Origin of the sequence: Mesorhizobium sp. M1328 (assembly GCF_040318075.1) — a bacterium.
Lineage (GTDB): Bacteria > Pseudomonadota > Alphaproteobacteria > Rhizobiales > Rhizobiaceae > Mesorhizobium.
In genome coordinates this window covers 1-57671 of record NZ_JAMYLO010000028.1, presented here as the reverse complement: position 1 = coordinate 57671, position 57671 = coordinate 1, and the positions used below count along the sequence as shown (strand labels likewise).

Below are 57671 nucleotides of genomic sequence, written 5' to 3'. Positions count from 1 at the left end.
GACACGAAGATCATCGAGGTGCCGAACTTCTCGCCCAGCCCCTTGACCAGGTCGACGATACCGGCCTCAACTGTCACGTCCAGAGCCGTCGTCGGCTCGTCGAGCAGAAGCAGCGCCGGTTTCGACAGCAGCGCCATGGCAATGACGATGCGCTGCTGCTGGCCGCCGGAAAGCTGGTGCGGGTAGGAACGCATCATGCGCTCGGGATCCGGCAACTTCACCGCGCGCACCATTTCCAAAGCGCGTTTATAAGCTTCGTCCTTCGACACCTTGTCGTGGATCAGCGGCACTTCCATCAGCTGCTGGCCGACCTTCATCGCCGGGTTCAGACTGGCCATTGGCTCCTGGTAGATCATGGCGATCTTGTTGCCGCGGATGGCGCGCAGTTCCTCGTCGGACAGTTCTCCCATGTCCTTGCCCTGGAACTTGATCTTTCCGCCGACGATCTTTCCGATGTTGGAGAGGTCACGCATGATGCCGAGCGACACGGTCGACTTGCCGCAGCCGGATTCGCCAACGATGCCCATCGCCTCGCCGGGCATGACCGTGCAGGAAAAATCCATGACGGCCGGGATCTCGCCCTTGCGGGTGAAGAAGGAGATCGACAGGTTCTCGATCTCGATGATCGGCCCATTGGTCGGCCCATTGGTCGGCTTGGCGGGATTTCGAACTGCCTCATTCATGGGTCGCTCCAATCCTTGTTCTTCAGGCATGTCGGGCCGAACCCGGCATCGATCTTTCCCGGTATCAATCTTTCATCGACTGTTCGCGCAACGAATCCGCCAGGAGGTTGAGGCCGAGCACGAACGACATCAATGCGATCGTCGGCGGCAGCGCCGGGTGGATGAACGAGCGCAGCAGCCGGCTGGCATCCTTGATCGCCGTGCCCCAGTCCGGGCTTTCCGGCGCCAGCCCCAGCCCGAAATAGCCGAGCGTGCCGAGCAGGATCGTAGTGTAGCCGATGCGCAGGCAGGCGTCGACGATCAGCGGCCCGCGCGCGTTGGGCAATATCTCCCACAGCATGATGTACCAGGGCGATTCACCGCGCGTCTGCGCCGCCGCAACATAGTCGCGCGTTTTGATATCCATGACCAGACCGCGCACGATGCGGAACACGCCCGGGCTGGAGGCGAACACCACCGCCACGAAGATGTTGAGCTGGTTGGGATCGATGTGGATGATCTTGAACGGATCGGCATCGAAGACAAGGCCGGCATAGATCCAGCCGCCAACGACCAACGTCAGGCCAAGCAGGATATAGAGGCGGTCGGGGCGGTTCTTGTAGCGCGTCCAGAACAGCACACTGAAGAAGATGATCGGAAACAGGAAGAACAGCCCTGCCATCGCGTAGGGGATCGGCGTGTCCATGATGCCCGGCGTCACCAGCAGGTAGAACAGCAGGATCACCGGGAAGGCCAGCACAAGGTTTGCGAGGAAGGACAGCACCGTATCGATCTTGCCGCCATAATAGCCGGCCGGAAGGCCGAGCGTAATGCCGACCATCAGTGCAAAACCGGTGGCCGCCGGCGCGATGATCAGCACGATCTGGCTGCCATAGACCATTCGGGAGAACACGTCACGGGCGAGCTTGTCGCCGCCGAAGAGATAGGCGAGCCCCGATTGCGGATCGATTGCCCCAGGCAGCGCGTCCTTCATGATCGGCACCTGGGCGAGCGGATCGAAGGGCGCGACCGTCGATGCGAAGATCGCCGTGAACAGCCAGAACAGGCAGATGCCGACGCCGACGATGCCGACGCCGCTGTCGAAAAGCTGGCCGTAAAGGCCAAGCTTCTTCTTGTAGCCGAAGCTCGCCCCCATCACCAGGGCGAGAGCGATCCAGACCGGCCAGAAGCGGGTAAGCACGCCGAGTACGACGTTGAAGGCGCTGAGATATTCGACCTGCATCCGCTGGTCTCCTATTGAACTCTGATGCGCGGATTGAGGAACGCGTAGCCGACATCGGAGATGAGCTGTGTGATCAGGACGATAAACACCGAGACCAGCGAGCAGCCGAGCAGAAGATCGATGTCGTTGTTGCCGGCGGCCTCGACCAGCGTGTAGCCGAACCCCTGGTAGCGGAACATCACCTCGACGATGACGACGCCGGTGAGCAGCCAGGGAAACTGCAGCATGATGACGGTGAACGGTGCGATCAGCGCGTTGCGCAGAGCGTGCTTTATCACCACGCTGCCGAAGGAGAGGCCCTTCAGCCGGGCGGTTCGGATATATTGCTGTGTCATCACCTCCACCATCGAGGCGCGGGTCATGCGGGCGATGTAGCCGATGCCGTAGATCGCCAGCGTCATCACCGGCAAGGTGAAATTGTAGAAGGTGATGCCCTGGCTGGCCGAGGCCGCCGAACCGTTCAGCACGCCGAGCCAGGAGGCGAAGATGACGGTGAAGATGACGCCCGAAACATATTCGGGCGTCGCCGTCGAGGCGATCGAAGCCACCGACAACGTGCGGTCGGTGCGGGAGCCCTCGCGCATGCCGGCAAGAATGCCGATCAGGAGCGAGACGGGCACCATAACCGCAAGCACGCAGAGCATCAGTATGCCGGTCGCGCTGAGCGCCGGAAAGAGCTTTGAGGCGACCGTCGTCTTGAACTTGGTCGAGCAGCCGAAATCGCCCTGCAGGATGCCGGAGAATGTCGGCACGACCGGATCGTTGCAGAAGGAGAAACGCTGTGCGGGCTTGCCGGTCGCCGGGTCGGTCACCGGCTGCTTGGGCATGACGCCCAGCCATTGGCCGTAGCGGATAAAGAAATTCTGCCGATAGCCATGGTTGACCAGCCAAGCTTCAAGCTGCTCGGCCGAGGTGTGCATTTCGGTCTGGCTGATCGCCAGCTTTTTCAGATTGGGCCCGAGATTGACCAGGAAGAAGACGATCATCGTCAGACACAGCATCGTCAATGCCATGGTGCCGAGACGCCTGATAACGAAAGAAAGCATGGCGGTCCCCTGCCGGTCGGGTTGGGGGTTGGAACCGGTTTGCAAGCCGTGCCCTGCCGCCAGCGGCAGAACAAGCCTTCAGACCAGTCCCAGATGCAACACCCTTTTTATTGCAGACCCCGACCGAAGAGTCCGCAACTTTTTGCTGCGCCGACTTCCGGTCCAAGGACCATGCAAAGAGCGACGGAAAGGGGCGAGACGCCCCTTTCCGGATCGTCCGGTCAGGCCTGGTCGAGCCAGACCTTGCCGTAGTCGCGCTCGAAGGTCGGGTGCATCTTGTAGTTCTGCACCGCCTTGACCGAATGGCTGTAGAGCTTGCGCCAATAAGGCTGGATGATAATGCCGGAATCCTGCAGGATCTGCTCGATATCCTTCATCATTTCCTTGCGCTTGGCTGCGTCGGCAACCGCGAGCGCAGCGTTGAGCTTGGCATCCCACTCCGGGTTCGACCAGGCCGTCTCGTTCCAGGCTTCACCTGTACGATAGCCGATCGCCAGAACCTGGACGCCGAGCGGCCGCATGTTCCAGTTGGTCATCGACAGCGGATACTTCGTCCAGTCGTTCCAGAAGGTCGAACCCGGCAGCACCGTACGCTTCACCTTGATGCCGGCGTCGCGCATCTGCGCGGCGATCGCATCGCCTGTGTTCTTGTGCCAGTCCTCGTCGACCGTGATCAGCTCGTGCTCGAAATCGGCTTGGCCGGCTTCCGCCATCAGCGCCTTTGCCTTGGCCGGGTCACGAGCAACCTTCGGCAACTCGTAGTATTCCGGATGGATCGGGGCGACATGGTGGTTTTCGGCAACCGTGCCGGCATTACCGTAGCCGAGCTGGAGGACGACAGCGTTGTCGACTGCGAGCTGCAGGGCGTTGCGAACCTTCTGGTCGCCGTAAGGCTTGTTGGTCACATTGGTGCGGCAGACGATCGTCGAGGCGGTGACAACCTCGGACTTCGCCAAGTCCATGCCGTCGAGGATCGACACATAGTCGGCCGAGGTTTCGAAATTGGTGTGCACTTCGCCAGCTTCGAAAGCGCTGACCATCGCCGCCGGATCGGTGCCGTAGTCGATGAACTCGATGCCGTCCAGGAACACCTCGCCATCCCACCACTTGTTGTCCTCACGACGCTTGTAGACCACTTTCTGGCCGACATCGTAGGAGACCAACTCGAACGGGCCGGTTCCGATCGGGCAGGCTTTGAAATCGCCGCCCTTCTCGTCGAAGGTCTTGTGGACGATAAGGCCGGGATAGTCGCACACGTTCGGAATGAGGGCGATATCCGGCTTGCTGAGCGTCAGCTTGATCGTGTGGTCATCGACCTTGGTCACCGCGCTCTCATCCAGCTTGTCGTCCTTGACCAGCGAACCGAGGCGACCGGGCATGGAATTGCCTTCGGCCTTCTTGTCGGCCCAACGCTTGAGGTTGAAGATGACGTCGTCTGCGGTGAACGGATCGCCGTTGTTCCAGGTGACGCCTTTGCGCACATGCAGCGTGTATTCGGTAGCGTCGTCATTCACGTCCCAGCTCTCCAGCAGATAGGGGCGGAATGTGTATTCGGTGGTATATTTGACCAGCGGCTCGAGCGCCTGACGCTCGGCATTGGCGATTTCCGACCAGTCGGACTTGCGCGGATCCTTCGGATCCTTGATCCATTGCGCGACCTTCAATACGCCGCCTTTCTTGCCCTGGACCTCTTCCGCCTTGGCCGGCGTCGGGTCTGCAAGGCCAAGCATGCCATAGGCCATCGCCGTCGACGCGCCGAAGACGCTGGCGAGAGCCAGAAATTCGCGACGATCCATCTTGCCTGCCTTGGCGTCTTCGGCCATGGCCAGGATGTGATCGGGAACGCGGTCGCCGTTACTCTTGTAGATCGTCATGAATAACTCCCATTGTTGGCTTTCTGCCTTTTAACATTCCGCATTCGCGCCATGATGTCAAAGACGGCACGGATTGGGAACATGCCAAGGAATGTGCAACTTTGAAAGCAGGGCGGTTCGCGCGATAACGACAGTCTTGGCGCAAATTTGCTACTGCGCCAGGGATTTCGTCCGAAATCTCAACGGGCGATTAAACTGGGACATTCGCGGCTGCGTCGCGCGTTCTTCGGACAAGCAACCGTTCTGCGCGAACGGCTGGTTTCAATATTCCCGTTCGTAGAAAACACCGCCTTTGGCTTCGCCGGCGTCGGTTGCCTCGCCACGCAGCTTGACGCCGCGCCCCACGTCGAGATCGACGGTTGCCTTGCCCGAGCCTGGCCTGTCGCCCTTCTGGATCGTCACATAGGTGCGGTCGTTGAGATACTTGCCCGCCGAGACGGCGGTGCCGCCCTGTTCGTCGGTGATTACGTCGAGATCGTCGACGCCGATCGCGCTGCGCAGGTTCTGCAGCAGGGAGGTCGAGCCGCCAACGCCGGCCAATTGTCCGGCAGCCTCGGCAAGCTGCGCGATCTGCAGCGGCGACAGGTTCGACATCGAACGGCCGAAGATCAGCTGCGCCAGCACCTCGTCCTCCGGCAGCGCCGGTACCGAGGAGAAGGTGAATTTCGGGTTGGTCGCCTCGCCCGACACCACGATGGTCACGGTGGCGCTGGTCGTCTTCGATTGCGCCGTGAGGTTGAGGTAGGGCACCAGAGAGCCGGAAAAGCCGACCGTGCCTTCCGTGAAGGTCAGCCGCTTGGCAAGGATCGTCAGCCGTCCGCGCCGCAACGTGAAGGTGCCGACCGCCTGGGGTGACGATGCCGGGCCGGTCAGCCGCAGCGAACCGCCGAGCTCGGCGTCGAGGCCCCTGCCCTGGATGAAGATCTGGCTCGGCGCATTGACCGTGACGTCGAGGTTGAGGCCGCTGCCGCCGCCACCGCTGCTTGCAGCGGCAGGGCGCAACGCCTTGTCCTGCGCACGCACGGCGGCAGGCGCATTCTTGTGCTTGACGTTGAGCTCGGCCAGCGAACCGGGCAGCTTTTCGGGTACAGTGATGACGGTCTTGGCCAGGTTGACGGTACCGGAAATCACCGGCGCGGAGGTGAGCGGTCCCTTGACGGTCAGGTCGCCGCCAAGATTGGCGGTGACCACCTTGCCGTCGGTATAGCGGCCGTCAACGAGCTTGACCGACAGATCGGCCGGAAAACCCTTAGCCGGATCGATGCCGACGGTGCCGCTTGCCGAAAGGCTGCCGCGCGTCGACAGCGTGCCGGTCAGGCGATTGATCCTTGCCACGCCGCCACCGATGGCGACATCGGCAGTGATGTCGTTGATCGCAAGCCCCGAGCGCGCGTCGAGCAGTCGGGCGCCTGACGTGCGAACCGTGCCTGAGATCACCGGCGACGTCGCCGGGCCGCGCACCTGCACATCGACGTCGGCCGTGCCGCTCAGAGACAGGCCTTGTGCGGCGAGGGTCCTGGTGAGGAAGGCGAACGGCACCTTGCCGGAAAAGTTGAGATCAAGGGTGGGCGCGCCTGATGTCGTCATCGTGCCGCCGCCCTTGAGGCCGAGGCCAGCGGCATCGCTCATGTTGGCGTCGAACGTCAGTCTGTTACCCGAATATGTACCTGAGGATGAAACACCCATGCCGCCGAAACCTGCACCACGGGTCTGCGAGGTCTGAACGCCTGCGGCCTCGATCTTGAAGGCAACGGCCGGATTGGCCGGCGCGCCCGTCACCTTCACAGTGCCCGAGATGGAACCGGCGGCATCGAGGCCCGGCGAAAAACTGTTGGCTATCGAGATCGGTACGCGCGCCAGCGTCGCGTTGAGGTCGAGCGCTTGCCCAGCCTTGCCCATGACCGTCGCCGTGCCGCCGCCGAGATTGAGCACCAGCCTGTCGAGGCTGGTCACTCCATTGGCGATGTTGATGGTCGAGGCCTGGGCGATGGCCGCCTTGATGCCGCGGATGGTCGCCTCCCCGGTGGCAAGTTCGACCGTCGTCGTGCCCTTGACCGCCTTGACCCGGCCGGCGGCCTTCAGGGGAATATCCTTGACGGAGGCGCCACCGGAGAAGCCGGTCCATTCGCCGTCGCGCTTGAGATCGACGTCGACGCCCCGAATAACCGTGCCGCCGGAGGTCACGTTGTCGGCACGGATTTTGCCCGAGATCACCGGTGCCGCCAGATAGTTGGCGATCAGCGCATCGATCGTCACGGCCTTGGCCGAGACATCGCCGCGCGAGATCGAGCCGGTCGTCGCCTTGACGGCGACTTGCGGCACGGTGCCCGCCTTGGAGAAGGCGATCGTGCCGCGCACATCGCCATTGGCCTTTTCCAGTGCCAGGGCCGCAAGCGGACCGATATCGGGCAGGTCGAGCGCCACGGTGCCGGCCGGTACGAAGGCATCGTCGAGCGCCAGGTCGCCGGAGATACGGTTCTTGCCGAGCGACAGCAAAAGCCCGTTGATGGCGCGTTTGCCGTCCGATGTCGCCAGCACGGCACTGCCCTGCAGCGGTTGGCCCCCGATATTTCCGATGAGTTGCACATTCGCAGCCGGGTTGGCGGCATCAGCCTTGCCGGTGGCAGTGAGCTTCAAGCCAGTGATCTCGCGCGCCGCGACCGAAAGCCTGTCGCTGTTGACAGTCAGCGACAGATCCGGCGCGGTGCTGGCGCCTTGCGCATTCAGCGCGAAAGAAATGGCGCCTTTGGCGTCCTTGGATAGCAGCGAGACGTCGCCTAGCGCGCCTTTGACGTCGGCGTTGAGCTTGTTGTCGGCAAGGCTCGCCTGCCCGTCTGCCGTCAGCGAACCGGACGACAGCCTGACGGCGTTGGCGGTGACATTGCCGTTGGCGTCCCGCTTCAGCGCGGCACTGAATTGCGTTCGCTCGGCGAGCACGCCACGCACCGCCACCGGCAGCGCCCCCGACGCGGCATCCGCCCTGATATTGAGGTCGATGTCACCGTCGGCCAGCGAGACCCGCCCGTTGAAGCCGCTGTTCAACGCGTCGCTGATCACAGTGCCGCTATCGATGATGACAGCGTCGGCGGCAAGGCTGCCGGCCAGTTTGGCAGTGACCTTGCCGGCGATCAGCGGCGCGATGGTCGGATTGTCGAGGCCGATTTTTTCGGCAGTCACGGTGCCGGAGATCGGCCCGCTCCGGGCTTTCACGTCGAAGCGATCGGAGTGCAGCGCAAGCGTGATGCCCTCGACCTTAGCGAGATTGGTGGCGGCCGATGGCAGCGTTGCGGAAATGTCGAGCTTCGGCTGGGTGCCCTGCCCGGCCGCCGTTAGCGATATCGCCTGCAGCTCAAGCTTGATCGGGCTCGCCTTGCTGCCGAGCGACAGCGGCAGGTTCGGGCCGGTCGAGGTGAGATCGAGCGAGAAATCGCTGGCGCCGTTCGGATTGATGGTGCCGGCTGCCTTGCCGGAGATTTTCTCGCCGGCAAGCGTCGCCTGCTCGATGGCCAGGCCGCTGACCGACGAGAAACGGCCTGCCGCATCGAGATCGAGCGGCCCGAGCCCAGCCTGCCGGGTCTGGCTGGTTTCGGCGCCGCTGAGCCGGGCGTTGAAGCGGATGTCGGGGGCAGCCGACGATCCCGTGACCTGCGCGGTGCCGCTGAGCGCGCCCACGGCATCGAGACCCGGTGAAAAATCATTGGCAAGCGCTGCCGGCACCGCCGACAAGGTGGCAGCGAGATCGAGTGTCTGGCCAGCCGTACCCGACACGGCAATCGAACCACCGCCGACACCGAGCGCCAGTTTCTCTATGCTCACCCTGCCATTGGCGATTGTCAGCGCCGATGGCTGCGCGATAGCTGCCTTGATGCCGCGGATGGTCGCCTCGCCCGAGGCAAGCTCGATGCTGGTGGTGCCGTTCGCAACCCTGACCCGCCCGGATGCGCTGGCCGGAATTCCGGCGACCGTGGCGCCGCCGCTAAAGCCGGTCCAGTCGCCATCGCGCTTCAGGTCGACATCGATGCCGCTCATCACCGTAGTTCCGGAGGTGATCGTGTCGGCCTTGATCTTGCCGGAGATTGCCGGGGCTTTGAGATAATTGGCGACCAGCGCGTTGACGGCGATTGTCTTCGCCGCCAGTTCGCCGCGCGAGATCGCGGTGCTCGTCGCATCGATCGCGACCGTCGGCGCTCCGTTGTCGTTCGCAAAGCGGATGGTGCCGCGCACGTCGCCGGCTACCGACTGGTCTGCGAGTGTGGCCAGCGGAGCAATATCGGCGGCATCGAGGGTCAACGTGCCGAGCGGCAACAGGTTGTCGTCGAGCCCGAGGTCGCCGGAGACCTTGTTGTCGGCCAGTGAGACGGCAAGTCCATTGATGGAGCGCTTGCCGTCGGTGGTGACCAGCGATGCCTTGAGGTCCAGCGGCTGGTCGTCGACCGAGCCGGTCAGCGAGACATCGGCGGCGGGACTGGCGATATCGGCTTTGCCGCTCGCGCTCAGCTTGATCTGCTTCACCGCATGGCCGGACGCCGTCAGGCTGTCGCTGTTGGCCGAAACCGAGAAATCCGGTGCGCTGCGCGCGCCGCTTGCGGTCAGCGCGAAACCGACGGCGCCGCCGACCTTGGCGCCGACCAGCGGCGACAGCACCGACACGTCGCCCAGCGTGCCCTTGATATCGGCCCGGATATCGGTGCCTTGCGCACTGGCGGTGCCGCTGGCGCTAAGCGTGCCTGAGGTGAGTTGCAATGCGTTCGCGGCGAACGCACCGTCCGGGTCGCGTGTCGCGGTTGCGGAAAACTGCACCCGCTGGCCGAGAACCGAGCTGATCTGCGGCGGTAGCGCCGTCGAAGCCGCGTCGGCATTCATCTTGAGCGTCATCGACAGATCGGCAAGCGCCACTGTGGCCGTTACGGACGCATTGAGCGCGTCGCTGCGTAGCGTGCCTTCGTCGACGACAATCTGTTCCTTGCTGACCGAGCCGGCGAGACCGGCGCTGACCCTGCCCGTTACCAGCGGCGCCAAAGTCGCGACGTCGGTGTTCAGGCCGGCCGCCGTCAGCTTGATGGTGACGGGCCCGCTACGGTTCTGGATGTCGAAACCATCGGAATGCACTTGCCCGATCAGGTCGTCCACCCGCGTGCCGCCCGCCACCACCGAGACCAGCGACGCGCCGATGTCCACCATCGGCGCCTTGCCATCGCCGAAAGCGCGGGCCGTGGCATCCTTGATCGCCACGGTTATCGGCTGTGCCTCGCTGCCGAGGCTGAGCACGATCGGCGTCCCTTTCGCCGCGAGTTTCACAGAAAGATCGCTGGCGCCGTTCGGATCGACAATGCCGGCGGCGGTAGCGTGCATGGCGCCGCTGTCGATATTGGCGCGCTCGACATCGACGCCGCCGGCCGCGGTCGCTGTGCCGGCGAGGTCGAAGCTGGTCTTGCCGGCAAACAGCGGTTTCAGAGTTTCGGGCAGGAAGCGCTCGAATTCGCCATCGCCATTGGCCTCGACATAATGACCCTTGTCGGTGAGCTGATGGCGACCGGTAAGCTGGGTGACGATCCGGCCGTCGACAACGAAGGTCCCGATGCCATTCCAGTTGGCGAGCGGTCCGGTGCCGGAAACGACAATGTTGACCGGCGGCGCGCCCGGCAGGTTGAGCAGGTTGGCGATGATGCCGCCGGCCGGCTCGGATGCTTTAAGGTCGAGGTCGAGCTTGTTGTCGGCCGGCGCGAAATGGGCTTTGGCGTCGACCGTGCCTTGCTTGCCGTCGTGGCGAACGATGTTGAGGTTGGTCTCGATCGCCAATGGCGAGGCATCCGCCTTGAGCGCTCCCTTGGCTGTAAGTTCGGCGACCCCGCTGCCGGCCAGAGCCTGCCCGAGCGCGATTTCGGGAAGGTCGAGCTGCTTGACGTCGATGGAAACCGGCAGCGTCGTCGCTCCGCTTTGGCTCGGCTGTGTGCTGGCCACCGGCAGCCTTGCCAACTCGATACGCTCGGCGCCAATGCGATCGGCGCTGAAGCTCTTCGACAGAAGTGCCAGCGGCGACCAGTCGACAGCCACCTTGCGCGCCACCATCCAGGCGCCTTCGCGATCCTCCAGAACGACATGATCGACCCTGAGCGCGCCCGACCAGATGCCGTCGATGCCGACGACAGTGACCTTGCGATCACCGGTCGAGGCCATAGTCGAGATGATGCCGGCAAGGTTTTCGCGGCCGCCCTCGGTTTTGGTCAGCACGACGAGCGCCCCCACCGCCGCTGCCACGATGATGAGCAGCGTGTAGAAAAGGATACGGAGGATGCGCCTGAATATTGCCATCAGAATGCCTGGCCGATGCCGGCATAAATGCCGAAATGAGGATCGTCGGGGCCGCGGTTGAGCGGCACTGCCGCGTCGATGCGCAGCGGCCCGAACGCCGTCAGATAGCGCAAGCCTACACCCGCGCCGACCTTCATGTCCGAAAAATCGGGGACCTGCCTGGTCGACACCGTGCCGGCATCGACGAACGGCACGAGGCCGATCTTGTCGGTGACCGCGATGCGCATCTCGACCGAGGTCTCGAAGAAGGAAAGCCCGCCGATCGGCTCGCCGTTGCTGTCCTTCGGGCCGATGCCTTGATAGGCATAGCCGCGCACCGAGCCACCGCCGCCGGAGTAGAAGCGGCGGTCGGCCGGAACATCTTGAAGACCGGCGCCGATGATCGAGCCGATGGCGACACGTTCGGCGAAAACGAATTTCGAGGCCGAATCGAGCGACTGGTAGGCCGACCCCTCGCCCTTCAGCTTGACAAAGGCAGCCCCGCTCAAAATGTCGTAGCTCGGCTCGGCATAGGCCAGCACCCTGAAGCCCCGGGTCGGATTGAGCTTGTTGTCGCGATTGTCGTAGACATATTGCAGTGGAATGCTGGCGATCAGATACGTGTGCTTGCCGAAAGCGTCGTGGATTCTCGAATAATCAAGCGCGACTTGCGCGGAAACCGTCTGCTTCTTGTCGAGTTCGTAGGATAGGCCGGTGCTGCCCTTGACCGAGAAATGGTCGTAGGCGTCGGGGTGCTCCAGCACGGTATTGACGCTGGCAATGAATTTCGACGCCGGCCCTACCACGCCCGGCTTTTCGAACATGACGCCGGCATTGTAATTGAGCTGGGTCAAGTCGTTGCTGCCGATGCCGCTGATCTTGCCGTCGATGCGCAGCTTTTCGGCGCGGCCAAACAGATTGCGGTGCCCCCAATAGCCTTCGAGGCCCAGCCCTTCGGTATTTGAGAAGCTGCCGCCAATGCCGAAATAGCGCGGCTTGCGTTCGCTTACCTGGACACCGATCGGGATGTTGCCGTCGGCGTCGAGGGCGTCGGCTTCCTTCACCGTCACGCTGTTGAAGACCTCGAGCCCGAGCAGCCGGTCGCGTGCATCGTCGATCTCATCGGGCGAATATTGGCGGCCGCGCTTCAGGCCGGTCATATATTCGGTGAAGTCGCGGTCGACCTTTTCTGCGCCCTCGACAGTGGTGTCGCCATAGCCGGCGACCGGGCCGGCCGCGACGGTAAGCGTCACGTCGAGCGTCGAACCGGCGTGCTCGGCGACGATCTCGCGGCCCGTCACCTTGGCCAGCGGCCTGCCTTCTTGCTTGAGTGCCCGCACGATCGCCGCCTCGGCTTTGAGCACGGCGCCCGAACTGGCGTCACCGCCGGCGATCAGACCGAAATCGGCACTTGCCAGCCCCGCTGCATCGCCTTTCAGCCTGATGTTGCCAAGCGTGAATTTCGGCCCGGCTGCTATGCTTATCACCACCGGAATCGGCTGCGGGCCGGAAAACTCGGCATCGGGCGGCAGATCGTCGAGCGGCTTGCCCTGAATAGTGATGGTGACGACACCCTCGTAGCGGGCGTCCGCGTAGAGCGCGGCAACAAGTTGCTCACGGTCGCTGCGCGCCTTGGCCAAAAGACCCAGCGAACCTGATACCGGGTGTTCCTCGTCGGCTTTCAGCGCCGAGGCGTTTTCGAGCTTCTCGGCGAGATCCTTGTCGGCGTCCGGCGCCTCGATCGTCACCGCATAGCGCAGCGGGTCGACGATGTCGGCATCTTCGTCTTTGGATCCCCACAGTTTGATGCCGAAAATCTCGAAGGCGGCAGCGCTTCCGGTTTCGGCAACAAGTGCCGTCGAGCACAACAATGCGAAAAGCAGGGCGCGCGAAAGCGCGCGCCGTGGCGCGGTTCCTCCCGACATCTGCCTTTCATACGCCGGCATTACGCTCCTAGCCTAGTTCGCAAACCTAAAATTGGAATGAAGTTCTGAAGCACTCGTAAAGGGGCCACAATCCAATTGCTGAAATAGACAGGGCTTGGAACTCACACCTTCTGCGTCGCCGCAAGAAAGCGTGATCCCCTGTCCTATGGAGCTACTACCGGTCACCGGCCGGAAAGCAAACCGTTGGCAGGCGGATCCTGCCGCGTCCTGATGTTGACAAGCGCGATTGAAGCTTGAACATTTCTGGACGTAAGCACTTGTCTGGAGGGGTTTATGGCAATGCGCGCGGCTCGTGGTCTATCGATTCTTTTCCTTCTGTTTTTCGCCTGGAGCGGGGTCGCGCAAGCGGCCGAAGCCCGGCGGGTGGTGACATCGGACAATTCCGACTATTTTGGTTTCGATCTCAGATCCGACCAGAATGTCAGCCTCGACCAGTGCAAGACCACCTGCCTCGGCGACCCGGCCTGCCGCGCCTTCACCTACAACCTCAAGGCCAAATGGTGCTTCCTTAAATCCGATTACAATTCATTGAAACCCTTCGGCGGCGCCGTCGCCGGCAAGGTCGTCAACATCGATGGCGATCCCGACATCGGCGCGCCACCCGAGCTCGCCTTCTTCCCCAACTGGATGGCCGACCAGGCCCAGCAATACCGCAACAAGCTCACTGGCCCGACCTACACCAAGCCGACCGAGGGGCTGACGGCGCTGAGGGCGGCCGCCGAACAGTCGGCGCTGACGGGCGATCATCGCTCGGCCATGCACAAATACGAGGCGGCGGTTTCGGTGTTACCTGATGATGGCCAGCTCTGGCTCGAGCTGGCGCGCGAAACGCTTGCCGTCCATCCGACCGCCAACAGTTCGGAGCCGTCGACGCTGCCGGCGAACGCCACTTCCGCCGCCTTCAACGCCTACAAATTGCTGCGTACCACCAAGACGCGCGCCGACGTGCTGGCGCTGCTCGGGGACGGCCTTGATCGCCGCGATCTCTACAGGCCGGCCCTGCAGGCCTACGAGGCGAGCCTCGCTTTGGTCAATTCGCCGGCAGTCAGGGCCGCCTATCAGGATCTCAAGGCCCGCAAGGGCTTCCGCGTCATCGATCATACCGTCGATGCCGACACCAGCGCGCCACGCATCTGCGCGCAGTTCTCCGAGGAGCTGGTCAAGACCGGCGTCGACTACTCGCAATTCGTTACCGTCGACAACGCCGCTCCCAAGGGCGTCGAAGCCAAGGACAAGCAGATCTGCGTCGAAGGGCTCGAGCACGGCCAACATTATGACGTGACCTTCCGCGCCGGCCTGCCGGCCGCCATTGGCGAGGTCACCGCGGCACCGGTGGTTTTGTCGATCTATGTGCAGGACCGCGCGCCTTCGGCTCGCTTCACCGGCGACAGCTTCGTGCTGCCCGCCGGCGCACGCCGCGGCATACCGGTCGTCACCGTCAACATGAATGCCGCCGAAATGAAGCTCTTCCGCATCGGCGACCGCTCGCTGGCCCAGCTTCTGTCGGGATATCAGTTCCTGCGCCAACTTGACGGCTACGACATTTCGAACATCTCCGAACAGATGGGCGAGCCGGTCTGGCAAGGCCAGCTCGAAATCGCCAACGACCTCAACAAGGAAGTCACCACCTCCTTCCCCATCGACGAGGCGTTGCCGAAGCGCAAGCCCGGCGTCTATGTGCTGACCGCACAAGCCGTCAACGATCGCAGCGACGACTATGATTCGCACGCCACGCAGTGGTTCGTCGTCTCCGATATCGGCCTGTCGACCTATACCGGACAGGATGGGCTGAACGTCTTTGCGCGTTCGCTCGCAACCGCCAAGCCGATTGCCGGCGCCGAGCTGACGCTGCTGGCCAGGAACAACGAAGTCCTTGGCACCGCGACTACCGACGCGGAAGGGCGGGCGGTGTTTAATCCCGGCCTGACGCGCGGCGACAGCGGCATGGCGCCGGCCGTGCTGATGGCCAAACAGGGCGGCGACGATTTCGTCTTCCTCGATATGGGCCGCGCCGGCTTCGACCTGTCCGACCGTGGCGTCGCCGGACGGCCGGCGCCTGGCGCGCTCGACGTCTATGCCTGGACCGAGCGCGGCATCTACCGCGCCGGCGAGGACGTCCATGTCGCGGCTCTTGCCCGCGACAGTGCCGCCAAGGCGGTCGAGAACCTGCCGCTGACCTTCATCTTCTCGCGGCCCGACGGCGTCGAGGACCGCCGCATCGTCAGCGACGGCGCATCGGCCGGCGGTCACGCGGTCGACCTGCCGCTGGAACCCAACGCCATGCGCGGCACCTGGACGGTGGCGATCCATACCGATCCCAAGCAGGCGGCGGTCGCCAGCCAGATGTTCCTGGTCGAGGACTTCGTACCGGATCGCATCGAGTTCGACCTGTCCTCCGACAAGCAGGAGATCGCCCAGGGCGAGACCGCCAACATTACCGTCGACGGCCGCTTTCTCTATGGCGCGCCGGCCGCGGGCCTGGCGCTCGAAGGCGAATTGACGCTGTCGACCGGCCGCGACTGGGACCGCTTCAAGGGCTATTCCTTCGGTCTGGCTGACGAACAGTCGGCAGAACCGACGGTGACGCCCTTCACCGGCCTGCCGGTGGTCGGCGAGGACGGCAAGGCGACCTTCCCGGTTTCCGTCGATCAATTGCCGTCGACCACCAAGCTGGTCGATGCAAAGGTCACGGTCAGGATGCGCGAAACCGGCGGCCGTGCGATCGAGCGCTCGCTGAACATCGGCATCCGCCCGCAGGGCCACATGATCGGCATCCGCCCGGATTTCGACGACGACGAGGTGCCGCAGGGCGGCACGGCCAAGTTCAGCCTGATCGCCGTCGACCCAGACGGCAAGCGTGAGGCGCTGAAGGGCGCGCAGTGGTCGCTGGTCAAGGTCGAGCGCAGCTACCAGTGGTACCGCTCGAGCAACTCCTGGAACTATGAGCCGGTCACCTTCACCAAGGCGGTGGCCAACGACCAGGTCGACCTGAGCGCCGATGGCGAGGCTACCATGTCGCTGCCGGTCGACTGGGGCCGCTACCGGCTCGAGATCGAGACAGCCGATCCGGAAGGCCCGGCCACGAGCTACGAGTTCGACGCCGGCTGGTATGTCAGTTCCACCACCACCGAAACGCCCGACGGGCTCGAGATCGCCCTCGACAAGGATACCTATGCGGCGGGTGAAGTGGCCAAGCTCAAAGTGTCGCCGCACTTTGCCGGCGAGCTGCTCGTCACCATCGGCGCCGACAAGCTCCTGAAGACCGTAACCGCCAGCGTGCCGGCAGGCGGCAGCACCGTCGACATCCCGGTCGGCGACGACTGGGGCGCCGGCGCCTACGTCACGGCAACGCTGTTCAGGCCGGGCGATGCGCAAGAGACACGCATGCCGGCCCGCGCCATCGGCGTCAAATGGCTGAAGCTCGATCCCGGCTCGCGTAAGCTTGCCGTCACCTTGGCGCCGCCGGACAAGACCATGCCGCGCCAGCAGCTGTCGATCCCGGTCGCCGTCGCCGGCGTGCAGCCCGGCACCAACGCCTATGTCATGGTCGCGGCCGTCGACGTCGGCATCCTCAACCTGACCAACTACAAGGTACCGGATCCGGAGAACTGGTTCTTCGGGCAGCGCATGCTCGGTCTTGAGGTTCGCGACATCTATGGCCGGCTGATCGACGGCTCGCTGGGCACGACCGGCAAGCTGCGCACCGGCGGCGACGGCGCCAACATGCAGTCCCAAGGCAGTCCGCCGACCGAAAAGCTGGTCGCCTTCTTCTCCGGCCCGGTTCAGCTCGATGCCGACGGCAAGGCGCGGATCGACTTCGACATTCCGCAGTTCAACGGCACCGTGCGCGTCATGGCCGTCGCCTGGACCAAGGAGGCGGTCGGCCATGCCCAGTCCGATGTCATCGTGCGCGATCCGGTGGTGATCACCGCCGGCCTGCCGCGCTTCCTGGCGCCCGGCGATTCCGCCGTCATGCGGCTCGACGTCGCCGACACCGACGGCCCCGCTGGCGACTACAAGCTGACCATCGACACGACGGGCGACCTGTCTACCGGCAGTGCCGCCTTGCCTGAAAAGCTGACGCTGGCCAAAGGCAAGCGGCAGACACTGACCGTGCCGTTGATTGCGCAGACCGCGGGCAACGCCTCAATCACCGTCAAGCTTGCGCATGCCGACGGCACCGCCGTCGAGCAGACGCTCTATGTTCCGGTGCGCCCGGCGCAACTGCCGGTGACCACCCGCATGGTCGTCGACCTCAAGGGCAATGGCGGCGCGCTGCGCGTCGACAAGGAACTGCTGGCGGCAAGCCTGCTCGATGGCGCTTCGGTCAGCGTCGGCGTTTCGCAGGCGGCTGCCTTCGATGTGCCGTCACTGCTGATGACGCTCGACCGCTATCCTTATGGTTGCGCCGAACAGACCACCAGCCGCGCCATGCCGCTTCTCTACGTCAACGAGATGGCTTCCGGTATCGGCATGGCCAGCGACCCCGATCTGCATGGCCGCGTCCAGGACGCCATCTACAAGGTGCTGAGCTACCAGGCCTCGGCCGGCAGCTTCGGCCTATGGGGTCCGGGTTCCGGCGATCTGTGGCTCGACGCCTATGTCACCGATTTCCTGACCCGGGCGCGCGAGCAGAAGTACGACGTACCGGCCCTGGCAATGAACCAGGCGCTGAGTAATCTGCAGAACGCGATCGGCTACGATCAGGACGTCCAGGATCGCGGCAGCGAGATCGCCTATGCGCTCTATGTGCTTGCCCGCAACAAGAAGGCTTCGGTCGGCGATCTGCGTTATTATGCCGACACCCAGCTCGAAGCCTTTACCAGCCCGATGGCCGTCGCCCAATTGGCGGCGTCTCTCGCGCTCTACGGTGACACGCAGCGCTCGGAGGCAACCTTCCAGGCCGCGCTGCAACTGGCCAAGTCGACGCCCGAATATGACTATTACCGGTCCGACTATGGCTCGCCACTGCGTGACGGCGCGGCGATCCTGGCGCTTGCCGCGGAAAGCAAGCCGGTGCCGACCATTGTGCCGGCGCTGATCCAACTGGTGACCAGGGAACGCGCCGACGCCAGGTGGACCAGCACGCAGGACGAGTCCTGGATGCTGCTGGCGGCCCGCGCGCTGAAGGCCGGCAATGAATCGATCGCGCTGACCGTCAACGGCGCACCGCACGCCGGCGGTTATTCGGACCAGATCGCCGGCAGCGACCTGGCCGACAGTCCGCTGACCATCGTTAATACCGGCAGAAATCCGCTGCAGGCGGTCGTCACCACTGTGGCCTCGCCGATCCAGCCTCTGCCGGCCGGCGGCAACGGCTTTACCATCGGCCGTACCTACTACAAGCTCGACGGCACAGGGGCCAACGTGACGGAGGTCAAGCAGAACGAACGCTATGTCGTCGTGCTCAAGGTTTACGAGCAGAACACTTGGCCTTCGCGGCTGCTGATCACCGACCTGTTGCCGGCCGGCTTCGAGATCGACAATCCGGGCCTGGTCTCCAGCGCCCAATTGACGAACTTCTCCTGGCTGGCGCAGACCGATGCCGCCCATCTCGAATTCCGCGACGACCGTTTCGTCGCGGCGTTCAATCCGAACGACGGCGACGGCGACCGCAATATCACGCTCGCCTACGTCGTGCGCGCAGTGACGCCGGGCACCTACGCCCACCCGGCAGCAACGATCGAGGACATGTACCGGCCGCAATATTCGGCCCGCACCGCCACCGGCATGATGGAGGTCAAGGCGCCGTAACGATGGAGAGGGACGCAAACTGGTTGGTTGTAGCTAACGACGTGATGCAGCGCCGCCCCTCACCCTTACCCTCTCCCCGTGAAGGACGGGGAGAGGGGGTCGCCAGCGTTGCGGACAAGCCCCTTCTCCCCGTCCTTCACGGGGAGAAGGTGCCGGCAGGCGGATGAGGGGCGGCGCCATGCTCTCCAGAAAATTCCTGCGCCGAGCGGCCATCACGGGCATTTCCTTCGCCGGTCTCGCTGCAATCACCGCCGCCGCCCTCTGGCAGCTCGACCGCGCTTTTCCGCCGCCGCTGCCAGCTGCGCTGACGGTCTCGACCGAGGTGCATGACCGAGACGGCCAGCTGCTGCGCGCCTTCGCTACGCCGGATGGCTATTGGCGGCTCGCTACCAGCCTGGACCAGGTCGACAAGCAGTTCGTCGACATGCTGGTCACTTATGAGGACAAGCGCTTCTGGGATCATCAAGGCGTCGACGTGCTGGCACTGGCGCGTGCCGCCGGCCAGTTCGCGACCAGCGGCCATATCGTCTCCGGCGGTTCGACGCTATCGATGCAGCTCGCCCGGCTGATCGAACCGCGCGACAGCCGCAGCCTCGGCTCGAAGATCAAGCAGATGCTGCGCGCCGTCCAGATCGAACGGCGGCTTTCCAAGCGCGAGATCCTCGAACGCTATCTGACGCTGGCGCCCTATGGCGGCAATCTCGAAGGTGTGCGCGCCGCTTCGCTTGCCTATTTCGGCAAGGAGCCGAAACGGCTGACGGTCTCGGAGGCGGCCCTGCTCGTCGCTTTGCCGCAATTGCCGGAAAAGCGGCGCCCTGACCGCAACCTCGACGTCGCCCATGCGGCCCGCGACCGCGTGCTGACCCGCATGGTCTCGGCAGGCCTGCTCGGCGAACGCGAGGCCGCGCGAGCGGCGCTCGACGATGTGTCGGGGCTGCGGCGCACCTTGCCGGCACTCGCCGCCCATGCGGCCTATGCAATGCTGTCCAAGGCCATCCCCGGCCAGAAGCTGCAACTGACGATCCGCAAGAGTGTCCAGGAAGGGCTGGAGCAGGTGGCCAAGGACGCCGCCGCCAGGCTCGGCCCTCGCCTCTCGGTGGCCATGGTACTGGCCGATGCCCGTACCGGCGATATCCTTGGTGAGGTCGGCTCTGCCGATTTCTTCGATGCCAGCCGTTCGGGCTGGATCGACATGACCAAGGTCGTTCGCTCGCCTGGCTCGACGCTGAAGCCGTTCATCTACGGCCTCGCCTTCGAACAAGGCCTGGTGGCGCAGGAGACGCTGATCGAGGACAGCCCCGCCGATTTCTCCGGGTATCGGCCGAAAAACTTCGACATGGGCTATCAGGGCGATGTCAGCATCAGGCAGGCGTTGCAATTGTCGCTCAACGTCCCGGCGATCCGCGTGCTCGACGCGGTTGGCCCGGCCCGGCTGATGGCGCGCTTTCGCCAGGCCGATGTGACCCCTATCTTGCCCATCAACGAAGCGCCCGGCCTGGCGATCGGCCTCGGCGGCGTCGGGGTGACCCTGCGCGACCTGGTTCAACTGTATGCCGGCCTTGCCAATGGCGGCAAGGCACACACGCTGCATGACGGCACCGAGCCGGCGAACGCCGAACGCTCGACCACCACCATCCTCGACGGGCAGGCGAATTGGCAGATCACCGACATCCTGTCAGGCGTCAAGCCGCCCCAGGGTGCCGCCCAACGCGGCATCGCCTACAAGACCGGCACCTCCTACGGCTATCGCGACGCCTGGTCGGTCGGCTTCGACGGCCGCTACGTGCTCGGCGTCTGGGTCGGCCGCCCGGATGCCGGCGCGGTGCCTGGCCTGTCCGGCTACGTCTCGGCCGCGCCCATCCTGTTCGAAGGCTTTGTCCGTTCCGGTTTGGCCGCAGTGCCGCTGCCAAGCCAGCCGGCCGGTGTCCGGCGGCCAAAGCGCGAGGAGCTACCGGTGACGCTGACGCGCTTCGGCGCCGGCACCGATGGGCTGGTGCAGGCGACGCCGACCGAACCTGCGCCAACCATCATCTTTCCGCCCGACGGCGCCCGCGTCGATCTCGGCACTTCCTCGGCCGATGCCTCGCCGCTGGTGCTCAAGCTGCAGGGCGGCCGCGCACCATTCCGCTGGCTGGCCAACGGCAAGCCGCTGGTCGGCATTGACAGGCGGCGCACCGCGACCTGGCAGCCGGACGGCGCCGGCTATTCGACCCTGACCGTGATCGACGCGGCGGGACGCGCGGCCAGTGTGAAGGTTTTCGTCGAGTGAAAGTTTCCCTTGAATAGATTCTGGCAGGTGATTCAGGGGATTGGGTTTTACGTCTTGCTTTCGGCCGCCGGTATTTCCTCGGCCTCTGCTGACACCCTCCCCGCCGGCTTTGTTCGGCTGGCCGACATCGATCCCAGTATCCGGCAGGATATCCGCTATGCCGGCCTCGAAAATTTCCTGCATCGCAAGGTAAGCGGCTACGATGCGCCGGCATGTGTCCTCACCAGGCAAGCGGCGCAAGCGCTTTCGGGAGTGCAGAAAGCGATTGCTGCCGAAGGGCTGACGTTGGTCGTGTTCGACTGCTATCGCCCTGCGCGGGCTGTCTCCGACATGGGTGAATGGACAAAAACGGGCGGACCACCGGACCCGCAATGGTACCCAAAGGTCAAGCGCAAGGATCTCATCGCCAAGGGTTATATCGGCGAACTGTCCACCCATTCGCGCGGATCGACGGTTGATGTCGCGATCGCGCGAGCCGACCGCAAGAGCGCTCCGAAACCGGCCTGCGGCGCGACGAATGCCGACACGCTCGACTTCGGCACCGGTTTCGACTGTTTCGATCCGGCGAGCGAAACGGCTCATAGGCCGCTCGCCAGTGAAGCGGCGGCAAACCGCAAAAAACTTGTCGAGGCGATGCGCGCCGGCGGCTTCAAGAATTACGCCCGCGAATGGTGGCACTTCACGCTGGAAAACGAGCCGTTTCCAAGAGAGCGCTTCAACTTTCCCGTTACCGCCGAATAGCCGGCCGAAACCTTCGGACGCGACGCAGCCATTGCCGAAGAGCTAGCCGTCTCTAGATAATCGCGTCGGGAGCGCGATCATGGTCCATGCGGGGAAAATAGTTTCTCGCATCGCCGAAAGTAGGCGAAAAATTGCTTCAATAGGCCAAAAAAGGCAACATTGAATGCATCTAAATTCTATCAATTCGGTAGATTTGGCGCGAGTTCAACGGAGGCGGAAATGACCAAACCTCATTTCAGGAAACTGCTCGGCGCACTGGTCGCCACGTCTGTCCAGTTCGGCACGCTCGGTTTCGCGTTTGCCGACACCACCATTCTCAACGTGTCCTATGATCCGACGCGAGAGCTCTACAAGCAATTCGACGAGGCCTTCATTGCCCACTGGAAGGCCGAGACAGGCGAGACGGTCACCGTCCAGCAGTCGCATGGCGGATCCGGCGCGCAGGCGCGCGCCGTGATCGACGGGCTCGATGCCGACGTGGTGACGCTGGCGCTCGAAGGCGATATCAACGCCATTGTCTCGAAAGCGAAGAGGATCAATCCCGACTGGCGGACGAAATTCGAAAACAATTCGGCGCCCTACACCTCGACCATCATCTTCCTCGTCCGCAAGGGAAACCCCAAGGGCATCCATGACTGGGGCGATCTGGTCAAGGACGACGTCCAGGTGATCACGCCGAATCCCAAGACCTCCGGTGGCGCGCGCTGGAACTATCTCGCCGCCTGGGCCTACGCCAGCGCCAAGGATGGCGGCGACGAGGCCAAGACCAAGGAATTCGTCGGCAATCTCTACGCGCATGTCCCGGTTCTCGACACGGGTGCGCGCGGCGCCACCGTGACATTCGCGCAAAAAGGGCTGGGCGACGTGCTGCTCGCCTGGGAAAACGAGGCCTATCTGGCGCTCGACGAGTTCGGCGCCGACAATTTCGATATCGTCTACCCGCCGACCTCGATCCTGGCCGAGCCGCCGGTCGCCGTGGTCGACGCCAATGTCGACGCCAAAGGCACGCGGAAAGTTGCCGAAGCCTATCTGAGCTATCTCTATTCCAAGGAAGGCCAGACGATCATCGCCAAGAACCATTATCGCCCTTCGAAGCCCGACCTGGTACCGGCGGAGGACCTGGCCAAGCTGCCTGAGATCAAGCTGATCACCATCGACGACCCGCTTTTTGGCGGCTGGAAGAAGGCACAGCCTTATCATTTCGGCGATGGTGGTATATTCGACCAGATCTACAAGCCGGCCCAGTAGCATTTAGATCAGGACGACATGACCACAGCACCCGCCAAGGCGGGGTGGCGATTCAGGCAGCCGAGCGTCATTCCGGGTTTCGGATTGACGCTCGGCTTCTCGCTTGCCTACCTCACCCTCATCATCCTCATTCCCCTGTCCGGGCTGATCTGGCGCTCGGCGGCGCTCGGCTGGACCGACTTCTGGGCGATCGTCACCGATCGCCGCACCATCAACGCGCTTGAAATAAGCTTCGGCACCGCCTTCATTGCCGCCGCCGTCAACGTCGTCTTCGGCACGATCGTGGCCTGGGTGCTGGTGCGCTACAGCTTTCCCGGCCGCCGCATCGTCGATGCCATGGTCGACCTGCCCTTCGCGCTGCCGACGGCGGTCGCCGGCATCGCGCTGACAACGCTTTACGCACCGAACGGCTGGATCGGAAGCCTGCTGACGCCGCTCGGCATCAAGGTCGCCTACACGCCGCTCGGCATCGTCATCGCGCTGGTCTTCATCGGCCTGCCCTTCGTCGTACGCACCGTGCAGCCGATCATGGAGGAGATCGACAAGGAGGTAGAGGAAGTGGCCGCCACGCTCGGCGCCAATCGCTTCCAGATCATCAGCCGCGTTCTGCTACCCGGACTGGCGCCTGCCATCGTCACCGGTTTCGCGCTGGCCTTCGCGCGCGGTGTCGGCGAGTACGGTTCCGTCATCTTTATCGCCGGCAACCTGCCCTTCAAATCCGAGATCGCACCACTTCTGATCGTCATCCGGCTGGAGGAATATAATTACGCGGCGGCGACCGCGATCGCGGCGATCATGCTGGCGCTGTCCTTCGTCATGCTGCTGGTCATCAACCTGGTGCAGACCTGGAGCCGCAAGCGCTATGGCTGACCCGGAGATCAAATCCTACGCGCCGCACCACGAGAGCCAGTCGCCGGCGGTGACTGAAAGCCCCACGGCGAGAACCGTGCTGATGATCGTGACCTTTGCCTTCCTCGGCATTTTCCTGCTCCTGCCGCTGATCATCGTCTTCAAGGAAGCTTTCGCCAAAGGTATCGAGGCTTACACACAGGCGCTGGGCGAACCGGACACGCGCTCGGCGATCCGCCTGACGCTTCTGGTCGCGGCGATCTCGGTGCCGCTCAACATCGTCTTCGGTATTTCCGCCGCCTGGGCGATCGCCAAGTTCGAGTTCAAGGGCAAGGCGTTTCTGACCACACTGATCGACCTGCCGTTTTCGGTCTCGCCGGTCATTTCCGGCCTGGTCTATGTGCTTCTGTTCGGGGCGCAAGGCCTGCTCGGCGCCTGGCTCAAGGCGCATGGCATTGTCATCCTGTTTGCCGTGCCGGGCATCGTGCTGGCCACGATCTTCGTCACCTTCCCCTTCGTCGCCCGCGAATTGATCCCGCTGATGCAGGAACAGGGCAATGGCGACGAGGAGGCAGCCCTGTCGCTCGGGGCCAATGGCTGGCAGGCGTTCTGGTACGTGACGTTGCCCAACGTCAAATGGGGATTGCTCTACGGCGTGCTGTTGTGCAATGCCCGCGCGATGGGCGAGTTCGGCGCGGTCTCGGTGGTGTCGGGCCACATACGCGGGCTGACGAACACCATGCCACTGCATGTCGAAATCCTTTATAACGAGTACAATGCCGCCGCCGCCTTTGCCGTCGCTTCGCTGCTTGCCGGCCTGGCGCTCGTCACGCTGGTCTTGAAAACACTTCTCGAGATGCGCTACGGCGCCGAGATCGCCGCGACGCGCGGACACTGACAAAATGCATGTCGCCCAAAAGTGGGAACCGGTTTTGGGATAACGACATGCATCAACCACAAAAGGGATTTGCATGGAAGTTCGCGTTGCCAACGTGCGCAAGGAGTTTGAGCGGTTTCCGGCCCTCCACGACGTTTCGCTTGACATCAGGTCCGGTGAGTTGATCGCGTTGCTGGGGCCATCCGGTTCCGGCAAGACGACGCTGCTCAGGCTGATTGCCGGGTTGGAGCGGCCGACCCGCGGAAAGATCTTCTTCGGCGAAGAGGATGCTTCGCAAAAGTCGATCCAGGAGCGCAATGTCGGCTTCGTCTTCCAGCACTACGCGCTGTTTCGCCATATGACGGTCGCCGACAATATCGGCTTCGGACTCAAGGTCCGGCACGGGCCGTCACGCCCGTCGGCGAAGGAAATCCGCCGCCGCGCCTCGGAACTCCTCAACCTCGTTCAGCTTTCCGGTCTGGAAAAACGCTATCCGGCGCAACTTTCGGGCGGCCAGCGCCAGCGCGTGGCGCTAGCCCGCGCCATGGCGATCGAGCCAGCCGTGCTTTTGCTCGACGAGCCGTTCGGCGCGCTCGACGCGCAGGTGCGCCGCGAGCTGCGCCGCTGGCTGCGTGACATCCACGACGCCACCGGCCATACCACGGTCTTCGTCACCCATGACCAGGAAGAGGCGCTGGAGCTTGCCGACCGCGTCGTGGTGATGAGCCAGGGCCGCATCGAGCAGGTCGGCACCGCCGACGAAATCTACGACACGCCGAACTCGCCCTTCGTCTACGGCTTCATCGGCGAATCGAGCTCGCTTCCGGTCAAGGTCGAGGACGGCCAGGTCTGGATCGCCGACCGGCCGATCGGGCTTTCCGCGCCACACGCACCGCAAGGCGAAGCGACGCTGTTCTTCCGCCCACACGACGTCGATCTTGTGGAAGAATGCAACGGCTGCATCGCCGGCACGGTCGCCGCCAGCCGCCGCGTCGCCGGCACCAGGCGGGTCGAGCTCGAAATCGGCGGCGAACGACAGCGGGTCGAGATCGAATTGCCCGTCGACCATCCGGCGGCGCAGAAAAGTCGAGTGGCTTTTCGGCCGCGGCGCTGGAAGCTTTTTCCGGCTGCTTAGCTACAAGGCAATTGTGGATCCGTACTGCGGTCGCGCTTTCATGCAGAGCGACATTGCCTTCAACGCGCCTTTAGCGAAAGCACCAGGGTCATCGGATTCTTCGGGGAAGCCGAAAAGCCGTAGTGCTCATAGAAAGCTTTCGCTTCAGCCGATATGGCATGAACAAAAATGCCGCGAATCCCGAGGATCGTCGCGGCGTGACCGGTGCGCAGAACGGCGTCTTGCAACAGCGCTGAGCCTAGTCCCTTCCCTTGCCAGCTTGCGTCCACGGCGAGACGCCCGAGTACGACCATCGGAACAGGGTCTGGCATATTGCGGCGAATGGCGCCTGGAGCTTCCGCAAGATCAAGCCCACCCGAGGAGAGACAGTAGTAGCCGACAACGCGCACGCCTTCCGTCACGACATACGCACGCGAGGCGCCGCTGATCTGGTTGATCCGCGCCCTGCGACGAAGCCATTGATCCAGGTTCTCGGTCCCGCATTGGAAAAGTTCGAGATCGTGGCTGTCGGCAAGGGGCGTGGGCGCCGAAAGCATCAGTCCTGCCAGGGCTTGGGCGCATTCATCAGGCGTGCAAAACCTTCACCACTCGGTGGCGCATCAAGAATGCCGAGGTAATGCTGGTAACTCTCGGGATCGACCTTGATCAGCGCTTGGTCGAGCAGCGTGTCTTCGGCCGCGCGGTAGGCGGCATCGATCATAAACTCGGAACGGGTTTTCCCGCGCATTTTCGCGGCGCGATCAATCAGAACACGCACATCCTCTCGGATGCGGAGATTGACAGGCTTGGCATGGGTCTCTGGTGTAGTCTTTGTCATGAGGGCTCCTCTCTCCTACCTGTAGCACATTCGCATACACAATGTGTATCTATTTCGCAGCCTGACCAGAGAAGTGTGGAAACGACCGGGGGCGGCAGAACGCGTCGAAATGCGGCCGCTTGGAAGAAAATTCCAGTAATGGGCCATTTCAGCAATACTTTTCTCGCAGCCAGGCCATAGATCCGACCGGCATGCCTCGTCGCGTCGAGCACTGCCCGACTATTCTTCGGCATTCCATTCGATGTACGGTGTTTCAAGGAGCCCTGTTTTTATGAAGCGATTTTTGCTTGGCGTCGCCACGTTGGCCGGCCTGTTCCTCGCATCCTCCCAAGCCTGGTCGGCCGACAAATTGCTGAACGCTTCTTACGATGTCGGCCGCGAACTGTTTGCACAGGTCAACAAGGCGTTCGTCGCCGCGCACCCAGGCGTCACCATCGATCAGTCGCATGCCGGGACGTCTGCGCAGGCACGCGCCATTGCCGAAGGCCTCGGCGCCGACGTGGTCACGTTCAACCAGGTCATCGACATCGACTTCCTGGTCAAGAAGGGCCTCATCTCCGCCGACTGGCAGAAGGACTTTCCGGACAACGCCTCGCCCTTCTATTCGCTGCCGTCCTTCCTGGTGCGCGCCGGCAATCCGAAGCACATCAAGGATTGGAACGATCTCGTGCGCGACGACGTCCAGGTGATCTTCCCCAATCCGAAAACATCGGGCAATGCGCGCTACACCTACCTCGCGGCCACCGCCTACGCCAAGGAAGCCTTCAAGGGCGACGATGCCAAGGTGAAGGAGTTTGTGACAAAGCTGTTTAACAACGTGCCGGTCTTCGACAGCGGCGGACGCGCTGCGACCACCACTTTCGTGCAGCGCGAGATCGGCGACGTGTTGATCACCTTCGAGTCGGAAACGCGCGGCGTCCGCAAGGAATATGGCGACGACAAATTCGAGCAGGTGACGCCTTCGGTCAGCCTGTTGGCGGAATTTCCGGTGGCGATCGTCGACACGGTCGCCGACGAGCATGGCACACGCGATCTCGCCAAGACCTATCTCGACTTCCTCTATACGCCGGAGGGCCAGGACATCGCCGCCCGCAACGGCCTGCGGGCCCGCGACCCGGCGGTCGCCGCCAAATACAAGGCTGAGTTTCCCGATGTCCGCCTGCTGACGGTGGAGGACGTCTTCGGCGGCTGGGCCAAGGTCCAGGCCGAGCATTTTGCAGCGGGCGGCCTGCTCGACCAGACTTACGGCAGTCGCTGACGTCGCCAACCTCGCGAACTGATTGAAAGCCGGCGTTTGCCGGCTTTCTTCATTTGCCCGCCGAAATTGCAGCTTCCGCCCGTTCCGACCGCCCGCCCGCCAAAACGTTACGAAGAATCAACGCGTTTGCGCGCAATATGTCGTCGGACGGCCTGTCTGCGCGAACGGCATCGCGCGGCCAAACCGTCATTATTTGCACACAAACAGCCGCCAGATGCGGGTGGTTGGGGCTTTATGGGTTGACTCGGGCATGCTTACCAAAAAAGGCAAATACGGCCTCAAGGCCCTCGTGCATCTGTCAGGCCTGCCAGTCGGCCAGCTCGCATTCGTCAACGACATTGCGGTCGCCAACAACATCCCCAAGAAGTTTCTGGATGCCATCCTGGGCGAGTTGCGCAACGCCGGCTTCGTCCAGAGCCGCAAGGGCAAGGAAGGCGGTTACCGCCTCGCCCGGCCGGCTTCCGAGATCAAGATCGGCCATGTCGTGCGCGTCCTCGACGGGCCGCTGGCGCCGATCCCTTGCGCCAGCCGCACGCAATACCAGCGCTGTGAGGATTGCGACGAGGCGACCTGCCAGGTCCGGCATATGATGCTGGAGGTCCGTCAGGCGATCGCCGAGGTGCTGGACAACCGCAGCCTCGCGGCCATGCGCGACGCCGACAATGACGATTTCCCGGTCGAACTGACGTCGCAAATCTAGCGCGCGAGCAGGCTCAAGGCGGTCGCGACGGTGTCGGCGACCGGACGCGTGCCATCCAAGGTTATCGCCGCCTCGTCCGCCGCTGGCGCCTCAAGCGTGGCGAACTGGCTGTCGACCAGGCTTGCCGGCATGAAATGACCCTTGCGATTGCCGACGCGCCGCATCGCCGTTGCCGGGTCGATCTCCAAATAGACGAAAACGATATCCGGGCAAAAGCCGCGCAGGCGATCGCGATAGCTGCGCTTCAGCGCCGAGCAGGCGGCGACTACACCTTGTCTGCTTGCGACCGACGCGGCCATGCGCTGGCCGATCGCGTCGAGCCAGCCCTCGCGCAGCGCATCGGTAAGCGGCTGTCCGCTCGCCATGCGCGCGACGTTTTCGGGCGGATGCAGCCTGTCGCCTTCGATAAAGAGGGCGCCTAGTGCCGCTGCAAGCGCTTCGCCGACGACCGACTTGCCGCAGCCGGCAACGCCCATCACCACGATGGCGGGTGTCGCTCGTCCAGTGCTCGCCGGCTTATATGCCACGTCTTTCCCGGTCATGCAGGTCAGCGGCTTGCCGGCGCGCGGCCATAGAGCAGCAGCATGGCGACGATAACGACGCCGTAGATGATCTGCCGTCCCGCCTCCGGCATCTGCATGACGGAAAGAATGGATTGCAAAAGCGTGATCAGGATTACCCCGGCGACGGTGCCGAGATAGGAGCCGCGCCCGCCGAGGATCGAGGTGCCGCCGAGCACCACGGCGGCGATCGACGGCAGCAGATAGGCATCGCCCATCGATTGTGCCGCCTTGGAGGCATAGCCGGCCAACAGCACGCCGCCGAAGGCCGAGAGCCCGCCCGAAACCGCAAAGGCGATCATCACTACGCGCCTTGTATCGATGCCGGAAAGATAGGCGGCACGCTCTCGGTTACCGATGCCGTAGACGGTGCGGCCGAAGCCGGTGCGGGTTAGCACGAACACCATTGCGGCGCCGATCAGCGCCCAGATGAGAACTGCGTTCGGCACGCCAGGAACGGCAAACCCCGTCGCCAGATAGCGCATCGCACCGGTCGCCGAATCCTGCGGCGAGAAACCGCCCGTGTAGACCACCATCAGCCCCTGCGCGACGGCGTTGGTGGCAAGCGTGATGATCATCGAGGGAATGCGCAGATAGGCGACGCCGATGCCGTTGACGATGCCGATCAGAACACCGCAGAAGATGCCGAATGGAATGGCAAGCGCCACACCGACCGGCCCATAAGCGGCCGCGGCGCAGGCCATCATCGCGCCGGCCGCCACCGACCAGGGTACCGACAGGTCGATCTGGCCGAGCAGGATGACCAGCATCATGCCGGTGGCGATGACGCCGAGAAACGACGCCACCTTGAGCTGCTGCAGCAAGTATTCAGGCGACAGGAAGCTGCGCGAATAGAGGCTGCCGAGGAACAGCAGCAGCGCGATACAGGCGAACGCCGTGAGCACCGCCGGATCGGCGCGGCGGAGGAATTTCGGCATGCGGCCGGCGAGGCCGCTCACAGTCGTTTCGCTCACAGGAACCACTCCAGCCGGTTGCGGACCCGAAACAGGGCGAAGGCGCCGAGGCTGACCGCGATCAGCAGGATGACGCCCTGGAACAGGGGCTGCCAGAGCGGATCGAAATCGAAGACGAACAGCAGGTCGCCGATGGTGCGGAAAGCAAGCGCGCCGAAGATCGCGCCGATGGCGCTGCCCTTGCCGCCGAACAGCGACACGCCGCCGAGCACGACGGCGGCAATCGAAAACAGCGTATAGGCGTTGCCGCTGGCGTAGGCCGCATCGCCCGTATAGGTGAAGAACGTCAGGAACAGTCCGCCGATCGCGGCAAGCAGCCCGGCAAGCGCATAGGCGACGAACTTTCCGCGCCGGATCGGCACGCCGGACATGTAGGCCGCCATCTCCGAGGACCCGGCTGCATAGGCGGCACGGCCGAGCACCGATCGGCTGAACGGCACCCAGACCACGAGCACGACCGCCAGCAGCGTCACCAGGCTCGCCGGCACAATACCAAACAGGCGCCCGGTCAGCGCATCGGCGAGCCCTTCATTGACCGAGCCGCCCGGAAACGGCCGCAGCAGCAGCGCGATGCCGAAATAGACCGCGCCGGTGGCGATGGTGGCGACGATCGGCTGCAGGCGTCCATAGATGACGATGGCGCCGTTGATTGCCCCGCACAGCAGCCCGGTGCCGAGCACGGCGATGACGCCGAAGGCGGTCTCGATGCCGGTGCCGACGACCAGCCACGACGCCAGGCAGTTGGTCAGCGTGAAGATCATGCCGACCGAAAGATCGATGCCGGCGGTGATCACCACCAGCGTCTGCGCCATGGCGACGAAGGCGAGCAGCACGCCCTTGTTCGAGGCCGTCTGTACGACATTGGCGGTGAAGCCCGCTGGATGGTTCGAGGTGTAGATGACGAACATGACGATGAAGATGCCGAACGCCAGGAGCGTTCCGCGCTGTTCGGCAAGCCAGTAGCGCCAATCCTTCACGCGTCCGCTCCTTGCCTTGGCATCTCTTCGTGAATGTTGAGCGCGCTGGCGATCAAGGCCCGCTCGGTGATTTCGGCGCCGACCAGTTCACGCTTGACCGCGCCGTCATAGAGCACCAGCACCCGGTCGCAGCAGCCGATCAGCTCGTCATAGTCGGTCGAATAGAACAGGATCGCCGCACCCTGGTCGGCAAGCTTGCGCATCAACTGGTAAAGCTCCTGCTTCGTGCCGACATCGATGCCGCGCGTCGGATCGTTGAGCAGGATGATGCGCGGCTGCCGCATCAGCCATTTGGCGATGACGACCTTCTGCTGGTTGCCGCCGGATAGCGCGCCGACCGGAATGTCGAGGCCGGCCGTCTTGATCGCCAGGAGACCGACCATGTCGTCGATCAGCCGCTGCTCGGCGGCGCGATCGATGATGCCGGCCCTGGACAGCCGGTCGAGGGCGGCGAAGGAGAGATTTTCGCGCACCGTCATCGGCAGCATCAACCCTTCCGTCTTACGATCCTCCGGGATCAGCGCCATGCCGATCCGGTCGTCACGCGCCGCGGCCGGGCTGGCGATCGCCACCGGTCTGCCGTCGATCAGGATCTGGCCTGACAGGCCGCGCAGCACACCGAAGAAGGCGAGCAGCAATTCGCGCTGGCCCTGGCCATCGAGGCCGCCGAGGCCGACCACCTCGCCCGCCCCGACCGACAGCGAGACATCGTGCAGCCGATCCGTCCAGGACAGGCTGCGCGCCTCGAGAACCGGCGTGGCTGCAGCAGCCGCCCGCGCGGGCTTGGGCGGAAAGATGTGGCTGTATTCGCGCCCGATCATCAGTTCGACGACCTCGTTGTCACTCTTGGTGCCGGCCGCGTAGCTGGCGACATTGCGGCCATTGCGGAACACCGTGCACTGGTCGGCCAGTTCGGCGATCTCGTTCATGCGGTGCGATATGTAGAGCAGCGCCAGCCCTTCCGAACGCAGCCGCTTCAACACGGCGAAAACTCTGGCGACGTCAGCCGCGGTCAGCGCCGAGGTCGCCTCGTCGAGGATCAGGATGCGTGGCTTGCGCGCCAGTGCCTTGGCGATCTCGACCATCTGCCTTCTCGAAAGAGGAAGATCCTTGACCAGCGCCAGCGGATGGATATCGGAGGCGCCGGCGCGAGCAAGGGCCTCTTCGGCGATGCGGCGCTGCGCCTTGCGGTCGATCATGCCGAAGCGTTTCGGCGGATCGGAAATGACGATGTTGTCGGCAACGCTGAGTTCGGGGACGAGCGACAGTTCCTGGAAGATGCAGACAATGCCGGCCTGGTTGGCGGCGGCCGGCGAAGCGAAGCTCACTTCGTTTCCGTCCAGCATCATGCGGCCCTCGTCGGGCGCGACGACGCCCGCCATGACCTTGATCAGCGTCGATTTGCCGGCGCCGTTCTCGCCGAGAATGGCGTGGATGCTGCCTGGAGTGACCGACAGTTCGGCCTTCTCCAGCGCCCGCACGCCGCCATAACGCTTGGATATGCCTTCCATGCGGAAGAGCGGAACCGCACCGTCCATCGGCCCTCCCCAGGCGCTTGGCAATCAGGATGTCGAGCGCCGACGCCGCGGGATTTCCCGCGGCGTCGGGCTGTTGGAGTTTACTGGTTTTCCTTGCTCTGGCCCATGATTTCCTGCGCCGTGAAATTGATGCCGCAGGTCGGGAAGGAATTGCCGACGAAGAAATTGTCGGACTGGTCGGGGAAGAAATCCTGGCCTGCCTTGAAGTTCGGATCCTCGACGATCGCCAGCGGCAGCTTGACCGCCTGCGGCACGATTTGGCCTTCAAGTGCTGCAATCGCCGTCTTGATGGCAACCGCCACCTGAGCCGGGCCGGTGCCGGCCGACGAGCATTTCAGGCCGTCAGCGGCGAATTTGGCGCAGAATTTGCGGAAGCCATTCTCCGTCTCGCCGCCGAACGGCACGAACGGATGCTTGGCATCGATCATCGCCTGCACGATGCCGGTATCGCCGCCCTGTCCGGTAATGCCGTCGAAGGGACCGTTGGTGGCAATGGCATCGGCCGTAGCCTTTTGCGCAACGCCGTCATCCCATTTGCCGACGACCTCGGTGACATCCCATTTCTTGCCGGAAGCGTCGAGAACCTCGTGGATCCCGTTGTGGCGGTCGGTGTCGACGGACGTGCCGGCTACGCCGCGCACTTCCAGCACCTTGCCGCCGTTCGGCACGTGCTTGACCAGCCAGTTGCCCCACAATTCGCCAAGGCCTTTCTGGTCGACATTGACGTTGATGGCATCCTTGGTGTCGAGGATGTTGTCGAAGGCGACCAGCACCACGCCGGCTTCCTTGGCCCGCTTGATGACAGGGCCGAATGCGGTCGGGTTCTGGGCGTTGACGACAATCGCGTCATAGCCGGAATCGATGAAATTGTTGATTGCCGAAATCTGCGCCGGCACGTCCTCCCCGGTCGAGACCACCTTGAATTCCTTGAGCTTGGCCGCGACATCCGGCTGCGCTGCATAGGCCTTCGCCGTCTGCACCATCTGGATGCGCCACGTATTGGCGATGTAGCCGTTGGCCAGAGCGATGCGGTACGGGCCGTCTTTCTTGGGGAACTTGAAGAACTGCGTATCGGCCGACCAGGGCGCGAAGCACTCAGGCTCGGCCGATGGCCCCTTGACGATTTCAGGATCGGCGATTGCCGACGAGCTCAACATGACAAAAGCAGTGGCGGCAACGATACCGCCAACGAGTGACTTGATCATCGATATTCCTCCCAGTTGCAGTTTTGTTTGTTCTTACGCCGATGAATTTGCGCATTACCGGCCCGGCACCTCCCGCCGTACCCGTTGCGCGTTCAGGTGGCCGAACGCCGACCCGATCCCCTCCTTTGTTGCCCGGCTAGTCCCGCAAAAACTATCATATTATACATAATAAACAAGCGTGAGCTGTCGCTTATGTATAATAAACAGCCTCCCATCTTCGGGGCGAAGTACCGCCCGGCGGTAAGTGGTAGCGCTACCATGACGTTGTGTAAAGCACCATTGCGTTGAAGCACGCTTCAGCGCGCCGTGCTTTCACGTCGCTTGAGTTCGAAGCCAAGGTCGACGACCCGCTGCTCCGGCCTGTTGCCCTCGATAGCCGCAAGCGCCATGGCGACCGCCCGCCGGCCGATCTCGTAACGGTAGGTCCGAACGCTGGTGACCGACGGAAAGGCCACCTCCATCATGTCCAGATCATTGAAGCCGACGATGCCGATCGTCTTCGGCACGGCGATCGAAGCGCGATGGCATTCGAACAGCACGCCGAGGGCGATATCGTCATTGTTGCAGAACACCGCGTCGAGGCTCGGCAACTTGGCCAGCGCGTCGCGGAACAATTCGCGGCCGAGGGTGACGCTGGAGGGCACCGGCGTCGTGGTGGTAAGCCGCGCGTCGAACAGGCCGGCCGCCTCCATCGCCGCGCGATAGCCGGCAAGCCGCCGCTGCGAACGCGGATCCATGCGCGCGCCGATGAAGCCGATCCGGCGATAGCCTGCCTCGATCAGATGTTCCGCAGCCGCCTTGCCGCCCTGGAAATGTGAGAACCCGACCATCATGTCGACCGGATCGGGCCCGGTCTCCATCACCTGCACCACCGGACAGCCTGCCGCTTCCAGCAGTTTTCGCGACGCCGGCGTCTGGTCGATGCCGGCCACGATCAGCGCCGCCGGGCGTTGCGGCCCAAACACCTGCAGCAGCCGCTCTTCCTCGAGGCCGGAATAGTGGGTGTTTCCGAGCTGGATGCGGAAGGGGCCGTTCGACAGGCTGTCGTAGATGCCGCGCACCACTTCGGCAAAGACGTTGTTGGTAAGCGACGGCACCAGGACGCCAAAGACCTCGGCGCGCGCCGAAGCCAGCGCCCGCGCATTCGGGTCGGGCACATAGCCGAGCTCATTCACGGCGGACTCGATCTGGCGGCGCAGATCTTCCGAGACACGCCCCGGCTCGCGCAAGGCGCGCGAGACGGTAATGGCGCCGACGCCGGCCTTGCGCGCGACATCGGCGATGGTCGGGCGGCCGCCGCCGCGGCGCGAGCGCGGCTTGATCACCGTACTGGTCCCGACACCGGGCAACCGCCCAGACGCGACCGTGAAACGATGTTCAGCGTTTTTGCCACTGCTGCCATGCCAACCTGGCCCGTTGCCACACCTTGTCTGGCGTCGCGCAGCCTTCGGCTATTGTCAAGCGACGGCCGGGAGAGACTGTACCCGTACCGCCGTGCTTCAGGCCGTCACGGCAGCGCTGCTCCGGGCCTTCCACAGCAGCAGCACCATGGCCGAAATGTTCAGCAGGTTCCAGGCGATGCCGTTGAGGAACGCGGCGGCATAGGAACCGGTCAAATCGTAGATCCAGCCCGACATCCAGCCACCGATCGCCATGCCGAAGATGGTCGCCATCATGACGATGCCGACGCGCTGGCCAGCCTCCTTGGCTGGCATATATTCGCGCACGATGATCGCATAACAGGGGACGATGCCGCCTTGCGACAGGCCGAAGACCAGCGAGACGACATAGAGCGAGGCAAGCCCGTCGAACGGGATATAGAACAACAGCGACAGGCATTGCAGCACCGAGCCGATCAGCAGGGTTTTCACGCCACCGATGCGATCGGCAAGGAAGCCCGAGCCTAGCCGGCTGACGACGCCCGCCGCCAGCATGATCGACAGCATATCGGCGCCATGTGCCACACCGTAGCCGAGATCCATGCAGTAGGCGACGATATGGACTTGCGGCATCGACATCGCCACGCAGCAGCCGAGCCCGGCGACGATGAGCAGCGCCTGCAAGGCCGCCGGCGACAGTGAGATCGGCTGGACCACGCGGCTGCCCGGCGATCCCGGAGCCGCCTGGGGCGGTGCGCCGCGCCGGAGCAGCAGGATCAAGGGCACCATGGTGACCAGGCAGACGACGCCGATCGCGGCATAGGTGAAGCGCCAGCCTTCGGTCTGCATGACATAGGGCATCGCCGTCGGCCAGATCGCTCCGCCGAGATAGTTGCCGGATGCGGCAGCCGTCACCGCGACGCCGCGGCGCCGGTTGAACCAGTGCGAGATATCGGCGATCAAAGGGCCGAAGATCGCCGACGAGCCGACGCCGATCAACAGGCCCTGGACGAGGGTGAACTGCAGGATCGAACTGGTCAGCGACGCCAGCAGGAAACCGGCGCCAAGTGTAATCGCGGCAATCAGCGCCGGAACCCAGTACCCAATGCGGTCGATGGCGCGGCCGAACAGCACATTGCCGGCGGCAAAGCCGACCATGGTCGCGGTGTAGGGCATCGAGGCAGCGGCGCGATCGACGCCGAATTCTGCCTGCACGGCAGGCAGCACCACGACCACCGCCCACATGCCGACCCCGCCGATCGTTGCCAGCAGCATCGAGATGCCCAGCCGTATCCAGGCATAGGCACTGTCGATGCCGGAACTTCCTGCCTGGCTTGAGACGATTGGGGTCAAGAGCGTTTCCTGTCCGCAGTTCTTGAATCGGCGGTTCTGACCACTATCGGCGCATTCGCATAGCCGAGCAGCGCCACGACAGGCAAATCCGTGGCTCCAGGGATTCGGGCCGAAGTGGAACAGCGGTGCGCCATAAGGCGTTTTCCCGGCAACGACCTAGTGGAAGGAGTTTGCCATGACCGCGCAACGGAAATGGTCCGCCGACGTCACCGAGCATAGCGACGCGCTGGACCTCGAGGAACACATCTTCGAATCCCACGATCCAAGGAAAATCGCCGCCTCGTTGAAGCGATCGGCCGAGCACAGCGATCGACGCAAGGCAGGGCCGTTTCAATCCGCCATGTCGATGCTGAATTTCTACATCAACCGAGCCGGCAAGAACCTGCCGGCGGCGCAAAAGAAAGTGCTGGAGGACGCAAAGGACGAACTGCGCGTCCTTTTTGGCCGCCCAAAGGAAGACTAGAATCGGTCACCATTGATTGGTTCTGCCAAATGCGGCTGAACTGGACCTAGTGACGGGTCCTCTTTGCCGCCAGTCTGCAGGCTCGGCTTGTATTCCCAAGCCTGCAAAAGTCTGGCGCCATGACGGTCAAGATCGGCATCAATCCCATCACCTGGAGCAATGACGATGTTCCCGCACTTGGCGGCGATACGCCCCTAGAGACCTGCCTGTCGGAAACCGCACAGGCCGGCTATCGCGGCACCGAGCTCGGCGGGAAATTTCCGCGCCAGGCTGAAGTGCTTGGCCCGATCCTGTCCTCCTATGGCCTGGAACTCGTCTCCGGCTGGTATGATGGCCGCATTCTCGACCGTACAGTCGACGAGGAATTCGCGGCGATCACCCCACATCTGCAGCTGTTGCGCGACCTTGGCGCCAAGATCGTCGTCTACGCCGACACCTCGCGCGGTCGCCATGACGGCATTTTTGCGCCGATCTCCGAGCGTCCGCGCCTCGCCGACAGCGACTGGCCGTCCTATGGCGAGAAACTGACCGCCCTCGCCGACCGCATGGTCGCATTCGGGGTCGGCATGGCCTTCCACCACCACATGGGCACCATCGTCGAGACGGACGATGAAGTCGACAGGCTGATGGCGGCGACGGGCCGAAGCGTCGGCCTTTTGTTCGATACGGGCCACTGCCTGTTTTCGGGCGGCGACCCGCAATCGCTGTTGCAACGGCATCTCGACCGTATCGTGCATTTCCATTGCAAGGACGTTCGCAGGCCGGTGCTGGAAAGGGCACGCCGCGAGGACATGAGCTTCATGGCGGCGGTAATGGATGGCATTTTTACCGTGCCCGGCGACGGCTCGGTCGATTTCCTGTCATTGCTGAAACCCCTCGCGGCGCGCGGCTATGAAGGCTGGATCGTTGTCGAGGCCGAGCAGGATCCGGCCAAGGCGCATCCGCTGACCTATGCCAGCAAAGGCTATTTCTCGCTGCTTGCCACCGCCCGCGAGGCCGGCTTCGAAGTGGCGACGCGGCAGGCAGACTGACCGGCCCGCATTGCGAGCCGGAGGAACATAATGGGCGCGCGCCTCGATGGGGTTAGCGACGCGAAAGCGCCCGGCGATCCGCGCCGTCTTGCTCCCTGCGCGGCGCGGATCGCAGAATCCCTGCTCTGGATTTCAAACCCCGACTTTCAAGCTTGAGGCCGGCCGGAAGCCGTGCCTTGATGCAACCGAGGAGGAGCGACATGGCTTTCGAAGCTGCGCTTGGCATGGAACGGCTTTGCACCATCCGGGAGATCGCCGAGAAGGCAGAACTTGGCGCCGCCACCGTGCATCGCGCGCTGAAGAACAGTCGCGAGATCCGCCCCGAAACAAAGCAGCTAGTGCTCGACACCGTCTGCCGGCTCAACGAGGAAAAGATCGCCCGCGCCGCCCGGTTCGTCGGGGGATAGTGCCTTGGCCGACCACATGCGCCTTTCCCTCGACATCATGTCGGTCGACCGCGCTTCGGAAGAACCGATGCATCGTCAGATCTACGGCGCCTTGCGACGCTTCATCCTTGACGGCCAAATCCCGCAGAACACGCTGCTGCCGTCGACGCGCTCGCTGGCCGAGGATCTGAAGGTCGGGCGCAACACGGTCATCGCCGCCTATGACCAGCTCCTTGCCGAAGGTTTTATCGAGGCGCGCGCCGGATCGGGCACCTGGGTGGCGCCGATCCAGCAGAACCGCCCTTTGGCATCCCTGCGCGCCGGACTGGCAGCGCCGCAAAAGCTGTCGCGGCGCGGCCAGACCATCGTCAACGGCCCGCAACCGCCGCGCAATGCCGGCGTTATCAATTTCCATCCGGGCGTGCCCGAAACGGCGTCGTTTCCGTTCACCATCTGGTCAAGTCTTCTGGTGCGCAATGCACGCAGCCGCGACGAGAGCCTGCTTGGTTATCTCTCCTTTGCCGGCCACCCCGGCCTGCGTCAGGCCATTGCCTCGACCATCGGCCTGTCGCGCGGCATCAGCTGCACCGCCGACCAGGTGATCATCGTCACCGGTGCGCAAGCAGCGCTCGATCTCGTCTCGCGCGTGCTGATGGACGAAGGCGACCATGTCTGGATGGAAGAGCCCGGCTATCTCGGCGCCAAGAGCGCCTTTCTCGCCAGCGGCGCCAAATTAGCACCGTTGAAGGTCGACAGGCGCGGCTGGCATCTTGCCGATCCGGAGCTGCCGCCGCCGCGGCTGATCTATGTGACGCCATCCTGCCAATGGCCGTTCGGCACCATCATGCGCATCGAGGAGCGGTTGCAGCTGCTCGACATCGCCGAACGCAACGGCGCCTGGATCGTCGAGGATGACTATGACGGCGAATACCGGTTTCGCGGCCGGCCGGTGCCGGCGCTACGCGGGCTCGATCATGCCGATCGCGTCGTGTATATCGGCAGCTTCGGCAAGACGCTGATCCCGGCGCTGCGCATCGGCTATCTGATCGTGCCGCGCGAATTGTCGGTGCCGTTCGACCGGGCGGTGAGCATCACCGGCCAGTTCGCGCCGCTGATCCTGCAGGCAACGGTCAACGACTTCATCACGCAGGGCTATTTCGCCACGCACCTCAAGCGCATGCGCCGGCTCTATGCGCGCCGGCAGGCGAACTTCGTCAAGCTGTGCCAGGAGCATCTGGCCGAATGGCTGACCGTCACGGAAAACGATTCCGGCATGCAGCTGCTGGCGAGCTTCCTCAGGCCCTATAAGGACAGTGACGTGGTCGCCGCCGCCCTCAAGGAGGGGCTCGACGTCCAGGGCATCTCGATCAACTACCATTCCACAGAACCCGAGCACGGCCTGCTGCTCGGCTATGCGGCGATGGACGAACGCCAGATCCTGCGCGCAGTGCTGGCGCTGCGCGCCGCGTTCCTAAGGTTGGATAGAAGCTAGGGCAAGCTTCGCCATCCGGGCTTTCCGGCGCCGGCGCATGTTGCCTGGGAAGACCGGGAATTCCTTGGAACCCGGCTAGGGACGCCGATGCAGCCAAGGCAGCGCCCGCTTCGCTCTCTCGGTGCGACGAGATCGCCCCCATGGATCAGCCACGCGCGCGCTTTACCCTACTGCTTGATCTCGGGTTCAACGAGCTTCGCCAGATTTCGCAGCGACTCCTGCCAGCCGAGATAGCAGGCCTCAACTGGGATGACGTCTGGAATACCGGCCTGCGTGATATTCACTTCGGTGCCGACCGATACTTTCTTCAATGTCACGGTCACCTCGATCTCGCCGGGCAGGTTGGGGCCGTCGAACCGGTCGGTGTAGCGCAGTTGCTCATTGGGCACGAGCTCGACATATTCGCCGCCGAACGAGTGGCTGTCGCCGGTGGTGAAGTTGCGGAAGGACATTTTGAACGTACCGCCGACTTTCGCCTCGAAGTGATGAACCGTGCAGGTGAAGCCATTCGGCGGAAGCCATTTCGCAAGTGCATCCGCTTCGAGGAACGCGCGGTAGACTTTCTCCGGGGTTGTTGTCAGAACGCGGTGCAGCCGTACGGTGCCGGGCATATCGTTAATCCTCCGTGTTGGTGATCGATGCCCCCTAGGACGAGCGGAGCCCGGCCTATCCGACACGGGCCTGCGGATTTTTTGACGACCGGTTATGCCGGCCGGAATCCTCGCCCGGCTGCCGGACATGGAACTCGGCCGCAGGGTAGCAAACCGCGTCGGAACTGGTCTAGTTCACACTGTCGAACTTCTGCAGATCAACCGGTGCCGCCTTGCGCAATTCGACATCATCGAGCGAAGCATTCTCCAGCGCCACCCGCGCCGCCGCGTCGATGTTGTGGATCATGTCCTGAATATCGGTATCGCTGTGCGCCGGGTTCATGGCGACCATCACGGTGCGGTTGAGGATGTCGAGCGAGCGCTTGCCGAGGTCGTCGGAATAATCCAGCCGCAGGCCCTGGTTCTCGGGCAGTGCGTAAGGATTGAGCGCCGGATGATGCGCGCCTTCATGCATCAGCACCTGGTCCCACTGGGTGAAATTGTGGCGGCCGGTCTTACCGGCAACGACACTGGGAATGGTCTTCGAAAACGTCTGCGCCGCCTGCTCGCTCGGCAGCAGATACATCACCTGAGCGGCGCAATCGTCGTCCGGGCTGTTCATCGGCGACGGCGTCAGACCAAGATTGCCGAGGTGGCGGGTGCCGGCCAGCACCTTCTTCTTCTCGGCCCGCATCGCCTCGATGATGCCGTCCAGCCGGTCGAGCTGGACGTTGAGCATCGCCCCCATCAGTTCGGAAGCACGCGCGCCGATGCCGGCGAAGGGTTTGATGCTGTCGCTCCTGCCCTGCCAGTAGAAATGGCAAGGGTCGATGGCGCAGCGCGCCCGCTCCGCTACTTTCGGGTCGCTGGTGGCGATGCCGCCGCCCTCGCCCGATGTCATATTCTTGAAGTAGTTGAAGGAATAGGCGCCGGCATGGCCGATCGAGCCGAGCTTGCGGCCCTCATAGCCGCCGCCGATTCCCTGGCAGACATCCTCCAGCACCAGCAAACCGCGCTTGGCCGCAATGTCCATGATTGCATTCATGTTGCAGGCGGCGCCCCACATATGCACCGGGATCACCGCCCTGGTGCGCGGCCCGATGGCATCGCGCAAGGCGATGGGATCGATGGTCAGGCTCTCGTCGATGTCGATGATGACGGGAATGGCCCCGACCGAAAGCACCGCGGTCGCGGTCGCCATATAGGTGTGCGCAGGCACCAGCACTTCGTCCCCCGGGCCGATGCCGAGGCCGATCAGGCCGGCGGCGAGCCCATAGGTGCCGCTGGCGGCAAGCGCGAAATGCTCGACGCCGAGGTGCTGCGCATAGCGGGCCTCGAAGCGGTCGCATTCGCTGTCCTTGCCGTAACGAAACAGCGCGCCCGAGCGGATCACCCTGGCAATGGCTTCGATTTCCTCTTCGCCGGCGGTGTACATGACAGGCCTCCAAGTTACTTGGTAGTTTGGGTCACTTGATAATGTGGTCGCTTGATGGTGTGGACAGCTGTAGGCTTGTCGGCACAGTTTGAAAGAACCACTCCGCCGCTATTCGACCAAGCCATCTGCGCCCGGAAGACGGTTCCTATGACTGGTTTTGAACCCTGATTGGGGAAATCGGCAGCTAAGTGTCTCAGCCGGCAGGCAAATTGTACCCATCCGAATTCGCCAAAGTGGCCCTGTCGGAAAGGCAGGTTTCGGCGTTCCATTCCGGCCAGTTGGGCAAACGGTTGGTTCCATGAAATACGGGACACACTTTGGAAGACCCCCGAAGCCGATATGCCGGCGGGAAGGCGGCCATTCGTGAACGCCGCCGGCTCCAGCAAGCGGATCGTGCTCCACGAGGACGATGTCGGCATGTGCCACGGCGCCAACAGCGCCTTCCTCGAATTGAGCGGGCTGGGTGTCTGCAGTTCCGGCGCGGTGATGGTGCCGTGCCCCTGGTTCCTCGAAATGGCCGAGAGCGCCGCCGCCAACCCTGGCCTTGACCTTGGCGTCCACCTGACGCTGAACAGCGAGAAACAGCATTACAAATGGCGGCCGTTGACCGCGCGATCGCGGGCGGCCGGCCTGACCGACGAGTTCGGCTTCTTGTGGCCCGATGTGGCGACCACGCGCCGCAAGGCGGTGCCGCAGGCGGTCGAGGCCGAGCTTCGCGCCCAGATCGACACCGCCTATCGCGCTGGCATCGACGTCACCCACCTCGACGCCCATATGGGCGCGGCATTGTCGCCGGAATTTTGCGACATCTACATCAAGCTCGGGCTCGAATATCAGCTGCCCGTGTTGTTGACCAAGACCCTGTCCGCCTATTCCCCCAACGACAATCTGGTCGGCGTCACCGAGGAGGCGTTCCAGCGTGGCGTGGCGCTGGCCCGTGCCGGCGGCTTTGCCATTTTCGACGCCGCCATCCAGACGACCTGGGGCCGGCCGCGTTCCAGGCCGATCGAGCCCGCTTACAAAGCGCTCATCGAGGGTGTGCGCGAGGGCCTGACCTTCTTTTGCCTGCATTGCAACGCGCCAGGTGAACTCGAGCTGATCGAGCCGCGCTCCGCCTATATCCGCACCGAAGAGTACGAGCTGTTCCGCGACCAGGGCTTTCGCGACTGGCTCGCCGCGCAGCCGATCGAAGTCATCGGCATGAAGCCGTTGCGCGAGGAGCTTCGCGCAACACTCCCGGCCGGGCGAGCATCAACAACGGCCCGCGGCAGCAACGCGGGCGAACAGCGATTGGCGTCGGCAAAGGCCCGCAAAGCGGCCACCCGATCCGCGACGTGAGCCGATCGTCGCGGCCGGAAAACGGCGCCAGAGGGATTGGAACTGCAACGACAAATGGGAGAATAAGATGAAAACTCTTCTGAAAGTGGCATTGGGCGCCTTCGTCTCGGCGGGCCTGATGACAGGCATCGCGCATGCCGCGGGCCTCAAGGATCCGAAGGACGTCCGCATCACCTTCGTGGTGCATGGGTCGGCGTCCGATCCCTATTGGTCGGTGGTCAAGCGCGGCGTCGATGATGCGGCCGCCCTCACCGGCGCCAAGGTGGAATATTACGCGCCGCAGGTCTTCGACGTGGTCGAGCAGGCCCGGCTTCTCGACGCCGCCATCGCCACCAAGCCGGACGGCATCGCCGTCTCCATCGCCGACGCCAATGCACTCGGCAAATCGGTCAAATCCGGGCTTGCCGCCAATATTCCCATGGTGGTTCTGGATTCCGGCGAAAAGGAAGGCGCCGAGCTCGGCACGACGCTCTATGTCGGCACCGTTTCCGAATATGATTCCGGCAAGAAGGCCGGCGAGCGGCTGGCCAAGGAAGGCACGCTCAAGGTCGTCTGCATCAACCACGAGGTCGGCAATGTCAGCCTCGACCAGCGCTGCCAAGGCCTCAATGACGGGCTGAAGCCCTCCGGCGGCGGCACCGAGGTTCTGGCCGTGGCGCCGGATCCCGCCGATATCCAGCGCCGCACCGAAGCCTATCTGTCGGCGCATCCCGATACGCAGGCCGTCTTTGCGCTTGGTGCCACCGCCGCCAATCCGCTGATCCCGATGTTCCGCGACAAGGAACTGTTCGGCAAGCTCAAGCTCTACACTTTCGACATCAGCCCGGAGGTCCTCGACTCGGTCGTCGCCGGCGAAATGGGCTTCGGCATGGACGCCCAGCAATATCTCATGGGCTATCTGCCGGTGATCTATCTGGTCGAGCAGGCGACGCACGGCTTCTGGCCGCAGAACAACGCCTATACCGGACCGCTGTTCATCGACTCGCCCGAAAAAGCCAAGGCGATCCTGGCCCTCGCCAAAGAGGGCATTCGCTAGCAAGTTCCGACGGAACGGGAGAATGCGCCAAGCGCTCTCCCGATCCGTTCGAAGATTGCGAATTGAGCGATTGGGGAGCCTAATGACGATCGTGGAAGACAACGCAGCACCTCCAGCCGAACTGAAGGCGACCGACCGCTTCGGCATGACGTCGAAGCGGGCCGCCGGCGCCGACGAACGGCTGGCCAGCACCGGCAAGCTGACCCAGTGGCTGCGCCGGCCGGAGGCTGGTGCCGCCGGCGGGCTGCTTGCGACGATCATCATCTTTGCGCTGCTGCCGGGCGCGGCGAACCTCTATTCGCTGCAGGGGTCGATGACCTTCCTGACGCTGTCGGCGGAGCTCGGCATCGTCGCCACCGCGGCGGCACTTCTCATCATCGCCGGCGAGTTCGATCTCTCGGTCGGCTCCATGGTCGGCTTCGCCGGCGTCGTCATCGGGCTGACGGTGAAGTACTGGGGTCTGCCGCTATGGGGCGGCATTGCCTGTGCCTTCGCCGTTGCCATCCTCACCGGCTATCTCAACGGCCTGATCGTGGTGAAGACGCGCCTGCCCTCCTTCATCGTCACCCTCGCCACGCTCTATATCCTGCGCGGACTGTCGATCGGCATCACCCGCGCCGTCACCGGCCGCACGCAGATCCCCTACATACTCGAAGGCGCACCGGACCCGGCGACGGCCGGCATTTTCAACGGCCATCTGCTCACCGGCCTGTTCCGCTGGATGGGCGCGCAAGGCTGGATCGCCACCCGCAGCGACGGCATTCCCTTCGTCGCCGGCATTCCGATGTCGATCGTCTGGTGGCTCGGCCTGACGGCGCTGGCCGGCTACGTGCTCACCCAGACGAAATACGGCAACTGGATCTTCGCCACCGGCGGCGACCTGATCGCAGCCCGCAACGTCGGTGTGCCGGTAGATCGTGTCAAGATCAGCCTGTTCATCTACACCGCCTGCGCGGCGACCCTGCTTGCCACCATCCAGGTGATGGAGGCGGGCTCCGCCGACACCACGCGCGGCCTGCTCAAGGAATTCGAGGCGATCATCGCCGCCGTCATCGGCGGCGTGCTGCTCACCGGCGGCTACGGCACCGTCTACGGCGTGTTGTTCGGCGCGCTGATCTTCGGGCTGGTGCAGATGGGCATCTTCTACACCGGCATCGACACCGACTGGTTCAAAGTCTTCCTCGGCATCGTCATCCTGATGGCCGTGCTGGTCAACAACTACATCAGGCTGAAGGCGCTCGGCCGCGGAGGTGGCAAATGACTGCGCCAGCAATGGAACTGCGCGGCGTCAGCGTCAATTTCGGTTCGGTGCGCGCCCTCCAGGACATCGACATCAAGGTCTATCCGGGCGAGGTCCACTGCCTGCTCGGCGACAACGGCGCCGGCAAGTCGACGCTGATCAAGGTTCTGTCCGGCGTCTACCGGCCGAGCAAGGGCGAAATCCTGGTCGACGGCAAGCCGGTCACCTTCCGCAGCCCGCGCGACGCGCAGGAGCTCGGCGTGGCAACGGTGTTCCAGGACCTCGGCATGATCTCGCTGATGTCGATCACCCGTAACTTCTTTCTCGGCCGCGAGCCGACCAAAAGCAGCCTGCCCTTCTCGCGCATCGATAAGGAACGCGCCAACACCATCGCCAGGCAGGCGATGGCCGATATCGGCATCGACGTGCGCGACCCGACGCAGGCCGTCGGCACGCTGTCGGGCGGCGAGCGCCAGTCGGTGGCAATCGCCCGCGCCGTGCATTTTGGCGCGCGCGTGCTGATCCTCGACGAGCCGACCTCCGCACTCGGCGTCCACCAGGCGGCGATGGTGCTGAAGTTCATCATCGAAGCGCGCATGCGGGGTCTGGCCGTGATCTTCATCAGCCACAACATCCACCATGCCTATCCGGTCGGCGACACCTTCACGCTGCTCAACCGCGGTCGCAATCGCGGCACCTATGCCAAGTCGGAAATCTCGCGCGACGAGGTCATCTCGATCATGTCGGGCGGCGAGGATCTGAAAGCGGTCGAGGCGGAGATTGCCGGCCTGCTCGCCCAGATCGACAACCGGCCGCCTGCGGCGCCTTGAGCTGACATCAGGACATTGCGGGGAATGATTGCATGAGCAGGTTACGCGTCGGGGTCGTCGGCGCCGGCATGGTCTCGCAAGTCGAGCATATCCCCAATCTGCTGCGCCTCGGCGAATTGTTCGAGCTGGTCGGGGTCGCCGATCCCTCCAGGATTTCGCGGCAGTTCGTCACCGACACCCATGGCATTGCCAATTTCGAAACGATCGACCAGCTCTTCGACCAGCGCCTCGACGCGGTGGTGATCGGCTCGCCGGACCCGCTGCATCACGAACAGGTGCTGGCGGCGCTGGCGCGCGGCCTGCATGTCTTTTGCGAAAAGCCGCTCTGCTATTCGCTGGCGGAAATCGCCGAGATCGTCGCCGCGCGCGACGCCGCCAGGAAGATTGTTCAGGTCGGCTATATGAAGCGCTTCGATCCGAGCTACCGGCTGGCGCTCGCTTCGCTGCCGGGCACATCAAGCACGCTGCGCTCGGTCTCGGTGGAAGTGAACGATCCCGACGCCTGGCCGTTCATTGCCCATCAGCCCTACAGGCGCGGCACCGATATCCCCGAGGACATGATCGCCGCCGTCGCCGCCAAGCAGAAGCGCCAGGTCGAATACGCCATCGGTGTTCCCGTGACCAAGCTCGCTTTCCGTGGATTTACCGGCGCTTACAGCTCGGCTTTGATTCACGACGTCAACGCCGTCCACGGCCTGCTCGACGCGCTCGGCGTGCCGGACGGCGAGGTCGTCGGCGCGCAGATCTTTGCCAATGGCGACGGCGGCCAGGGCGCCGTCAAGCTTTTGGACGGGCAGGCGCTGTGGACCATGACCCATCTCACCGTACCCAAGCTCGCCGACTACAAGGAGCGGATCACGCTGTTCTTCGACGATGCCAGCCTGGAGCTCGAATTCCCCTCGCCCTGGCTCAACCATCATCCGACGCGGCTGACGGTGACGACCTCGCACGGTCACATACTGTCGAAGAAAGATTTGCGCGCCGGCTACGCAGAAGCCTTCGTCGAGGAGATGCGTGGCTTCTGGGCGGCGATCGTCAATGGCGACCCCGTCGTCAACCCGCCCGAACACGCCGCCCGCGACCAACAGCTGCTCCTCGGCCTGACCCGGCGGCATCTCGCGACCGCACCCTTCGACTGAGTGCCTGTAGCCGAACGGCGGCTACCTGGACTTGATGACGCTGTCGGTATTGGCCAGCAGCTTGCGCACCGCATTGCGCGCCGCGTCCGGCCGCTGCAGGCGGATGCTCTTCTCGATTGCCTCATGCAGCCTCTGCGCATGCTGCAAATCGTCGAGTTCCCGCGTCGTAAAAGCGAACAGATGATCGAACGCCGATTCGATCAGCACGCCGAGCGGCACCAGCAGGTCGTTGCCCGAGGCGCGCAGGATGGCGAGATGAAACCGCGTGTCGGCGCGCGTGCGCTCCTGCAGGTTGGTTGCCTCGCCCATCTCGCGACAGGCCTGGCTGATCTCGGCCATCTGCTCGTCGGTGCGCCGCATCGCGGCGAAGGCGCTGGCCTCCGGCTCGATGATGTGGCGGAATTCCTGCACCGTCCTGAGGAACACCTCGCGGTCCGGCGAGGTCGCATACCAGGCCAGCACGTCGCGATCGAGCAGGTTCCAGCGCTCCTTCGGCTCGACCCAGCTGCCGATTTTGGGACGTGACGACAAAAGACTCTTCGCCATCAGCATTTTGATGGCTTCGCGTACCGCCGAGCGGCTGACGTCGAAGGTCTCCGACCATTTGGCTTCGTTGGGCAGGATGGTTCCCGGCGGATAGTCGCCGCGCACGATCCTCAGCCCGATTTCGTTGGCCAGCGAGGCGTGCACGCTCGATCCCGGCATGCGTGCCGCATCGGCCCGGCGAACACCGCTCGTGCGTTCGGCGAACGCCTCGGCCGCTGTCTTTCCCTTATTCGGCTTCGCGTCCCGCATGGCTCCACAAAGTCCGGATTTGGAGGCGTGTCAAGGAGATGAAATCGACGGCAATATCTCAGTTTGGTTTTCCGCCTCGGTCCCCTCGCCGACATCGCGCTTTGCCGAACGCTCACGCCGGAGCGGCACGAACGGCTTCTGTTTGTCCCGACTGAATTCCTCGATCAGGAAATCAAGGAAGACGCGGATTTTCGGGGCAAGATGCTGGCGTGCCGGATAGACCGCGTAGAGCGTGGTTTCGACCTTTTCCCAGTCATCCAGAGCCGATTGCAGCCGGCCTGCTGTCAGATCGCTCTCGACATAGGGATAGGGGATCAGGCTGACGCCGAAACCGGCGCGCAGCGCATCGCGCACGGCAAGGCTTGACGACACCGAATATCGTCCCTCGATGGCGATCCGCTCGCTGCGGCCGTCCTTGCGGAACTCCCATATGTCCGCATGCCCCGAGAGGCTGAACCGGATGCAATTGGCCGCCTTCAAATCGGCAGGCGTTTTGGGCCGGCCATGCTTCTCGAAATAGGACGGAGCTGCGCAAAGCACGTGCGGCATGACCGCAAGCTTTCTCGCGACCAGGCTGGAATCCTCGAGATTGTCGCTGCCGCGAATGGCTAGGTCAAATCCCTCCCGCACGATATCGACGCGCCTGTCATCAAGATGCAGGTCGAGTTTCAAATCGGGATAGCGCGATAGAAACGCGGGAATGCCAGCCGAAAGCCGCGTCAACGTGACGGTCATCGGCGCGCTGACCCGCAACGTCCCGCTCGGCGCCGTCTTGATGGGACCCAGGACCTGGTCGGCCCTGGCCAGCGCATCGAGCCCCTGCGTGACATGCTCCAGATAGATCCTGCCCTCTTCGGTAAGCGCCATGCGCCGCGTCGTCCGGTTGATGAGCCGCACGTCCAGATGCGCCTCCAGCTCGGCGATGTTCTTGCTGATCGCCGGAGGCGAGAGGCCGAGCCGCCGTCCGGCTTCGGCAAAGCTGTTCAGTTCCGCCACGTGGCGGAAAACCTGCAACGCCGTCAGGCGATCCATCGCACCATTCTCTTCCAGTAAACAATGTCTTTCGATTGTCACATATTATCGCTCGTTGGTAAATTCTCTATCTGCTTCCCGAACGGCTTACTCAATTTCGGAATGACATGATGACCAACCCTACAATCTCCCTTATCGAGCGGCGCATGTCGGCCAATCGGTTCGATCCCTCGCACGCATTGATGGATACCGAGGTCGAGGAGCTGGCACGCCTCGCAACGCGCGCGCCAACCGCCTACAACCTTCAGAATTGGCGGTTCATCGCCGTGCGGACGCCGGAAGCAAAGGCGCGGTTGCGCAGCGTGGCCCACGGCCAGGCCAAGGTGCAGGAAGCAGCGGTCACCTTCATCGTCTGCGGCGTACTGCCCGACCACGCCGCCCTCAATGCAAGGCTGCTTCCTTTCGTCGAAGCCGGCTTCATGCCGGCGGATATGGCTTCGGGCTGGCAGGAAGGCGCCCGCGCACAATATGCCGATCCTCGGGCGGCCCGCGACGAAGCGGTGCGCTCGGCAACGCTTGGCGCTGCAACGCTGATTTTTGCAGCCGAAGCGCTGGGGCTCGTCGCTGGTCCGATGGGAGGCTTCGATGCCGAAAGCGTGGCCCGCGAGTTTGGCCTTGGGCGCAATGAAGTGCCGGTGATGCTCATCGCGATCGGCCGCGCCGCGCCCGGAAACTGGCCGCAAAAGCCGCGCCGCCCTCTTGCCGAAGTACTGGAAATCTTATGAAAACGCGCCGTTTCGATCTGTTGCTTACAGCCATTGCACCGGCGATATGGGGCAGCACCTATATCGTCACCACACAGTTCGTGCCGAATTTTTCCCCGATGACGGTCGCAATGCTGCGAGCCCTGCCCGCCGGATTGCTGCTGCTGGCGATCGTTCGGCAACTTCCGGCGGGCATCTGGTGGCTGCGCAGTTTCGTGCTCGGAGCCCTCAACATCTCGATCTTCCTGAGCCTGTTGTTTGTCGCCGCCTACCGGCTTCCGGGCGGGGTCGCGGCGACCGTGCTGTCGGTCCAGCCGTTGATGGTGATTTTCCTTGCCTCTGCCCTGCTTGGCAGCCCTGTCCGCCGGCTGTCGATCCTCGCCGCCCTTGTCGGGATCGCAGGTGTCGCGTTGCTGGTGCTGACCCCGAACGCGACGCTCGATGCGGTCGGCGTTGCCGCCGGCGTCGCCGGGGCGGCCTCCATGGCCTTCGGAAGCGTATTGTCGCGTAAGTGGCAACCGCCAGTATCGCTGCTTACCTTCACGGCATGGCAGCTGACCGCTGGCGGTCTGCTTCTCGTTCCGGTGGCGCTGCTTTTCGAGCCTTCCATCCCGCTCCCGACCGGGGCCAACCTGCTTGGACTGGCGTGGCTCGGGCTGATCGGCGCGGCGCTGACCTATGTCCTCTGGTTCCGGGGCATTGCGCGGCTGGAATCTTCGGTGGTGTCGTCGCTGCTTTTCCTCAGCCCGGTGACCGCCGTGCTGCTTGGATGGGTACTCCTGGACCAGACGCTGACCTTGCCTCAAATCGCCGGCGTCGTTTTCGTCATCGGCAGCATCTGGCTGGCTCAACGCCCTAGTCGCAACGAATCATGAGCCTGGGCGGTAGTGGGTCAGTTTGAAACCAACCGCCAGATCGTCCAATAGTAGACTGCCACATGCGCCGCTTCGAATGCTGCCAGTGTAGCTGCAAAGGCTCCGACCAAAGCGACGGAAGGATGCCGATCGAGCCATGACGGTGGCTGGTCGCCATCGCTCTCTTTAAGAGCTACGAAAATCGGTCTCCAGGTAGCGATGGCGCGAAGCCCCGTCCAGACAGCGGCCCAGATCAAAACAAATTCAAGGGGGAAGCCCAGAGCGGCGAAATAAATCGGACCGATTACAGACACCAATGGAACAAGAATGTTCATTTAGGGGGGCGCTTCTTGTAAGGGCCACGCTTCATCGGCTTTTCTGCCTCTTTCGCTTCGACTAACGCAACGATGTCGCAAATCTCCCATAGCTTGCCGGTTACGCCAGCGGCCATTGCCGGGGTCATGCGAAGCGAAGCATGGATGCGGACGAAGTTGTAATACATGAAGTGCAGAGCCACGGCGTTGGCCTTCCGGGTAATGGTGCGGATAGCTTGGCCCTCGACCAGCAGGTGAAGGATTTTGGAACGGTCGCGGTGCGAGGTTGTTCATGCCTTCACTCTGGCAGAGTGAGGCTTTAGTCAAGCGCTAGGCCGTCAACTCATAATCGCGAAATGACCGAGGTTGTGGAATTAGTCTCCTAGTTCCGTTGAGGAACAAGGCCATCAAGTCCCTCTGAAATCCGTTCAAGGGCTGCGACTAGCGACCCATTTTCGAATGGCTCGATCAAAGCTCCGTCCATGAACCGGTCGTCGGCGTGATTTTCTTGTAAACGCCAGTAGACCTCCCTGACGTCCATCGAAGCGAGATCGTTGGGGTCAAGTGGGAGCCAACGAGCCCGCCCAGTTCGCTTCTTTTCTAGAAACGGCTTCAACCATCTCATGTCGAACGTAAAGGCGTTGTATAGGGCAAAAAGATCCTGCTCTACGTCATTGTAGAGACGGTTTTGTTCATCAAAGAATTCTGCCCGTGTCAGGGATCGCAGCTTATCGACCATTAGCGCAATACGAGTACGCCACTCCGCTGTGTCCATGTCTTACAACTCCTTCGACATCAAACTCGTCGCAATCCGCATCTGGCTACGCGGTAATGAGTCTACGTCTTAGGGTCACTTTCCCTGGCCCGCCAACTTGTTTCGGCGGATCGTTCGGCACTATGGTCAAGCGGCGGAGGATCTGCCGATGCCACAACGCCCTTATGATGAGCGCCTACTCCGTCAGGCGTTCGAGATCGCGCGCAAGGCCCGCGATGCCGGCGAACATCCCTTTGGTTCGCTCCTCGCCGACAAGGACGGCAATGTGTTGCGCGAGCAGCCCAACGCTTACAAAGCCGGCGGGGGCGACCGCACCGCTCATGCCGAAAGGCTGCTGGCCTCGTGGGCGGGGATGAATATCAGTCTCGAACAGCTGGCCTCCTGCACACTCTACACTTCGGCCGAACCTTGCGCGATGTGCTCCGGGACAATCTATTGGGCGGGCATCGGACGGGTCGTCTTTGGGCAGAGCGAACACGACCTCAAGGAGTTGACGGGCGCACATGTCGAGAATCCCACACTCGACCTGCCCTGCAGGATCGTCTTCGAAGCTGGGCAGCGTCCGACTGAAGTCGTCGGCCCGCTGCTTGCCGATGAAGCGGCGCAACTCCAGGCCGAATTCTGGAAAGACAAGTAGGGTTCAGGACTCGTTGATGCAGAGGCAGAGGCGACTGCTGACGTGGACTACGACCTAGGACGTAGACTCATGCCGTTTAGCACCCGCCGATCATCGACGCGCGGCATCCCTCGCGGCTTGTTGGGCAACAGCGGCTCGATCACGCGCCATCCGAAGTCGGTCAGATCATATCGGCTCATGCAGAGCGTGAATCAGATTCCTCCGCAATATGAAAGTCCCGGTCGGAAAACGACCCCATTGCGGACCTACGCCCAACAAGGATATGTTGCCGCCGCGCGCGTAGGCATCCCGCTTCACCATCGCGCATGTTCCATGAAAGCAAAGAATAGATTCGACTCGCTCATGCACGCGGTCTGTGCTGGTCATGGGTATTGTGGAGGAATGCACGGCGACAAGTTCATGCATGTCACCGATTTTATTCCTCAATCCGGTGATGTTACAGCGGACCAATTCGTGGAATGGGTATTTCTAGCTGAATATGAGAATGAAAGTGAACGAATGTCTCCCAGGTGGGATCGGCATCGCCAGAGGATACGAGACTTTTTCGTTGAGCATATGGGATCAGACGTCGTCGATGCCAGCCAACTAAAATGGGGCGTGAAGGGCTAAGCCAACCCCTTTGCTCTGCTTCCCACCCATCGCGGTTATACCGCATTTATGAGTTCACGTGCCTAGAGGCCGGTGAGCAATTTCTTAAGCAGAGCGTTAAGAGTTTCCTGCTCCGCCAGCGTCAGCACGGAGATTAATTGCTCTTCCAGCGCCACCATTGGACCGATCAAATCGTCTATCGCGCGCTTGCCGCCAGTCGTCAGCGCAATTTGCTTGCCGCGCCGGTCGTTGGGATCGGGGCGTCGTTCAACCAGCCCGGCGCGCTCCAGCCGGTCCAGGCGGCTCGTCATGCCGCCCGAGGAGATCATTGCCGATTCGTAGAGCTGAGTAGGTGAGAGCATATAGGGTTCACCGGCGCGCCTGAGCGGCGTGAGCACATCGAACTCACCTACATTCAGGCCTGCTTCTTTGAGCAACGGGTTCATGTGATCGCGGATAACCCGCGCGGCGGCATCGAGCAGGCGACCTACCGTTTCAACAGGCAACAAGGGAAGATCGGGGCGCTCGCGAGCCCATTCCTTAGCTGCGGCCTCGGCGCGATCCATGTCAAATATTCCCTTGCCAAAATGTATCTTGCAATCAAGATACATTGCATCTACTAACATTGCAGCAAGATAATAGCGCAGCGCGCATCCCTGGAGAAAGCGAAATCGATGCCCAAAATGATTTTCGTGAACCTGCCTGTCCGTGACCTGTCAGCGTCGACGGCGTTCTACGTGGCGCTAGGCGGCACTGTGAACCCACAGTTTTCGGGCGAGAAATCCACCTCGCTCATGTTCTCGGACACGATCGGGGTGATGCTGCTGACCCATGACCACTACCGCGAATTCACTACACGCCCAATCGGCGACGCACGGCGCGACAGCCAGGCAATGATCGTCCTCACTGTCGATAACCGCGACGCCGTCGATTCAACACTAACCAGCGCGGTTGCGGCGGGCGGTCGCGCCGATCCCAACCCGGCACAGGATCTTGGCTTCATGTACAACCGCCACATTGAAGACCCAGATGGCTACGTTTGGGAAATCGTGTGGATGAACCAGACGGCGAACGCCTGAACGTAGGGTGTGGGCGCATCGGTCGTAGCGGGTCCTGAGCCTAGCCTCATGACGAGAAATTCGGTGCTGCCCAGTGCCGGTTTCGCGTCAGGTACGCCCGTCAGGTCGTCTTGACATATTTCCGCCAGCTGTGCTCCGGCCGGAAGCCGAGTATGTCCCGTGCCTTGCGGTTGGAGAGCAGCGTCTCGTATTCGCCAAGTTCGCCCTTAACCGGCACATCGGGGTAAAACCGCTTCAGGAGTTCGGCTGTCGGCAGGTCGGACGAGGTGTCGTCATTGGCGGCGTTGAACACCTGATAGCCGAGCCCGTCCTTCTCGATGGCGCGCAGCGTGATCTGGCCGAGGTCGCGCGCGTCGATATAGCTCCAGGCGATGCGCTTGCGGAAACCCGGATCGGCGAACCATTTCGGAAACAGCGAGTATTCATGCGGCTCGATGACGTTGCCGATGCGCAGGGCGTAAATGTCGGTGCCATCGCGTTGTGCAAACGCCCGCGCGGTCTTCTCGTTGACGACCTTGGACAGCGCGTAGCTGTCCATCGGATCGACGTCGTACTCCTCGTCGAGCGGGAAATGCGTCGGATCGCGCGGTTCGTTGGCGAAGACCAGGCCGTAGGTCGTCTCGCTGGAGGCGATCACCACCTTGCGGATGCCGAGCTTCACCGCAGCCTCGATCACGTTGTAGGTGCCGAGCGCGTTGATGCGGAACACCTCATTGTCGGGCGTGATCATGATGCGCGGGATCGCCGCGAAATGCACCACGGCATCGACCGGCTGCGTGCGCAGCGACGGGTCGAATTCATGCAGGCCCATATAGCTCGACAGCGCATTGAACACCTGCCCGCTATCGGTGATGTCGGTGATCAGCGTGCGCACCTTGGGATTGTCGAGCGGCTTGGTGTCGATGTTGAGCACCTGGCAGCCCTGCTCGACCAGATACTGCACGACGTGGCGCCCGGCCTTGCCGCTGCCGCCGGTGAACATGATCCGCTTCGTCATTTTGCTCTCCCTGGAATTCATGTGTATTGTCAGACAATATCGAACTCTGCAATCGCCTGCCATGGCATGCGGCAAAAACCCGCTTCAACAATTCGCCGGCAAGGTGCAGCGCCGTCATCCATCATTGCAAAATAGGACGAAACGACATGAACACGACCGCCGCGAGCGAAAAGATCGGCTTCATCGGGCTTGGCCTGATGGGGCACGGCATAGCGAAGAACATCGTCGACAAGGGCTATCCGCTGACGTTTCTCGGCCGCAAGAACCGCACGCCGGCGGAAGACCTGCTCGGCCGGGGCGCCAGGGAAGCGGCGACCTCGCGCGACGTCGCGGCGGCATCCGATATCGTGTTCATATGCGTCACCGGCTCGCGCGAGGTCGAAGCCATCATCCGCGGCCCCGGCGGCCTCAAGGAAGGCCTGAAGCAGGGATCGGTTGTCGTCGACTGCTCGACCTCGGATCCTGTCTCGACGGTGGCGCTGGCCGCCGAGCTCAAGGCGCTCGGCGTCGATTATGTCGATGCCCCGCTCAGCCGCACCCCGAAGGAGGCCTGGGAAGGCACGCTCGACGCCATGGTCGGCGCGCCCGACGCGGTCTTTGCCCGGCTGAAGCCGGTGCTCGAAACCTGGGCCGGGCGCATCGTCCACATCGGCGACACCGGTGACGGCCATCGCATGAAGCTGCTCAACAACTTCATTTCGCTCGGCTACGCCGCGATCTATTCCGAAGCGCTGGCGTTGGCGCAGAAGGTCGGCATCTCGCCGCCGCGCTTCGACAGCGTCATCCGCAACGGCCGCATGGATTGCGGCTTCTACCAGACCTTCATGCGCTGGACGCTGGAAGGCGACCGCGAAGCGCACAAATTCACCATAGCCAACGCCTTCAAGGACCTTACTTATCTGGAATCGATGGCGGGTGCTGCCGGCATCGCCAACCCGCTCGGCAACGCCACCAAGAACGCCTTCGCCGGTGCCTTCGCGGCCGGCCCCGCCGACCAGTATGTGCCGATGCTGGCCACGCATATCGGCAAGGTCAACGGCGTCGACCTCATGCCGACCAGGGATGGCAAGAAGCAGACGATCTGAGAACGTTGGGATTAACGTCTGGGAGTGTCGCAAAACACCAACATTCGACTGCCGCAGGCTAGTTCGTTTGCACAGAGGATTTGGTTCTTCGATTGAGCCCGAAAGGAACTGTAGACGTTCGCTGCCGACCAGCTACAGCCGCCAATCTCCAACGCTGGCGATTAGCCACATGCCACCACACCTTCGTCATCCCAGGGCGGAGCAGGAGCGAAGCGACGTCGCGCAGACCCTGGGATCCATGCCGTGACATCCGCCGAAGAATGCAGCGGCTCAGAGCGGCGCTTGCATCCGCCATTGCGCTCGTTGCCGTTCCACCATGACCGCGAGCCAGAAGCTGCTGAAGCACTGGCTCCACCAATGGGAGACCGAATTGATCGAGACGACCAGTCCCAGAGTGCTTCGAGCTTTTTCGTAGGACAGGGGTGGCAGCGTTTGGTTCTGGTCCGCTGGAGCACTGCCGCAAGGTAAACGGCATGGATCCCAGGGTCTGCGCCGCGTCGCTTCGCTCCTTGCTCCGCCCAGGGATGACGAAGGGAGGATTTCGGCTAATCTCCTAAATTTGCGATTTGCCACCGACAGGAATGATCGACCTTCGTTGCCGGTTGACCCGACTTACACGCTATTGGCCGAGAAACGATCGAATTAGCGCCTAGACCGGCCGATAACGTCATCTGTATTCGCGAGAAGTCTGTGCACCGCAGCACGCACAACTTCCGATCGGAAGACGCCAGAAACAAAAAACCCGCCTCGGGAGGCGGGTCGTTGGAGCCAATTAGCACCATACCCAAGTTACTAGCATAGCTGCCGGCACAAAGCAAGAACAAAATACGCCGCGGCGGTAAAAAATCCACAGCCCGGTGCAATCATCACCGTCGTGACCGCCCGATAACATCGTCGGTGTTGGCGAGAAGCCTGTGCACCGCGGCACGGGCTGCGGCCGGCCGCTGCAGGCGGATGTTCTTCTCGATCGCCTCATGCAGCCTCTGCGCATGCTGCTGGTCGCTGGTTTCGCGCGTGACGAAAACAAACAGGTGATCGAACGCCGATTCGATCAGCACGCCGAGCGGCACCAGCAGGTCGTTGCCCGAGGCGCGCAGGATGGCGAGATGAAACCGCGTGTCGGCGCGCGTGCGCT

Annotated in this window: 47 protein-coding genes and 2 pseudogenes (1 of these 49 running past the window's edge); 23 read left to right on the top strand and 26 right to left on the bottom strand. The window is 63.1% G+C overall.

Going from position 1 to position 57671, the window contains the following annotated elements:
* The 6 genes from NKH23_RS31085 to NKH23_RS31060 form a co-directional block, all read right to left on the bottom strand.
* Positions 1–683, bottom strand: partial view of a dipeptide ABC transporter ATP-binding protein gene (locus tag NKH23_RS31085; RefSeq protein ID WP_352716910.1) — the start only. 1741 nt of this gene lie to the left of the window's left edge; the window shows 683 of its 2424 coding nt (coding positions 1–683); it begins with the start codon at positions 681–683; the stop codon falls past the left edge of the window.
* Positions 684–747: 64 nt separating this feature from the next.
* Positions 748–1905: an ABC transporter permease gene (locus NKH23_RS31080; protein ID WP_292663612.1), complete on the bottom strand. Its 1158-nt coding sequence runs from the start codon at positions 1903–1905 to the stop codon at positions 748–750.
* Positions 1906–1916: 11 nt separating this feature from the next.
* Entirely contained in the window at positions 1917–2951 is a 1035-nt protein-coding gene (locus NKH23_RS31075) for an ABC transporter permease (RefSeq protein WP_292663614.1), read from the bottom strand.
* Between the two features lie 221 nt (positions 2952–3172).
* Positions 3173–4825, bottom strand: coding sequence for an ABC transporter substrate-binding protein (locus NKH23_RS31070; RefSeq protein WP_352716912.1), 1653 nt, complete (start codon positions 4823–4825; stop codon positions 3173–3175).
* Between the two features lie 261 nt (positions 4826–5086).
* Complete coding sequence (locus NKH23_RS31065) at positions 5087–11137, bottom strand: translocation/assembly module TamB domain-containing protein (protein WP_352978816.1); 6051 nt, start codon at positions 11135–11137, stop codon at positions 5087–5089.
* Positions 11137–13062 carry an autotransporter assembly complex protein TamA gene (locus tag NKH23_RS31060; RefSeq protein WP_352978818.1) on the bottom strand — a complete coding sequence of 642 codons (1926 nt, stop codon included), beginning with the start codon at positions 13060–13062 and terminating at the stop codon, positions 11137–11139. The genes NKH23_RS31065 and NKH23_RS31060 overlap by 1 nt, the downstream gene beginning before the upstream one ends.
* Before the next feature lie 273 nt (positions 13063–13335).
* Between NKH23_RS31060 and NKH23_RS31055 the strand changes: the two genes are divergently transcribed.
* The 7 genes from NKH23_RS31055 to NKH23_RS31025 all read left to right on the top strand — a co-directional run bounded on the left by NKH23_RS31055 (position 13336) and on the right by NKH23_RS31025 (position 25935).
* Positions 13336–18816 (top strand): alpha-2-macroglobulin family protein, encoded by a 5481-nt coding sequence (locus NKH23_RS31055; RefSeq protein ID WP_353026000.1) that lies wholly within the window; start codon positions 13336–13338, stop codon positions 18814–18816.
* Positions 18817–18994: 178 nt separating this feature from the next.
* Positions 18995–21085: a penicillin-binding protein 1C gene (gene pbpC / locus NKH23_RS31050; RefSeq protein ID WP_353036309.1), complete on the top strand. Its 2091-nt coding sequence runs from the start codon at positions 18995–18997 to the stop codon at positions 21083–21085.
* Positions 21086–21094: 9 nt separating this feature from the next.
* On the top strand, positions 21095–21826 hold the full coding sequence (locus tag NKH23_RS31045) for a M15 family metallopeptidase (protein WP_352912712.1): 732 nt from the start codon (positions 21095–21097) through the stop codon (positions 21824–21826).
* 219 nt (positions 21827–22045) lie between these two features.
* Positions 22046–23074 (top strand): sulfate ABC transporter substrate-binding protein, encoded by a 1029-nt coding sequence (locus NKH23_RS31040; protein ID WP_352716922.1) that lies wholly within the window; start codon positions 22046–22048, stop codon positions 23072–23074.
* A gap of 18 nt (positions 23075–23092) precedes the next feature.
* Entirely contained in the window at positions 23093–23944 is an 852-nt protein-coding gene (gene cysT / locus NKH23_RS31035; protein ID WP_352665961.1) for a sulfate ABC transporter permease subunit CysT, read from the top strand.
* A complete protein-coding gene (gene cysW / locus NKH23_RS31030; protein WP_352716924.1) occupies positions 23937–24821 on the top strand; it encodes a sulfate ABC transporter permease subunit CysW in 885 nt (294 codons plus the stop codon). Before cysT ends, cysW begins: the two co-directional genes overlap by 8 nt.
* A gap of 73 nt (positions 24822–24894) precedes the next feature.
* Complete coding sequence (locus tag NKH23_RS31025; protein ID WP_352716926.1) at positions 24895–25935, top strand: sulfate/molybdate ABC transporter ATP-binding protein; 1041 nt, start codon at positions 24895–24897, stop codon at positions 25933–25935.
* 59 nt (positions 25936–25994) lie between these two features.
* Here NKH23_RS31025 and NKH23_RS31020 read toward each other — a convergent pair whose 3' ends face one another.
* Together NKH23_RS31020 and NKH23_RS31015 are read right to left on the bottom strand one after the other, a co-directional pair.
* Positions 25995–26471 (bottom strand): GNAT family N-acetyltransferase, encoded by a 477-nt coding sequence (locus NKH23_RS31020; protein ID WP_352978826.1) that lies wholly within the window; start codon positions 26469–26471, stop codon positions 25995–25997.
* Positions 26471–26752 (bottom strand): type II toxin-antitoxin system TacA family antitoxin, encoded by a 282-nt coding sequence (locus NKH23_RS31015; RefSeq protein ID WP_352465242.1) that lies wholly within the window; start codon positions 26750–26752, stop codon positions 26471–26473. Before NKH23_RS31015 ends, NKH23_RS31020 begins: the two co-directional genes overlap by 1 nt.
* A 271-nt stretch (positions 26753–27023) precedes the next feature.
* Here NKH23_RS31015 and NKH23_RS31010 point away from each other — a divergent pair, with 271 nt between their 5' ends.
* Positions 27024–28010: a sulfate ABC transporter substrate-binding protein gene (locus NKH23_RS31010; protein ID WP_352912708.1), complete on the top strand. Its 987-nt coding sequence runs from the start codon at positions 27024–27026 to the stop codon at positions 28008–28010.
* 250 nt (positions 28011–28260) lie between these two features.
* The gene (locus tag NKH23_RS31005; protein ID WP_006202816.1) at positions 28261–28710 is read left to right on the top strand and encodes an RrF2 family transcriptional regulator; all 450 of its coding nucleotides are present in this window, start codon (positions 28261–28263) and stop codon (positions 28708–28710) included.
* On the opposite strand, the gene NKH23_RS31000 is transcribed toward NKH23_RS31005, so the two are convergent.
* The 7 genes from NKH23_RS31000 to NKH23_RS30970 form a co-directional block, all read right to left on the bottom strand.
* Complete coding sequence (locus NKH23_RS31000) at positions 28707–29186, bottom strand: gluconokinase (protein ID WP_352978863.1); 480 nt, start codon at positions 29184–29186, stop codon at positions 28707–28709. The genes NKH23_RS31005 and NKH23_RS31000 overlap by 4 nt on opposite strands.
* Positions 29187–29257: 71 nt before the next feature.
* Positions 29258–30244: an ABC transporter permease gene (locus NKH23_RS30995; RefSeq protein ID WP_352516747.1), complete on the bottom strand. Its 987-nt coding sequence runs from the start codon at positions 30242–30244 to the stop codon at positions 29258–29260.
* On the bottom strand, positions 30241–31221 hold the full coding sequence (locus NKH23_RS30990) for an ABC transporter permease (protein ID WP_352978830.1): 981 nt from the start codon (positions 31219–31221) through the stop codon (positions 30241–30243). Before NKH23_RS30990 ends, NKH23_RS30995 begins: the two co-directional genes overlap by 4 nt.
* Complete coding sequence (locus NKH23_RS30985; RefSeq protein ID WP_352564357.1) at positions 31218–32759, bottom strand: sugar ABC transporter ATP-binding protein; 1542 nt, start codon at positions 32757–32759, stop codon at positions 31218–31220. The genes NKH23_RS30990 and NKH23_RS30985 overlap by 4 nt, the downstream gene beginning before the upstream one ends.
* Before the next feature lie 80 nt (positions 32760–32839).
* Complete coding sequence (locus NKH23_RS30980) at positions 32840–33964, bottom strand: sugar ABC transporter substrate-binding protein (protein WP_352978833.1); 1125 nt, start codon at positions 33962–33964, stop codon at positions 32840–32842.
* Positions 33965–34260: 296 nt separating this feature from the next.
* Complete coding sequence (gene gntR / locus NKH23_RS30975; protein WP_352716938.1) at positions 34261–35289, bottom strand: HTH-type transcriptional regulator GntR; 1029 nt, start codon at positions 35287–35289, stop codon at positions 34261–34263.
* Positions 35290–35463: 174 nt separating this feature from the next.
* Positions 35464–36696, bottom strand: coding sequence for an MFS transporter (locus NKH23_RS30970; protein ID WP_352912704.1), 1233 nt, complete (start codon positions 36694–36696; stop codon positions 35464–35466).
* A 175-nt stretch (positions 36697–36871) separates the two neighbouring features.
* On the opposite strand from NKH23_RS30970, the gene NKH23_RS30965 reads away from it, so the two are divergent.
* The 4 genes from NKH23_RS30965 to mocR all read left to right on the top strand — a co-directional run bounded on the left by NKH23_RS30965 (position 36872) and on the right by mocR (position 40068).
* Positions 36872–37159 (top strand): DUF3175 domain-containing protein, encoded by a 288-nt coding sequence (locus NKH23_RS30965; RefSeq protein WP_023721237.1) that lies wholly within the window; start codon positions 36872–36874, stop codon positions 37157–37159.
* A gap of 119 nt (positions 37160–37278) precedes the next feature.
* Complete coding sequence (gene iolE, locus NKH23_RS30960; RefSeq protein WP_352912703.1) at positions 37279–38190, top strand: myo-inosose-2 dehydratase; 912 nt, start codon at positions 37279–37281, stop codon at positions 38188–38190.
* A gap of 200 nt (positions 38191–38390) precedes the next feature.
* Positions 38391–38597 (top strand): LacI family DNA-binding transcriptional regulator, encoded by a 207-nt coding sequence (locus tag NKH23_RS30955; RefSeq protein WP_352912702.1) that lies wholly within the window; start codon positions 38391–38393, stop codon positions 38595–38597.
* Positions 38598–38601: 4 nt separating this feature from the next.
* Positions 38602–40068, top strand: a complete 1467-nt coding sequence (gene mocR, locus NKH23_RS30950; protein ID WP_352912701.1) for a rhizopine catabolism transcriptional regulator MocR — start codon at positions 38602–38604, stop codon at positions 40066–40068.
* A 167-nt stretch (positions 40069–40235) separates the two neighbouring features.
* Here the strand turns inward: mocR and NKH23_RS30945 are convergent, their stop codons facing one another.
* Both NKH23_RS30945 and NKH23_RS30940 read right to left on the bottom strand, forming a co-directional pair.
* Complete coding sequence (locus NKH23_RS30945; protein WP_352912700.1) at positions 40236–40679, bottom strand: SRPBCC family protein; 444 nt, start codon at positions 40677–40679, stop codon at positions 40236–40238.
* A gap of 169 nt (positions 40680–40848) precedes the next feature.
* Entirely contained in the window at positions 40849–42093 is a 1245-nt protein-coding gene (locus tag NKH23_RS30940) for a DegT/DnrJ/EryC1/StrS family aminotransferase (protein ID WP_352912699.1), read from the bottom strand.
* A gap of 363 nt (positions 42094–42456) precedes the next feature.
* On the opposite strand from NKH23_RS30940, the gene NKH23_RS30935 reads away from it, so the two are divergent.
* The 5 genes from NKH23_RS30935 to NKH23_RS30915 all read left to right on the top strand — a co-directional run bounded on the left by NKH23_RS30935 (position 42457) and on the right by NKH23_RS30915 (position 47676).
* Positions 42457–43431, top strand: a complete 975-nt coding sequence (locus NKH23_RS30935; RefSeq protein ID WP_353036306.1) for a polysaccharide deacetylase family protein — start codon at positions 42457–42459, stop codon at positions 43429–43431.
* Positions 43432–43498: 67 nt separating this feature from the next.
* Positions 43499–44467 carry a rhizopine catabolism ABC transporter substrate-binding protein gene (locus tag NKH23_RS30930; protein WP_023675817.1) on the top strand — a complete coding sequence of 323 codons (969 nt, stop codon included), beginning with the start codon at positions 43499–43501 and terminating at the stop codon, positions 44465–44467.
* Between the two features lie 145 nt (positions 44468–44612).
* On the top strand, positions 44613–45728 hold the full coding sequence (locus NKH23_RS30925) for an ABC transporter permease (protein WP_352978865.1): 1116 nt from the start codon (positions 44613–44615) through the stop codon (positions 45726–45728).
* Positions 45725–46537, top strand: coding sequence for an ATP-binding cassette domain-containing protein (locus NKH23_RS30920; protein ID WP_352978839.1), 813 nt, complete (start codon positions 45725–45727; stop codon positions 46535–46537). Before NKH23_RS30925 ends, NKH23_RS30920 begins: the two co-directional genes overlap by 4 nt.
* A 32-nt stretch (positions 46538–46569) precedes the next feature.
* A complete protein-coding gene (locus tag NKH23_RS30915) occupies positions 46570–47676 on the top strand; it encodes a Gfo/Idh/MocA family protein (protein WP_352912697.1) in 1107 nt (368 codons plus the stop codon).
* A gap of 21 nt (positions 47677–47697) precedes the next feature.
* Here NKH23_RS30915 and NKH23_RS30910 read toward each other — a convergent pair whose 3' ends face one another.
* Both NKH23_RS30910 and NKH23_RS30905 read right to left on the bottom strand, forming a co-directional pair.
* Positions 47698–48471 (bottom strand): FadR/GntR family transcriptional regulator, encoded by a 774-nt coding sequence (locus NKH23_RS30910; protein ID WP_352912696.1) that lies wholly within the window; start codon positions 48469–48471, stop codon positions 47698–47700.
* 30 nt (positions 48472–48501) lie between these two features.
* Positions 48502–49503 (bottom strand): LysR family transcriptional regulator, encoded by a 1002-nt coding sequence (locus NKH23_RS30905; RefSeq protein WP_352912695.1) that lies wholly within the window; start codon positions 49501–49503, stop codon positions 48502–48504.
* Between the two features lie 110 nt (positions 49504–49613).
* On the opposite strand from NKH23_RS30905, the gene NKH23_RS30900 reads away from it, so the two are divergent.
* Together NKH23_RS30900 and NKH23_RS30895 are read left to right on the top strand one after the other, a co-directional pair.
* A complete protein-coding gene (locus NKH23_RS30900) occupies positions 49614–50228 on the top strand; it encodes a nitroreductase family protein (RefSeq protein ID WP_353036304.1) in 615 nt (204 codons plus the stop codon).
* Positions 50225–51082, top strand: coding sequence for an EamA family transporter (locus tag NKH23_RS30895; protein WP_352978845.1), 858 nt, complete (start codon positions 50225–50227; stop codon positions 51080–51082). The genes NKH23_RS30900 and NKH23_RS30895 overlap by 4 nt, the downstream gene beginning before the upstream one ends.
* 17 nt (positions 51083–51099) lie before the next feature.
* Here NKH23_RS30895 and NKH23_RS30890 read toward each other — a convergent pair whose 3' ends face one another.
* The 3 genes and pseudogenes from NKH23_RS30890 to NKH23_RS30880 form a co-directional block, all read right to left on the bottom strand.
* Positions 51100–51396 carry a hypothetical protein gene (locus tag NKH23_RS30890; protein ID WP_352912692.1) on the bottom strand — a complete coding sequence of 99 codons (297 nt, stop codon included), beginning with the start codon at positions 51394–51396 and terminating at the stop codon, positions 51100–51102.
* Positions 51393–51587: pseudogene (locus NKH23_RS30885) on the bottom strand (IS1 family transposase); the annotation flags it as partial. The pseudogene NKH23_RS30885 and the gene NKH23_RS30890, both read right to left, overlap by 4 nt.
* 170 nt (positions 51588–51757) lie before the next feature.
* The gene (locus NKH23_RS30880) at positions 51758–52150 is read right to left on the bottom strand and encodes a hypothetical protein (RefSeq protein ID WP_352912690.1); all 393 of its coding nucleotides are present in this window, start codon (positions 52148–52150) and stop codon (positions 51758–51760) included.
* Positions 52151–52298: 148 nt separating this feature from the next.
* Here NKH23_RS30880 and NKH23_RS30875 point away from each other — a divergent pair, with 148 nt between their 5' ends.
* Entirely contained in the window at positions 52299–52787 is a 489-nt protein-coding gene (locus tag NKH23_RS30875; RefSeq protein WP_352912689.1) for a nucleoside deaminase, read from the top strand.
* A gap of 50 nt (positions 52788–52837) precedes the next feature.
* On the opposite strand, the pseudogene NKH23_RS30870 reads toward NKH23_RS30875, so the two are convergent.
* Both NKH23_RS30870 and NKH23_RS30865 read right to left on the bottom strand, forming a co-directional pair.
* Positions 52838–52966, bottom strand: a pseudogene (locus NKH23_RS30870) (IS5/IS1182 family transposase); the annotation flags it as partial.
* 492 nt (positions 52967–53458) lie between these two features.
* Positions 53459–53941 (bottom strand): MarR family winged helix-turn-helix transcriptional regulator, encoded by a 483-nt coding sequence (locus NKH23_RS30865; RefSeq protein WP_352912688.1) that lies wholly within the window; start codon positions 53939–53941, stop codon positions 53459–53461.
* A 108-nt stretch (positions 53942–54049) separates the two neighbouring features.
* Between NKH23_RS30865 and NKH23_RS30860 the strand changes: the two genes are divergently transcribed.
* Entirely contained in the window at positions 54050–54454 is a 405-nt protein-coding gene (locus NKH23_RS30860) for a VOC family protein (protein WP_292658994.1), read from the top strand.
* A 100-nt stretch (positions 54455–54554) separates the two neighbouring features.
* Here the strand turns inward: NKH23_RS30860 and NKH23_RS30855 are convergent, their stop codons facing one another.
* The gene (locus NKH23_RS30855) at positions 54555–55451 is read right to left on the bottom strand and encodes an NAD-dependent epimerase/dehydratase family protein (protein WP_352912687.1); all 897 of its coding nucleotides are present in this window, start codon (positions 55449–55451) and stop codon (positions 54555–54557) included.
* Between the two features lie 146 nt (positions 55452–55597).
* On the opposite strand from NKH23_RS30855, the gene NKH23_RS30850 reads away from it, so the two are divergent.
* Positions 55598–56536: an NAD(P)-dependent oxidoreductase gene (locus NKH23_RS30850; RefSeq protein WP_352912686.1), complete on the top strand. Its 939-nt coding sequence runs from the start codon at positions 55598–55600 to the stop codon at positions 56534–56536.
* 866 nt (positions 56537–57402) lie between these two features.
* On the opposite strand, the gene NKH23_RS30845 is transcribed toward NKH23_RS30850, so the two are convergent.
* On the bottom strand, positions 57403–57671 hold a 269-nt coding region (locus NKH23_RS30845; RefSeq protein ID WP_353036301.1), incomplete at its 5' end, for an FCD domain-containing protein.

Excerpts from the sequence above, each read along its gene's own strand:
- NKH23_RS31080 (WP_292663612.1), bottom strand. The coding sequence starts at position 1,905 with ATGCAGGTCGAATATCTCAGCGCCTTCAACGTCGTACTCGGCGTGCTT.
- NKH23_RS31075 (WP_292663614.1), bottom strand. The coding sequence starts at position 2,951 with ATGCTTTCTTTCGTTATCAGGCGTCTCGGCACCATGGCATTGACGATG.
- NKH23_RS31070 (WP_352716912.1), bottom strand. The coding sequence starts at position 4,825 with ATGACGATCTACAAGAGTAACGGCGACCGCGTTCCCGATCACATCCTG.
- NKH23_RS31065 (WP_352978816.1), bottom strand. The coding sequence starts at position 11,137 with ATGGCAATATTCAGGCGCATCCTCCGTATCCTTTTCTACACGCTGCTC.
- NKH23_RS31060 (WP_352978818.1), bottom strand. The coding sequence starts at position 13,062 with ATGCCGGCGTATGAAAGGCAGATGTCGGGAGGAACCGCGCCACGGCGC.
- NKH23_RS31055 (WP_353026000.1), top strand. The coding sequence starts at position 13,336 with ATGGCAATGCGCGCGGCTCGTGGTCTATCGATTCTTTTCCTTCTGTTT.
- pbpC (WP_353036309.1), top strand. The coding sequence starts at position 18,995 with ATGCTCTCCAGAAAATTCCTGCGCCGAGCGGCCATCACGGGCATTTCC.
- NKH23_RS31040 (WP_352716922.1), top strand. The coding sequence starts at position 22,046 with ATGACCAAACCTCATTTCAGGAAACTGCTCGGCGCACTGGTCGCCACG.
- cysT (WP_352665961.1), top strand. The coding sequence starts at position 23,093 with ATGACCACAGCACCCGCCAAGGCGGGGTGGCGATTCAGGCAGCCGAGC.
- cysW (WP_352716924.1), top strand. The coding sequence starts at position 23,937 with ATGGCTGACCCGGAGATCAAATCCTACGCGCCGCACCACGAGAGCCAG.
- NKH23_RS31025 (WP_352716926.1), top strand. The coding sequence starts at position 24,895 with ATGGAAGTTCGCGTTGCCAACGTGCGCAAGGAGTTTGAGCGGTTTCCG.
- NKH23_RS31020 (WP_352978826.1), bottom strand. The coding sequence starts at position 26,471 with ATGCTTTCGGCGCCCACGCCCCTTGCCGACAGCCACGATCTCGAACTT.
- NKH23_RS31015 (WP_352465242.1), bottom strand. The coding sequence starts at position 26,752 with ATGACAAAGACTACACCAGAGACCCATGCCAAGCCTGTCAATCTCCGC.
- NKH23_RS31010 (WP_352912708.1), top strand. The coding sequence starts at position 27,024 with ATGAAGCGATTTTTGCTTGGCGTCGCCACGTTGGCCGGCCTGTTCCTC.
- NKH23_RS31005 (WP_006202816.1), top strand. The coding sequence starts at position 28,261 with ATGCTTACCAAAAAAGGCAAATACGGCCTCAAGGCCCTCGTGCATCTG.
- NKH23_RS31000 (WP_352978863.1), bottom strand. The coding sequence starts at position 29,186 with ATGGGCGTTGCCGGCTGCGGCAAGTCGGTCGTCGGCGAAGCGCTTGCA.
- NKH23_RS30985 (WP_352564357.1), bottom strand. The coding sequence starts at position 32,759 with ATGGACGGTGCGGTTCCGCTCTTCCGCATGGAAGGCATATCCAAGCGT.
- NKH23_RS30980 (WP_352978833.1), bottom strand. The coding sequence starts at position 33,964 with ATGATCAAGTCACTCGTTGGCGGTATCGTTGCCGCCACTGCTTTTGTC.
- NKH23_RS30965 (WP_023721237.1), top strand. The coding sequence starts at position 36,872 with ATGACCGCGCAACGGAAATGGTCCGCCGACGTCACCGAGCATAGCGAC.
- iolE (WP_352912703.1), top strand. The coding sequence starts at position 37,279 with ATGACGGTCAAGATCGGCATCAATCCCATCACCTGGAGCAATGACGAT.
- NKH23_RS30955 (WP_352912702.1), top strand. The coding sequence starts at position 38,391 with ATGGCTTTCGAAGCTGCGCTTGGCATGGAACGGCTTTGCACCATCCGG.
- NKH23_RS30945 (WP_352912700.1), bottom strand. The coding sequence starts at position 40,679 with ATGCCCGGCACCGTACGGCTGCACCGCGTTCTGACAACAACCCCGGAG.
- NKH23_RS30940 (WP_352912699.1), bottom strand. The coding sequence starts at position 42,093 with ATGTACACCGCCGGCGAAGAGGAAATCGAAGCCATTGCCAGGGTGATC.
- NKH23_RS30930 (WP_023675817.1), top strand. The coding sequence starts at position 43,499 with ATGAAAACTCTTCTGAAAGTGGCATTGGGCGCCTTCGTCTCGGCGGGC.
- NKH23_RS30925 (WP_352978865.1), top strand. The coding sequence starts at position 44,613 with ATGACGTCGAAGCGGGCCGCCGGCGCCGACGAACGGCTGGCCAGCACC.
- NKH23_RS30920 (WP_352978839.1), top strand. The coding sequence starts at position 45,725 with ATGACTGCGCCAGCAATGGAACTGCGCGGCGTCAGCGTCAATTTCGGT.
- NKH23_RS30915 (WP_352912697.1), top strand. The coding sequence starts at position 46,570 with ATGAGCAGGTTACGCGTCGGGGTCGTCGGCGCCGGCATGGTCTCGCAA.
- NKH23_RS30910 (WP_352912696.1), bottom strand. The coding sequence starts at position 48,471 with ATGCGGGACGCGAAGCCGAATAAGGGAAAGACAGCGGCCGAGGCGTTC.
- NKH23_RS30905 (WP_352912695.1), bottom strand. The coding sequence starts at position 49,503 with ATGGATCGCCTGACGGCGTTGCAGGTTTTCCGCCACGTGGCGGAACTG.
- NKH23_RS30900 (WP_353036304.1), top strand. The coding sequence starts at position 49,614 with ATGACCAACCCTACAATCTCCCTTATCGAGCGGCGCATGTCGGCCAAT.
- NKH23_RS30895 (WP_352978845.1), top strand. The coding sequence starts at position 50,225 with ATGAAAACGCGCCGTTTCGATCTGTTGCTTACAGCCATTGCACCGGCG.
- NKH23_RS30890 (WP_352912692.1), bottom strand. The coding sequence starts at position 51,396 with ATGAACATTCTTGTTCCATTGGTGTCTGTAATCGGTCCGATTTATTTC.
- NKH23_RS30880 (WP_352912690.1), bottom strand. The coding sequence starts at position 52,150 with ATGGACACAGCGGAGTGGCGTACTCGTATTGCGCTAATGGTCGATAAG.
- NKH23_RS30875 (WP_352912689.1), top strand. The coding sequence starts at position 52,299 with ATGCCACAACGCCCTTATGATGAGCGCCTACTCCGTCAGGCGTTCGAG.
- NKH23_RS30865 (WP_352912688.1), bottom strand. The coding sequence starts at position 53,941 with ATGGATCGCGCCGAGGCCGCAGCTAAGGAATGGGCTCGCGAGCGCCCC.
- NKH23_RS30860 (WP_292658994.1), top strand. The coding sequence starts at position 54,050 with ATGCCCAAAATGATTTTCGTGAACCTGCCTGTCCGTGACCTGTCAGCG.
- NKH23_RS30855 (WP_352912687.1), bottom strand. The coding sequence starts at position 55,451 with ATGACGAAGCGGATCATGTTCACCGGCGGCAGCGGCAAGGCCGGGCGC.
- NKH23_RS30850 (WP_352912686.1), top strand. The coding sequence starts at position 55,598 with ATGAACACGACCGCCGCGAGCGAAAAGATCGGCTTCATCGGGCTTGGC.